This is a genomic window from Pseudomonas neuropathica (assembly GCF_015461835.1).
GTDB lineage: Bacteria > Pseudomonadota > Gammaproteobacteria > Pseudomonadales > Pseudomonadaceae > Aquipseudomonas > Aquipseudomonas neuropathica.
Genome location: NZ_JACOPX010000022.1, coordinates 1 through 54,656, shown reverse-complemented (window position 1 = coordinate 54,656; position 54,656 = coordinate 1). Strand labels below are relative to the sequence as shown.

Genomic DNA, 54,656 nt, shown 5'->3' with positions numbered 1-54,656 from the left:
GCGGATCGGCCTGGTGGTGCGCGAAGGCGCGCCGAAACCGGACATCAGCAGTGTCGACGGCCTGAAGAAAACCCTGCTCGACGCGCAGTCAGTGGCCTACTCCGACAGCGCCAGCGGCGTCTACATCGAGCAGCAGTTGTTCAAGAAACTGGGCATCGAAGATCAGCTGAAACCGAAGTCCAAGATGATTGCGAAAATCCCGGTCGGCTCGGTGGTTGCCACTGGCGACTATCAATTGGGCTTCCAGCAGGTCAGCGAATTGCTGCCGGTGCCAGGCGTGAGTTTCGTCGCGAAGATTCCGGAATCGGTACAGTCAGTGACGCGTTTTGCCGCTGGGATTCCGGTCGGCGCACAGCATCCGCAAGAAGCCAAAGCCTTGCTCGCTTACCTCGCCGCGCCGGCCGCGCAAGCTGATGTGCAGGCCACCGGGCTGGACTCAGTCAAGCGCTGATCGTAGGCGGCTGGACTTTCATTTCCACCACCAGCCGCTCCAGTTCCAATGCCGCCGGGGTCAGCGTGCGACCCCGGCGCTTGATGATGCCGACACTGCGCATCACTTGCGGATCGGTCAGCGGCACCCGCGTCAGGATCGGATGATCCGGCCCCGGCATCGCCATCAGCGGCACCGCCGCCACGCCCAACCCCGCCTCCACCAGACCAATCATCGTCGTCACATGCCGGGTTTCGCAGATGCTCGCACGCTGCGGCACCACGCTGCTCAACGCCTGATCGAGCAGAAAGCGGTTGCCGGAGGTCTTGTCGAGCGAGATGTAATCCTGCTGATAGAACTCGTCCCAGCTCACGCTGCTGCGTCCGGCCAACGGATGATCGCGGCGACAAGCGACGACGTAGCACTCCTGCACAAGCGGTTCGAACTCGACTTTGGCATCCTGCGTGCCGAGAAAACTCAAGCCGAAATCCGCCTCGCCATTGACCACCGCACTCAAGACATCGTGAGCGCTGGAGTCGAGCACTTTGACTTTGATCCGTGGGAATTGCTGGTGATAGCGCGCAACCACGCGGGGCATGAAGTAGTACGCCGCCGAAGGCACGCAGGCGACGGTGACATGCCCCAAACGGGTCGAAGCGACTTCGCTGATGCCCAATAGCGCGACGTCGAGATCATCGAGCAAACGCTCGACGCTGGGCATGAAGCCCCGTCCAGCCTGGGTCAGGCTGACCTTGCGTGTGGTGCGTTCGAAGAGTTTGACGCCGAGGGCGTCTTCAAGCTTTTCGATGCGCCGGCTCAACGCCGGTTGCGACAGGCGTACGGTGTCGGCGGCCTTGCGAAAACTGCCCTGCTCGACCACGGCGCGAAAGGCTTGCAGATCGTTGAGGTCGAAGTTGATGGCCATGGCAGGACTCGGGAGATTGATACGCAGAGGTTATGAATGTAACCAATTGATGCAAGTTATTACAGGCCACATGAAGATCTCCTGTAGGAGCTGCCGCAGGCTGCGATCTTTTGATCTTGATTCTTCGAAGGCAAAAGCGAGATCAAAAGATCGCAGCCTCGTTGCACTCGACAGCTCCTACAGGGGATCTTCGGTGGATGAAAAGTCGCTGTAGCCCTTATCCTTGTCGCCCCCGCCGTACCGTTGTCAGGAGTAACCCCCATGCCCCATGAAGGCAATCTGTTGCAAGCCGCCGTCGTCTTTCTGTTCGCGGCCGTGCTCACCGTGCCTTTGGCCAAACGCCTGCAACTGGGCGCCGTGCTCGGTTATCTGTTTGCCGGGGTGATCATCGGTCCTTCGGTGCTGGGCCTGATCGGCAACCCGCAAAGCGTCGCGCATATTTCCGAACTGGGCGTGGTGTTGCTGCTGTTCATCATCGGCCTTGAGCTGTCGCCTCGACGCTTGTGGGTGATGCGCAAATCGGTGTTCGGCGTCGGTCTGGCGCAGGTGCTGCTGACCGCTTCAGTGATCGGCGTGCTGGCGCTGTCGGTGTTTGGTCAACCACTGAACAGTGCGATTGTGCTTGGCCTCGGTCTGGCGTTGTCCTCGACGGCGTTCGGTCTGCAAAGTCTGGCCGAGCGCAAAGAACTGACCAGCCCCCATGGGCGACTGGCGTTCGCGATTCTGCTGTTTCAGGACATCGCCGCGATCCCGTTGATCGCACTGGTGCCGATGCTTGCTGGAGGCGCTCACGACACCAGCAGCAGCGAAAGTCTGAACCATGCGCTGCAGGTGCTCGGCGGTATCGCCGTGGTCGTAGTTGGTGGGCGTTATCTGTTGCGTCCGGTGTTCCGCGTAGTGGCGAAAACCGGTTTGCCGGAAGTGTCGACGGCCACGGCGTTGCTGGTGGTGATCGGCACGGCGTGGTTGATGGATCTGGTCGGTGTGTCGATGGCGCTGGGCGCGTTTCTTGCCGGTTTGCTGTTGGCGGATTCGGAATATCGCCATGAGCTGGAAGCGCAGATCGAGCCGTTCAAAGGGCTGCTGCTCGGGCTGTTTTTCATCAGTGTCGGCATGGGCGCCAACCTCAGTTTGCTGCTGAGTGCGCCGATCACCGTGCTGGGGCTGACGCTGCTGTTGATCGGTCTGAAATTACCGCTGCTGTTCGTCGTCGGACGCCTGGCCGGGGGCTTGAACAAGGTCAGTGCGATTCGCCTCGGTATCGTCTTGGCGGCGGGTGGTGAATTCGCCTTTGTGGTGTTCAAGATCGGTCGTGATCAGGGCCTGTTCGAACCGCGCCTGTATGACCTGCTGGTGCTGACCATCACCCTGTCGATGGCGGTGACGCCGTTGTTGCTGTTGCTCTGCGCGCGGCTGGTCAGCCCGAAAGTGCAGCCGGTGGAAGTGCCGGAAAAATACCGTGAGATCGACACTGACACCCCGCGTGTAGTGATCGCTGGCATGGGCCGGATGGGCCAGATCGTCGCGCGGATTCTACGTGCGCAGAACATCAAGTTCGTTGCGCTGGATACGTCGGTGGAAACCATTGAACTGTCGCGCAGTTTTGGCGGTGTGCCGGTGTTCTACGGCGACCCGATGCGCCCGGAAATCCTCAATGCGGCCAAGGTCGGCGAGGCGGAATATTTCGTGATTGCCACGGATGATCCAGACACCAACATCAAGACCGCCGAAGTGGTGCGCAAGCTGTATCCGCACATGAAAATCATCGCCCGGGCGCGTAACCGTCAGCACGTGCACCGTTTGGTCGATGTTGGCGCGGAAGCGATTCGTGAGACGTATTACTCAAGTCTGGAGATGAGTCGGCGCACTTTGGTGGGACTTGGTTTGACCCAGGCCCAGGCCGATGCGCGGATCAAGCGCTTCAAGCATCACGATGAACAGGTGCTGGAGGCGCAACACGCGGTCTACGACGACGCGGCCAAAGTGCTGCAAACCGCCCAGGAAGCCCGGGCGGAACTGGCGCGGTTGTTCGAGTCCGACCAACTGGAAGAAGAATCCCGCCAAACCTGATGCATACGAATCCCCTGTAGGAGCTGCCGAAGGCTGCGATCTTTTGATTTTGCTCTTAAAAAACAAGATCAAAAGATCGCAGCCTTCGGCAGCTCCTACATTGATTTTGTCAGCTCAAAAATACCCTTGCAGGCGACGGCCTACAGGGGTCGTGTCAGGCCAGCTCGAGTTCGGACGCTTGCTTGACCGGTGCCACTGCAAACCGGTCCGCCAGAAACGGTGTGATATCCAGCGGCAGTGGCTCATCGTTGACCAGTTTGTCCAGCAGCACGCCGGTAATCGCCGAGGTCAGAATCCCGGTGCGGAAGTGTCCGCAGGCATTCAAATACCCTTCCACCCCACGCATCGGTCCGAGGATCGGCAACTCATCCGGCGAACCCGGACGCAATCCCGCCCACGTGCGTTTGAGGTTGACGTCTTTCAGCTCCGGCAGACAGCGCACCGCGCCCTGCACCAACCCGGCGATTTCCGGGTAGGTGGTGGTGACGTCGAAGCCTTTGTCTTCGGTGGTGCTGCCGATCAGGATCTCACCGTTGTCCTTCTGCGCCACGTAGCAGTCGCTGGTGGTCAGGCAGCCGTTGAGAATCTTCGGCATGCGCTCGGTGAGCAGAATCTGGCCTTTCACCGGTTTCACCGGGATGCGAATGCCCGTCGCCCACTCACTCAAATCCGCTGCCCAGGCACCGCTCGCGTTGATCAGCGTCTTGCAGTGGAACACGCCCTCCTCGGCCGTCTGCACACCGGTGACGCGACTGCCGTGATGCAACACACCGGTGACGTTGGTGTTGACGAAGATGTCGACGCCGTTCTGCCGCGCGCCTTCCATGTAGGCGTCAGCGAGGCGGAACGGGCTGACCTGGTGGTCGCAGAGAAACTCCAGCGCCCCGCGTGCTTCATGGCTAACGCTCGGTTCAGCCTCGCGCAGCGCCGCCTGATCGAGCCAGCGCACCTGATCGGCCAGATGCGGAATGCAGCCGACGATGTGCTCGGCGTAGAGCCGGTCTTCGTCGTCGTAAATGACGAACTTCAACCCGGTCTTTTCGAACTTGAAATCCATGCCGTGGTTGTCTTTCAGCTCACGGTGCAGCGCCGGGTACAGGGCGTTGGACTGCAAGGCAAAATCGAAAAATGACTCCGGCAGAATGTGCGGCGTGCTCGCGTCCACGGCGACCGCCGCGCCTTGGGTTTCGCGTTTACGGTTGGCCGACATCATGCGGAAGAAAATCACCCCGCAACCGAGGCCGACCGACTCACCGATCGCCCACAAACCACCGGCCGACGCACGGGTGGCGTTGCCCGGGCGCTTGGCATCGATCAGCGCGACCTTGAGGTTTTTGCGCTTGGACAATTGATAGGCGCAGGACGCCCCGATCACGCCGCCGCCGGCAATGATCACGTCGTAGAACTTACTCATGGGCAGCGGCCTCCGTGCCAACGGACTGGAACGCAGAAAAAGGAATCGGATCAATAGGGAAACGCGGGCGCAGCCAACCGACGTCCTTGCGCCCGGTAGCCTGACGCAAGCGATCACTGCAGTAGCCGACGCACATGCGCCCCTGGCAATCGCCCATGCTTACGCGGGTGCGCATTTTCAGGCTGGCGATGTCTTGCACGCCTTGCTCCAGCGCCAGGTCGATGTCGGCGCGGGTGGCGTGTTCGCAACGGCAGATCACCGTGTCAGCGGCAGGCAATGCGGTCTGGCCGACGCCGCGTTCGGTGTAGCGATCCACCGCCGCGCGGAAACGCACGATGGCTTTGAGTTTGCTCAAGTAGCGGTCGCGACGCACACGCGCCAGTTCCTCTTCGAGCACGCCACGTTGCAGCAGAATCGAGGTCGCCGCGATCTTGCCGGCGAGCATCGCCGCTTCACCGCCGCGAATCCCGCCCATGTCACCGGCCAGGTGCACGTGGGGTTCGTTGCTTTGCTGCCAGACATTCGCGTTGGCGCGCAGATAACCGTCATCGCTGAAGCCATGATCCAGGCCCATCTGCTGACTCAGTTGGGTGCGCGGAATAAAGCCATAACCGACCGCGAGGGTCTTGGCTTCGAAACGCTCGACGCGACTCATGTCCGGTTCCCACGTGGCCGAGTACGGCGCGACGCTGACGCTTTTCAGCTCGCCCTCGCCATGCGCCTCGACCACGCCCCAGCCGTAGTTCATCGGGATGCCGTGCAGTTTCAGGTAGGCGAGCATGCTCAAACCATCGAGAAACAATTGCGGCTTGTTCAGCAGCGCCAGACTTTCGCGGGCAATCTTGCCGAACGCGCAAGCCTCATACACGCCCGCGACGCTGACGCCCGACGCATGCAACTGCGTCGCCACCAGCGGCAGCAACGGCCCGGTGCCGGCGATGATCACCGGCCCTTGCGGCTTGACCACGCCGCTTTTGATTTGCAGTTGCAAACCGCCGAGCATGATCACCCCCGGCAAGGTCCAGCCGGGAAACGGCACGCTGCGTTCATGACAACCGGCAGCCAGGAGCAATTGCGGATACTCGATCTCGTGCAGTTGCTCGTCGCCATCCAGCACCACCAGCGCGCGGGTGCCTTCAGCGCCGACCACGCGATGGTTGAGGCGCACGTCGATCAGCCCGGCCTGTTCCTGAAAATCACCGTGCAGTTTGCCCAGTGCTTCGGAGTAGCGCGGGCCGAGATAATCCAGTTGCACGCCATCACGCAACGGCCCGCGATAGACCACACCGCCAAGGCGTGAAGCTTCTTCGAGCAAGGTGCAGCGCACGCCGTGGCGCGCCAGTTCGATGGCCGCCGCCATCCCCGCCGGGCCGCCGCCGACGATGACCGGTTGCTGGCTCATACGATCACCTCTTGCGTGGTGATGCGGTTGACCTGGGTTTCGATCTGCATGCCGTCACGCACCACGGTCTGACAGGCACGGCGTTTGTGCCGGCCATTGATTTTCACCAGGCAGCACTGGCACACGCCCATGCCGCAATAGGCGCCGGTGATCTGGTCGTGATCGTTGCGGGCAATCTGGCGAACGCCGAGGGACTGGATAACGCTGAGGACGGTTTCGCCGATGGCGGCGGTGACCGCTTGACCGTTGATGTGGACGGTCATATCCGCCTGCGCCAACGGCTGAATATCGAATGTTCTTTCTTGGCAGTGCATTGCTATGTTCATCCGTGAGAGTTCGGTTGAGGTGGTGTCAGCTCCTTGCTGCACTACACCGGGTCGACGCGTTTATTGTGGCTGTGAGGGGCGTCGACGCAGCTACTTCGTCAGCGCAACAAGGTGCGCGTGAAGCACTGTAGTTCATGCCTCAGCAAAGGCCTGGATCATTTACGTTAGGCGATATCGCCCGGCGAAATATTGATCCAGGCCAGTGAAAGCGGCTGGATTGTCGAACGATCAGTTGGAGAAGACGTACTGCCCTTTGATCCTCCTTGTACCGACCAATGCGAGGTCCGGAAACAACAGCCATTTGACCCAAGCGGCGTAGAACACCATGGCCAGAATGAACGCCACGCCGAGCAGAGTCGACACCGGCTCTTCACTGAAGCCGTAAAATTCACGAGGAATCTGGCTGATCGTGAAGGTGACATAGATTGTGTAAACCACCGCGATGCCCTTGTAAAAGCCCCACGCAAACAAGAGTGGAATCACGCCAATAATCAAGACCATGGTCAATGCCATAGCAATGCCGCCGTCATTGATTTGAAGCAGCCCGGCTATCGCCCCGAGGAGTCCCCAGATACCCATCAGTGCGACCAGTAAGTTGACTTTAACGGCGTGTCGTTTTCTCAGGGCGGGATCCGGATGCGCCCCGATCCAGCCCGCCAGCACTCGATCCTTGACCTTGCCACCCGAAAGCGCCTTGAAGGTTGCGGTTCTGGAATGCCCGTTATCGAGCATTTCGACGACTTTTCGCTTGATTGCTTGCTTGTTCAACGTATTCATCCTTAAAGGTGCGCGCAACGGCCGCCCCGTTGTCGACGCGGATTTTCCCCTTGTTGAGAGCCAGAAAGCAAAAAGCCGCTTCCACCCGAAGGTGGAAGCGGCCGAGGCAGAAAATCAGCGTTCCACTGTGTCAAACCAGAAAGCGGATGACCCACCCGCCGATCAACTGTCCCGAACCGTAATCGAGCCACTGTTCACCGCACGCAATAATTCGTCCATCTTCCATCAAGCTCATGTTCCTGTAATAACACTGCCTTCCTTCAATCCCGAAAACGGCAAAGCCTTCATTATTGAACGTCTTGTCCAGAGACCCATCAACCAGAAAACGGCCAACCACGCACAAATCGCTACCGTTGATGAATGCGCCGCTGCCATGCCCACCGACGACAACCGACCCATCGGTCTGGACCACGCAACTTTTCCAATGAATACCCGACTTCAGCAATGGCGAGTACAAAGGCTTCCCTTTGTTAAAGACCTGGTTGTAGCTGCCATTAGCGTTCAAAACGACCAGTGCACCTTGCAGTTTGCCCTCGGGGGCGGCAGCGCCAGCGACGACGATAAGGCCATCGCTGTCTCTGACCGATACAGCGTTGAATTCCTCATAGCGAGTCTTCAGCTTGAAAACCTCACCGCCGTTGAAGGTGCTATCGATACGCCCGAACTCATCGAAACGCACTAGATAGCCGCCTTGCAGTCCCGGTGTATCGTCATGGTATCGGCCACAGACAAGGACCTTTCGGTCTGACTGAACGGCGACACCCAAGGCATAAATGGAACTGTTGTCGAAGTCGATCAGGGCGAATCCGTGATCGTTGAACGTCTTGTCACTGGTCCCGTCCGCATTCAGTCGCAGCACGATGCCACGCCACTTTTCGGACTCATCGTTATAGAGATGGATGATCACTACCAGTTTGCCGTCGGATTGCTGAGCCATGGACATGCCGGAGCCCGCAGCCGCACCCGAAGAAAAGGCTCTTTTCCAATGGCGCGAGGCTGACTTCGCGTTGCCGGTTGTACATGATTCAGGTTTGTCCATTTGATCAAAACAAAGGTAACGAACACCTTTCTCACCGAAAGACGGATCTTGCTGCCCGTCCGCGAGACAACGTACGAGCGCAATACCTACTACATAGCCTTCCTGCTGATAGGTGCCCTGCAACAACCAGGCGCCATCTTTCAGAAGGCAGAGCTTCATCACATGCGCCATGGTCGCGTTTTCCAAAGCGATCTCTACAAATCCCTTTCCGCCGCCAAATGTAGTATCCAGCGCTCCATCCTCGTGGAGCCGTGCAACCGTGGCCGGCCCAAATAATTCAAGCGGGTAAAATCCAACAAGGGTCTTTTTGTCAGGCAATGCCAAGACTGCTGCTGATCGAATATCAGGCAATCCATTGAATGGAAACTCTAATACCCCGACATCGGCAAAAGCCGGATCGAGCGTTCCTGCGTTCTCTAGTTTCAATCGCGTGTTCATGTCAGTCCCTCGAAGCAAACGTGAATAAACGTCATGTTCATTCTTGCCCCGATTTCAGCACTCCCCTTTCGCGACGACACCTGTCAGAAATACTAGTTCTTATATCCTTGCGAGCCGTACTGATGACTCTTTGAGCCAGAAATGAAAAAGCCGCTTCCACCCGAAGGTGGAAGCGGCCGAGGCATACGCCTCAATCAAGCAATCAGTGCACGAACAGGGCGATCAGGATGATGATCGGGATTGGCACGCCGAGGAAAAACAGCAGTAATGAGCGCATGGTGATGCTCCTTGTTTAACGGACTGGAGTGGTCGTGGTGTAGGTGTCGACTTCTACGTACTCGACGGCATCACGACGACGACCGCCGTAAGTAGCCGCGAGGCTGGCGAAGAACGCACCGGCCAACAGCGAGATGAACATCCACAGCGAGGTCCAGGCAGCGACTTTCGCAGCGGTGTCGGCGGCTTGTTGAGCTTTGACTTTGGCGTCGGCGAGGGCTTTCTGAGTGCGCGCATAAATCTCGTCAACGCGGCGTTCGGCATCGGCCTGAGTCAGGTTGGTCCGTTGCGCGACCAGTTGTGCGAGGTAAGTACGGTCTTCAGCACTCAACTGACCGTTGGCCAGGCTTTGCGCGAAGATCCGTGCCACAGCGCCATGGGCTGCGTCATCGCTGACAGAGGCCGGACGGTCATCGCGGAACAGGCTGTCGATGTAGTAGCCGTACTGGTTGCTGTCGGTGTTGGCCGCAGCAGAACCGGCTGCTTGAGTCATGGCGCTGGCAGCACCGCCAGCCACACTGGCACCGGCCTGCACACCACCACTGATCACGCTGCTGACCGAACCGACCACCAGCACTGCAGTGACCAATGTAGCCACGCACCAGGCCAGGAAGCCGTGCGCGGTGTCGCGGAAATACACTTCGTCACCGTGCATGTTCGCCCACTTCACCCGCAGGCGACCGGCGATGTAGCCACCCATGCCGGAAGCGATGATTTGCGTCGCCGCCAGCCAGACTATCGTGGAAATGCCCAGGCCCTTGGCGCTGACGCCCTCTCCGGCCCACGGTGAAACGGCAGAGAAACCCAAACCGAAACCGAGCAACACCAAAATCATCGACAGTGCAGCGGCAGCCGCGGCACCGGCGAAGATCGCGCCCCAGGACACGCCCGAAACGCTGCTCGACTCTTCAACGGCAGGATAAAACCCATCAGAGGATCTATTCATTGTTGTTCTGCTCCAGGCATGAAAAATGGTGTTACAACTCGTCAGCAGAGGAATTGCAGTGACCGTGCCAGTCGCGAAAAATAAATAAACCCTTAAGTTTCAATTAGTTATAAAGAATGAACTTCCCAAGACCATGCAAATTGCAACAAGGGCCGAATAACAGCGGGTTTTATGCATTGGCACAAATGCCAGCTATTTGCGTTTGTAGCTCTTGTTACCGCTTGGGGTCAGGCAATACACCCCGCCGCGTGGGCCAGTGCAGAAGGAACCGGTGCCGCAGGCGCAGCCATCATCACTTTGCAGGAAGTTTTGCGGACGGGCCTGCTGGCGCTCGCCAAACATCGCCGCGCAGCTTTTCTTCGAGCCGCTGATAGAACCGTCATTGCACAGGAACAGGTCGCCATCGCAGCGGGCAATCCCGCCCTTCTTCCCGGAACACGGGGTATTGGCCGTCCATGCCGAAGCGCTGAACAGCACCAGCAACAGACCGGTGATTGGCATCCAGCCACGGCGAATGGAAATACGCACGGGACAACTCCTGTAGAGAACTATGGCCAGATGATATCAATGTTCCGGCAAATTAATTCCCAGAGCGCGTAAATGACAGCTACAACATGAAAGTTAATTTAAAGCGTCAGCGGAATTTCTTGGCAAAATGCTGCCATTCCGTTTGAACCGATCAGCAGGCCTGCCTATGACTCGTATCTTGACCATCGAAGACGACGCCGTGACCGCTCGGGAAATCGTCGCCGAACTGAGCAGCCACGGGCTGGAAGTCGACTGGGTCGACAATGGCCGCGAAGGCCTCGACCGCGCCGTTACCGGCAACTACGACCTGATCACCCTCGACCGCATGCTGCCCGAACTCGATGGCCTGGCCATCGTCACCACGCTGCGTACCATGGGCGTGGCCACGCCGATCCTGATGATCAGCGCCCTCTCCGATGTCGACGAACGCGTACGCGGCTTGCGCGCCGGCGGCGATGATTACCTGACCAAACCGTTCGCCACCGATGAAATGGCCGCGCGGGTGGAAGTGTTGCTGCGTCGGCAGAACAGCGGTGCCACTCAGGCAACGACGTTGCAGGTGGCCGACCTCGAACTTGATTTGATCAGCCATGAAGCGCGCCGCGCCGAACAAGTGCTGACGCTGCTGCCGACCGAATACAAGCTGCTCGAATTCCTCATGCGCAACAGTGGCCAGATCCTTTCGCGGATGATGATTTTCGAAGAGGTCTGGGGCTATCACTTCGACCCCGGCACTAACCTGATCGACGTGCACATCGGCCGTCTGCGCAAGAAGATCGACGCCGCCGGCCATGTGCCGCTGATCCGCACGGTACGGGGCTCGGGTTATGTCATTGCCGAACCCGTCTGACGGCTGGCGCTCCTCCAGCAGCCGATTGCTGGCGCTGTACAGTTCGCTGTTCGTGGCCTGGAGCGCGATCCTCATGGGGGTCATGTATTACGAGGTCTCCGGCTACCTCGACAACCTCGCCAAACACTCGTTGATGCAACGTCAGCACCTGTTTTCGCACTTTCGCGGCGAACAACTCGAAGACGCCCTCGCCGCCAGCATGACCTTCGACATTCGCGGCATCGACGCTTATGGCCTGTTCGATGCGCAAGGCGTCTACCTTGGCGGCGCACTCCAGCAGATCCCCGAAGGCCTGCCGCTGGACGGCAAGATCCACATGCTCGCCGACTGCGCCGACTCCGATGACCCGACCCTGCCCAATGACAGCTGCGATGCGGTGGCCACGCAAACCCGCGATGGGCGCTGGCTGGTATTGCTGCGCGACAACGGCTCGCTGTTCGCCGTCACGCGGATCATTTTGCATGCGTTGTTCTGGGGCGTGTCGCTGACGATTCTGCCGGGCATTGCCGGTTGGCATTTACTGCGGCGTCGGCCGTTGCGGCGCATCCGGGCGATTCAGGACAGCGCCCAGGCAATTGTGGCCGGCGACCTGACGCATCGCCTGCCCCTGTCCAATCGCCGCGATGAACTGGACATGCTCGCGGCCATCGTCAACGCGATGCTGGAGCGTATCGAGCGCTTGATGAATGAAGTCAAAGGCGTCTGCGACAACATCGCCCATGATCTGCGCACGCCACTGACGCGCCTGCGCGCGCAGTTGTATCGCATGCAGCAGCAGGCTGGCGAAGGTTCGCAGGAAGCGGCGCAACTGGATCTGGTGCTCGCCGAAGCGGACACGCTGATGGCGCGGTTTCGCGGGTTGTTGCGGATTTCCGAGCTTGAGGATCGCCAGCGCCGTTCAGGTTTTGTCGAGCTCGATCCAGTGCAATTGCTGGAAGAACTGCACGAGTTTTACCTGCCGCTGGCCGAAGAAGGCGAGTTGCGTTTCGAGCTGAACATGCCGGAAACATTGCCGCCGCTGAATGGCGATCGGGCGTTGCTGTTCGAGGCCTTGGCCAATCTGCTGAGTAACTCGATCAAGTTCACACCACCGGGCGGCACAGTGATGCTGCGTGGGGTGAACGCGGGTGGGCAGACGCGGATTGAGGTGCACGATTCCGGACCGGGAATTCCCGAGGCTGAGCGCGAGGCGGTGTTCCAGCGCTTCTATCGCGCCGAGGGTGGGCAGCCGCAGGGTGGCTTTGGCCTCGGACTGTCGATTGTGGCGGCGATTGTCAGCTTGCATGGCTTCAGTCTTGAAGTCGGCAGCAGTGATCTGGGCGGGGCGAAACTGGTGCTCGATTGCCGGCAGAGCCTGATCGAGAATTCCTGATTCCCACTCTGAAACGCAACCCCTGTAGGGGTGAGCCTGCTCGCGATAGCGGTGTGTCAGTCAACTACTCATTGAATGACAAAACGCCATCGCGAGCAGGCTCACTCCTACATTGGATTGTGGTGTTGATCAGGCTGGGTAATTGGCTCGGAGTGCCTCGAGGCCACCTTGGTAGATGCCGCTGAACAACGCCACCACTTCCTCATCACTCACGCCTTTGGCGTTGAAACGCCCCGACCACGTCACGCGTGCGCCCTGTCCCTGGGCTTCGACCTTGATCGTCGCCAGGTAATCAGTCGCCGGGAACGGTGCCTGTTCAATCGAATAGCTGTAAGTCTTCGCGGCGTTGTCGAACGCTTGCAGTCGCTCGATCACCACAGCGCCGTCAGCGGTCTGCAAGGTGCGCACACGGCCACCGTCGCTCAGTTCACTGTTGGGAATAAAGGGCAGCCAATCGGGCAGCGTGTTGAAGCCGCCGATCAATTGCCAGACCTGATCGGCCGAGGCCGGAATGTCGATGGTTGCGGATGCTGTTGGCATAGATAAACGTCTCTCTCGGGAATTCAGATAGTCAGGCTGTCGACCACGCCGCCATCGACACGCAAAGCGGCGCCGGTGGTGGCCGAGGACAGCGGCGAAGCAATGTAGGTCACCAGATGCGCGACCTCCTCAACATCCGCTACGCGCTGGATGATCGAAGTTGGACGGGCCTTGAGCACAAAAGCGTCGGCTTCATCGCGCAAGTTGCGCCCTGATTCGGCGGCGGCATCCTTGAGCATGTCTTGCAGGCCGTCGGTGAAGGTCGGCCCCGGCAGGATCGCATTGACCGTCACCCCGGTACCAGCCAGACGTTTGGCCAGACCGTGGGACACCGCCAGATTGGCGCTTTTGGTCACGCCGTAGTTGATCATGTCCGCTGGCGTTGCCACACCGGATTCCGAGGACAGGAAGATCACCCGGCCCCAGCCCTGCTCGACCATCGCCGGCACGTAGTGCCGCGCCAGGCGCACGCCGGAAATCACGTTGACCTCATAGAAACGCGTCCACTCGCTGTCCGGCGCTTCGAAGAAATCCACGGCGTCGAAGATGCCGAGATTGTTCACCAGAATGTCCGCACGCGGTTCAGCGGCGAACAGCTTCTGCGCGCCCTCCGCGGTGCCCAGATCGGCAGCCAGACCACGCAATTGCGCGCCCGGCACCTTCTCGCGAATGCTCGCCAGCGCCTGCTCGACCTTGGCGGTGTCGCGACCAATCACCACCACCGTGGCGCCGGATTCGGCCAGCGACTGGCTGATGCCCAGACCGATGCCAGCGGTGCTGCCGCTGACGATGGCCAGTTTTCCACTCAGATCAATCTTCATGCTTTCACCTCATCGATTGGCAATGGTGCACGTTCGGAAACCAGTTGGGCGTCGCGCATCGCCTGCCAGAAACCGGCAGGAATGCTGGCCGACAATGCCGCGACATCTTCGGCAATGCGTTGCGGTTTGCTTGCGCCGGGAATCACCGCCGCAACAGCGGGATTGGCCAGCGAGAACTGTAGCGCAGCGGCTTTGATATCGACGTTGTAAGCGGCGGCGATGCGTTTGATCTGCTCGACCTTGGCGATGACTTCAGGGCTGGCCTGCTGGTATTCGAAGTGCGAGCCACCGGCCAGGATGCCCGAGCTGTAAGGGCCACCGACAACGATTTCAACGTTTTGCGCCAGCGCTGCATCCATCAGGCGTTGCAACGGGCGTTCATGGTCGAGCAGCGTGTAGCGACCGGCCAGCAGGAAACCATCCGGCTGCGCCTCAGTGAGGTCGAGGGTCAGCTCGCACGGCTCGACTTTGTTCACGCCCAGGCCCCAGCCTTTGATCACGCCTTCTTCGCGCAAGCGGGTGAGGACTCTGAACGCGCCGGTGCGGGCCTGATTGAAGTATTCCAGCCATTGATCGCCGTAAAAATCCTGAGCGATGTCGTGCACCCAGACGATGTCGAGGCGATCGGTTTGCAGACGCTTGAGGCTGTCTTCGATCGAACGCATAGTCGCGTCGGCGCTGTAATCGTTGACGATTTTGTTCGGGCGACCGTGTTCGAACACCCCGCTCTTCTCGCCGAGATCGCGGGCGGCGGCGTCTTCGACTTCATCGAGAATCACCCGGCCAACCTTGCTGCTGAGCACATAGTCGTCGCGCTTGTATTGCTTCAACGCTTCACCGAGGCGGATCTCCGACAGACCGGAGCCGTAAAAAGGCGCGGTATCGAAGTAACGCACGCCGGCATCCCACGCGGCATGCACGGTGGCCTGCGCTTCTTCTTCGGGGATGGCGCGGAACATGTTGCCCAGTGGTGCGGTGCCGAAGCCCAGCTGGCCGGGCAGTTTGTCTTTCAAGCTCATGGGTTTTTCCTCGATAGGTTCTGGGTGTGTGTGACCGTTGAGCAGATCCTAGATTGCGACACCGAGACCGTCCAAGACATAATACGCAGCACTTGAGTCCCTATAGGTCTGACATGATCGATATCCGCCAATTGCGCTACTTCGTTGTAGTCGCCGAGGAAGAACACGTCGGCCGCGCCGCCGAACGGCTGCATATTTCCCAGTCGCCACTGAGCCGGCAGATCGCCCAGCTCGAAGAACGGCTGGGCCTGACGCTGTTCGAGCGCAGCCAGCAACGCATTCGCCTGACCCGCGACGGCCAGACTTTTCTTGCCGAAACCCGCGCCCTGCTGACCCACGCCAATCGCCTGGAATCCCTCGGCAAGCGCCTCGGTCGCGGCGAAGAAGGTGGCCTGTGCATCGGCTATATCGAGAACGCCATGCATGCCGGCGTCCTGCCCAACGCCTTGCGCGTGCTGCGCGCAGATCGTCCCAACGTGCACGTCGCGCTATACAACCTCAGTTCCGCCGAGCAATTGGAAGGCCTGCGACAGCGTAGCCTCGATATCGCCTTGGTGAGTGAGCCGCCGACCGATGACGATCCGGATCTGCTGGGTTTTCAGGTGCTCGATGACCCGATGCTGCTGGCGTTACCGGAACAGCATCCGCTGGCGCAGCGAGCTGCGTTGAACCCGGAGGATCTGGCCAATCAGGAATGGATCGGCGTGCAGCCGCGTCAGGACGCCAACGATGAGTTCGTCAGCGCCTGCATCCGTGCGGGATTCACCCCGGATGTGCGCATGCAGGCGACCGAACCGTTTACCGCGTTGGGTCTGGTGGCGTCGGGGCTGGGGATTGCGATGATCCAGAAAGGCCTGAGCCATAACGCACCGCCGGGCGTAGTGCTGCGGGAGCTGCCGTGGCTGACCTTGACCACGCCATTGTGGGCGGCGTGGCACCGGATCAACTTGCGGCCATTGGTCGAGACCTTCCGCAAAGTCCTGACTGACGGAGAGATAGCCGCTGACTGAGAGGGCCGCTTCGCGAGCAGGCTCGCTCCCACAGGGATCTGCGTCATACAGAAAGTGCGAGATCACTTCTGAACCTGTGGGAGCGAGCTTGCTCGCGAAGGGACCGGCACATCCAACATCGATTTTGACTGAGCCAACGCTTTCGCGAGCAGGCTCGCTCCCACAGGTTTTGCGGTGGATCTACACTCATCAGATCAGCATCCAGCCGTGAGTTGACCATGAGAATGTCCGCACAAATGACCGTCGTCGCGGTACTCGCCACCCTCGCCTACCTCGGCCTGGCGGTGTGGGGCATTGGCGGCGTGGCGATGTTCTTTTCCCACGGTTCGCTGGTGATCGTCGCACTGGCGACGGTGGCCATGGTGATCGCTTCGCTGTTCAGCGAGGTCAACCTCAGTTCCGGCGAGCGTGAAGACCGCGCCAATCGCTGGGTGATTCCGGCGTTTGGCGTAATTGGTCTGGTCAGTGGTTTTCTGCCGGCCTATTGCGACCGGGTGAATTTCTGGACGGTGGGCGGTGAAGGCGTGCGCTGGCTCGGCGCATTGCTGTTTATCGTCGGCGGCGTGCTGCGGTTGTGGCCGGTGTTTGTGCTGGGGCGACGTTTCAGCGGACTGGTGGCGATTCAACCGGGGCATCGATTGGTGACCGATGGCATTTACCAACGGCTGCGCAATCCGAGTTATCTGGGGCTGGTGGTCAATGCCGTGGGCTGGGCATTGGCGTTTCGTTCGGTGGTCGGGTTGATGCTGGCGGCGCTGACGTTGATTCCGCTGATTGCCCGGATTCATTCGGAAGAAGCGCTGCTGCGGGCGCAGTTTGGCGCGGAGTATGACGCTTACTGTGCGCGGAGTTGGCGGTTGGTGCCCGGCGTTTATTGATTTGCGAACACAGTCCCCTGTAGGAGTGAGCCTGCTCGCGATAGCGGTGTGTCAGTCAAATCTGTGTGTCTGACACACCGCTATCGCGAGCAGGCTCACTCCTACAAGGGATTGTGTTGTGTCAGTTTTTTTGCAGGTGGAGTTGACCGTCGCTATCGATCTTGACGCTGACCGCAGCATAACTGGCCAACGTCGCATGGGCCGTTTCCAGCGGATGCTGATGCGTCGTGGTGATGATCATCAGCGGCGCAGCGGCGGCTTCAGCAGCCTGAATACCGACCGTGGCGTCTTCGAAAATCAGGCAATCACGCGCGTCCAGGCCAAGACGTTGGGCCGCCAGTAAATAGCCGGCCGGGTCGGGCTTACCCGCCTTCACATCTTCAGCCGTGATCATCACCGCTGGCGTTGGAATCCCCGCCGCCGCCATGCGCCGCAACGCCAGATCCCGTGGCGCCGACGTCACCATCGCCCAGCGATCTTTGGGCAGGCTATTGAGAAATTTCGCCGCGCCGGGTATCTCGACAATGCCTTCAACGTCTTCGATTTCCGCCTCGGTGATTACCGCCGCTTGCGCCTCGGCATCCACCCCCGGCAGGTTCAGCCGGGTGATGGTGTCGATCGCGCGCACGCCATGAATGGTCGGCAAAAGCGTTTCCACATCGACGCCATGGCGCACGGCCCAGGCTGCCCAGATCCGCTCGGCGGCGGCAATGGAATTGAGGACGGTGCCGTCCATGTCGAACAGAAACGCGCCGAACGCGCGATCGAAGACGTTAAAGTGAGCAGACAAAAGATCGCATCCTTTGACAAGACTGGGCGGATTGGCCGGGCAATGTAGCATTTTTGCCCGGCGATTCGCCCCGGCATCTCAGTGCAGGCGCGGAGCCTTGGACTTGAACGCGCTATCCACGCAGTCGAGTAACTGGCCGATGGCCCACGGCTTCTTGATGAACGCCACCGGGTGCTTGACCCCCGATGTCTCCGGGGTTTCATAGCCGGACATGACCATGACCGGCTTGTCCGGCCAGCGTTCGCCGACCAGGTTGGCCAACCCGGCGCCATTGATTTCGCCGGGCATGGTGATGTCGGTCAGCAGCAAGGCCACTTCCGGCGCGTGCTCTTCCAGATACAGCTTGGCGTCATCCGCGCTGGTACGTGGCTCGACTTTGAAACCTTCCTCCTGAAGAATTTCGCAGAGAAACTCCAGAATCAACGGATCATCCTCAACCACCAGAATCAATCCGTCAGGAAGGTGCGCGCTCGCCGTAGGTGTTGGGCACATGGAACTGCACTCCCTGAATTGCATTAACGATTTAGCGGCTTGAATCCGCTGCTTAACTGGTATGAGCAGCGGGCTCTGCAGAAATTCATTTTTGATACAGGTCTTTTGCGAAAGGCCGTTTTTGCCCGTCGCCGGCAATCGTTCGTGACGGCGTATTTGTGGTTAAAATGCCGGCCCTTTTGCTTGCCGATCCTGACCGATGAACCCTGAAGCCCTCGCCACCCTCCATGCCCATCTGCTGCCGGCCCTCGCGGCTGCACCGAGCGAAACCCGTCGCCTGTTCCACGGGCGCGGACGCTGCTGGGCCGGGCTGGAGCAGTTGACGGTGGACTGGCTGCAAGGCGTGGTGCTGGTGTCGCTGTTCAAGGAGCCGGCGCCTGAGCAACTGGACAATCTCAAGGCGTTGCTCCTGGAGCTCACGGGGTCCGCCGAATGGAAACAGTCTGGCGCACACACCTTGCTGATCCAGCATCGCTATTTGCCGCAGAGCACCGCCGAATGGCTGCTGGGTGAAGAGATCGACGAAATGAGCATTGTCGAGGGCGGCTTGCAGTATCGCGTCGATCTGGGCCGCAAGCAGAACGCCGGGCTGTTTCTCGACATGCGTTACGGGCGTAACTGGGTGCGCGAACAGGCCAGCGGCAAACGCGTGCTCAACCTGTTTGCCTACACCTGCGGTTTTTCCGTGGCAGCCATCGAGGGTGGCGCCAGCCATGTGGTCAATCTGGACATGTCCCGCGCCGCGCTGAGCCGTGGCCGCGACAATCATCGCTTGAACGGCCACGACCTGAGCAAAGTCAGTTTCCTCGGCCACGACCTGTTCAAGTCCTGGGGCAAGGTGATCAACAGCGGCCCTTATGATCTGGTAATCATCGATCCGCCGTCTTTCCAGAAAGGCAGTTTCCTGCTGACCAAGGATTACCAACGCGTGCTGCGCCGCCTGCCGGAATTGCTCACCGCCAACGGCACCGTGCTGGCGTGCATGAACGACCCGGCATTCGGTTCGGACTTTTTGATTAATGGCGTGACCCAGGAAGCGCCGAGTCTGCGCTTTGTAGAACGGCTGGAGAATCCGCCGGAGTTCCCCGACATCGACCCTGAAAGCGGACTCAAGGCATTGGTCTTCCAGCGCACGATCTGACACCCCGAAGATCCCTTGTAGGAGTGAGCCTGCTCGCGATAGCGGTCTATCAGTCAAATAGGTGATATCTGACACATCGCTATCGCGAGCAGGCTCACTCCTACAAGGGGATTGTGGTGAATCAGGGAGTTGGTGGGCGCAGCACCAGCGCAAACAACTCTCCATGCCCGGTGACATTGAGCTTGTGATAAAGATTGCGCCGATGCACCTTGACCGTCTCCGGCGAGATGCCCATCTGCTGGGCCATTGCCTTGCTGGAGAAGCCCTGCAAAATCAGCCGCGCCGTATCGACCTCGCGCACCGTCAGCCGCGCGTCGAAGCGGTCGAGCAACGTCGCCAGATCCCCGACCAGCGTTTCCGCCACCGCGCCCTGCGGCGGCAGCAACTGCACATGCCGACGCATTGCCGCCAACACCCAGTCACGCACGCACAGCAGTCGACCCTGCTCGGCCATGCCGAACGGCGTCGAACGGCCCAATGACAAGCCGAGCACGCCGCCCTCGACGTTGATCATGAACTGCAACTCGTCCTCGCCCACCACCGAACGAAAATAGCTCTGGTAGTACTCGCTGTGCAGAAATTGGTCCGGGGCCACCGAGGCGAGGCTGTGCAAGCCGTCGGCAATGCCGGTCGATGCGGCCTGGTAAAACGGATCGAGCAGGTACATGCCGGCACTGTAACTGGCCAGTTCTTCCTGCTCGTCGGCGCGGCCCTTGCTGTCGAAGTCGATCAGCAATTGCGGCGCCTGCCCGGCTTTCATCAACGCCACCAGCGCGTTGTCCAGCGGCACCAGCAGCCGCAACGTGTCCACCAGCGCACGCCAGAAACCGTCCTGACCGACTCCGGCAAATACCCGCGCCAGGCTTTGATGCACTGGCAACTCCTGCAGCAACGCGTCCACGCACTACCCCTTTTGAGTAACCCATGATGGGAATGGGTCAGGCGTGACCGGCCCGATAGGCTGAGCACTCCTGTTCATCACCGGCCTGCACAGGCCAGGAGTGCCGCATCATGCGTCGTCACCGAGGCTGTATCAACCTCAGCATTCAACTGGGCCTGCTGGCGGGTATTGGCGCCGGCTCAATGGCCATGGCCGCCGACGCGCCGAGCGTGCACGTCTACAACTGGTACGACTACATCGGCCCGAACACTCTGCACGATTTCCAGCGCGACAGCGGTATCCAACCGGTCTACGACACCTTCGACAGTGCCGAAGTCCTCGAAGGCAAACTGATGACCAGCCGCAGCGGCTACGACGTGGTGGTGGCAAGCAACTTCAGCCTGCCGACGCTGATCAAGGCCGGCGCCCTGGCCCCGCTGCCACGCGAGCAACTGCCGGGCTGGAAGAATCTTGATGCCGATTTGTTGGCAAAACTGGCCAACAACGATCCCGGCAATCAGTACGCGGTGCCGTACCTATGGGGCACCAACGGCATCGGTTACAACGTCGACAAAGTGCGCGCGGCGCTCGGCGACAAGGCGCCGGTGGATTCGTGGGATCTGGTGTTCAACGAAGACAACCTTGCCAAACTCGGCCAGTGCGGCGTGGCGATGCTCGATTCGCCATCGGAGATGCTGCCGGTCGCCCTGCATTATCTGGGGCTGCCACCCAACAGCACCGATCCTGAAGACTATAAAAAGGCCGAAGCGTTGCTGCTGAAACTGCGCCCGCACATTGCCTACTTCAACTCGTCGAAATTCATCAGCGACCTGTCCAACGGCAACATTTGCGTGGCAGTCGGTTGGTCGGGGGCGATGCTGGAAGCCAAGACCAATGCCGAGCAAGCCAACAACGGCGTGAAGATCGCCTACAGCCTGCCCAAGGAAGGCGCGCCGGTGTGGTTCGACACGTTGGTGCTGCTCAAGGACGCGCCGAATCGGCCCCAAGGGCTGGCGTTTATCGATTATCTGCTGCGGCCCGAAGTGATCGCGCCGGTCAGTGATCATCTGTCGTATCCGAATGGCAACCGAGCGGCGACAGCGCTGGTGGCCGCCGCCACGCGGGACAACCCGGCGGTTTATCCATCGGCCACGGCGATGGCCACGCTGTACACCCTTGAACCCCTGCCCAAAGCCACCGAACGGGTGCGCACGCGGGTGTGGAGCAAGGTCAAGAACGGCCAGTAACCCCAACACATTCCCCCTGTAGGAGTGAGCCTGCTCGCGATAGCGGTGGGTCAGGCACAGATGTATTGAAAGTGCCGACGCTATCGCGAGCAGGCTCACTCCTACAGGGGACGGCGAACAACTCAGAGAGAGACAACAATCGATGAAACCTCGTGCCCGTGACCTCAACATCCGCATTGGCCAACTGCATCCCGGCCCGCTCAACGCCATCACTGATGTACCCGGCGTACGCGTCGGCCACAGCAATGTGCGCGGCCGCAGCAGCGCCGGACGGGATATCTGCACCGGCGTGACGCTGATCGAACCGCGTCCGGGTTCGACCAATCAGCAACCGTGTTTTGCCGGCGTGCATGTGCTCAACGGCAATGGTGACGCCACCGGGCTTGAATGGATTCGCGAGGCGGGTCTGCTGACCAGCCCGATTGCCTTCACCAACACCCACAGCCTCGGTGTGGTGCGCGATGCCTTGGTTGCACTGGATCGCCAGCAGCAACCCGACGACGGCCGTCTCTACTGGAACATGCCAGTGGTGCTGGAGACCTTTGACGGCCTGCTCAACGATATCAACGGTTTTCACGTGCAGCCCACGCATGTGGCTGAAGCCCTGAAAAACGCGGTCGACGGCCCAGTGGTGGAAGGCGCCGTCGGCGGTGGCAGCGGCATGATCTGCCATGAATTCAAGGGTGGCATCGGTACGTCGTCGCGGCGTTTGAGCAGTGCCCAGGGCGGCTGGACCGTCGGCGCGATCGTGCAGGCCAACCACGGCATTCGCAGCGAACTGCGGGTCGATGGCTACCCGGTCGGGCGCTATATGGAACAGAAAGATTCGCCGTTCTTGCGCGCCTCATTGCCGCATCCGGGCATGGGCTCGATCGTCGTCTGCCTGGCGACCGATGCGCCGCTGTTGCCCCACCAGTGCACACGCCTGGCACAGCGCGCGAGCCTCGGTCTGGCGCGCACCGGCGGCGGCAATGAGGATCACAGCGGCGACATCTTTATCGCCTTCGCCACGGGTAATGATCACGTACCGCCCGCCGCCTACGAAGGCAAAGGCGCACCGACCTGCGACGGCTTGCGCATGGTCAATAACGACCATATCAGCGAGCTGTTTCTGGCCGCGACCGAGGCGGTTGAAGAAGCGATCATCAATGCCTTGCTGGCCAGTGACAGCACCGAAGGTAACGGTCATTCGGTGCCGGGACTGGATGCCGAAACCCTGCTCGCGGCCCTCGAAAAATCAGGCTGGCCTGGCGCCCGCTGACCCCGCAAAAACACTGTAGGAGCTGCCGAAGGCTGCGATCTTTTGATCTTGTCTTTTAAAAGCAAAATCAAAAGATCGCAGCCTTCGGCAGCTCCTACAGGGAGTCTGTGAACATTCATGAAAGAGGCCAGCGTCTAGTTGCCCGGGCGACTGGCGGTACTTGAGCCGTCACTTGCGCACTCCTACGATGGAATCACGCAGTGGCTCCGCTCTTCGAGCGCTGCGTAGGCACGGGTGTTCTGAACCCCAATCAAGCCCATGCCTTGCTTCATGCGCATCTTGAGCCTCGAGGGCTCTACTTCCTCCCCATCAAAGAGCTTTGAGGCTCTTTTTTTGTCTGCGTAAATCAGCCGTCCAACAGCGAATCGGCGCGGATCGAGCGCCACGCCGCTTGTGCCAGCAACTCGCGATAGTCCGCCGGACTGCCCTTCACCCGCCCTGCCAACCAGGCACGGCAGTAACTGTCGGCCTGACCGATGATCAACGACGGCAACAGTTCAGCGGGCAAGGCCTTGAGTTCGGCAGCGCGCCCCGATTCGGCCAGCCAGTCGCGCAGACGCACATTGCGGGTCTTGTTACGCTCGGCCAGTTCGTCTTTGAACGGCCCTTTGGTCACCGCAAACCTCGCGTGGTACTGGAAGCGCGCCCACTGCGGTTGACGTTCGACCCAATCGACGTAGCTGAACACCAGCGCCTGCACACCTTCCTCGGTGGTTTTCGCTGCCTCCAGATAGGCATCGCGCAGGCGCGCCTGATCCTCCAGCGCGGTGAAAAACAACGCGGCGACCAAGCCCTCCTTGTTGCCGAAATGGTGATAGATCGCCCCGACACTGGTGTCGCACTCGGCGCGAATCATCTCGATGGTGGTGGCTTCAATCCCCTGTTCGTTGAACAGGTTCAGCGCCTTGCGAAAGATGTCACGCTTGAGTTCGGCGCGGCGGCCGGGGTAGCTGCGTTCAAGTAGATCTGCGGTGTCCATGCGGCTCACTGCCTGAAAATCGGGATTGAAAGGCACACGTCGTGCCCATGAAAAAAACACGCACAGGTTGACAGATTTCCCGCAGACCGAATACCGTTCCGTTACAGAATATTATTCTGTAACGGAACATAGTTCTGCAAATTCACTTTTCGCGAGGCGTTTCCATGAGTCAGTTTCTCAGCATGTTCAACAGCGCAGGTCCGCAAGCGTTTAGCCAGATGGCCTGCCAGGTCGCGCCGTACTTCAGCACCATCAACCCGCTGGTGACCGAGTTGCGCGCCAATGCGGCGACGGTGCAAGTGCCGTTCCGTCGAGAGATCACCAATCACCTCGGTACCGTGCATGCCATTGCCATGTGCAACGCGGCGGAACTCGCCGCCGGGATGATGACCGATGTGTCGATCCCGGCCGGCGCACGCTGGATCCCCAAAGGCATGACCGTGGAATATCTGGCCAAGGCAAAAACCGATGTGACGGCGGTGGCCAGTGGTGAAGGCGTGGATTGGCAGAGCGAAGGCGACAAGATCGTCACCGTGGATATTCGCGACACCGAGGGCAAGCACGTGTTCACGGCGCGGATCACCATGAACGTCAAACTCGGCTGAATGACGCGCACAAAAAAGCCCTTGCTGCGCCATTCACAGCAAGGGCTTTTTCAGCGATGTGGGGTCAGTGCACGGTCAGGCGTTGCCGGACAAATTCTTCGGTATGGCGGGTGGTCTGGTCGAGGTGTCGATCGCGCTGTTTCTCGGCATCGAGCATCGCCCGTTTGCCATTTTTCTGCAGCAGGTAAGTGTGGATCTGCTGCACCTCCAGCGAACGGTAAATCGGCGTGGTGTCGATAAACCCGCGCAAGCCATTGCTGCGGTAATACCGGGTGCTCATCAACACCTGGGTTTCACGCTGGCCAATCACCTCAAAGCCCAACGCTTCGAAGTACGGGACTTTGCCGATCGTGCAGGCCAGCTCCGCATGGGGATAACGCCCGACCATCTCACCGATCATCGCCCGCGCCACACCCTGGCGCCGATGCCCTTCGCGCACCGCCATGTAGGCCACGCTGCAGGCTTCCCAGTCGCCCTGCACCGGCAGGTACAACAGAAAACCGATCACTTGCTCCGGATCATCCTCGTCGGTGGCCACCAGCAACTCCACGTCGATACCCTTCTCGCCATTCAACGCTTCGAGATACAGATGCACCTCATAGCCAACTGCGTACTGATAGACGTTGTACAGCAGGTTGCTCGGGCCGAGGCCGACCGCGCTGATGTCGGTCAGGTAGTCGACGACCATCTGCAGGATCTGGCTGTTGACGGCCTCGGGGCATGGGGATTTGTAGTGGGTGATGCGTGGCATGACGAACTCCGACGGTAAAAAGCGTTGCCGACCGCCGCAGCGGTCGACGAGCCGCGCCATCATACCGTGACGCGCCCACTCGACGTCTAAAGTTCCTGTTCCGAGCGCCGATGTAACGGACTCCTACACATGTCACCACCAGGGATCGGCCATGTACTACCCACGCGAAGCTGCCAAGGATCACCTCTACAACCGTATCGTCATGCTGACCGTTGCTTGCTGCGTGGTTTTGCTGCTCGCTGCAATGGCGCACAAGTCGGGCATGCTTTATGGGGCGCTGAGTTTCAACGGTGTGGAAACCCGCGGCAGCGTCACGGCACTGGAAAAGATTCCAATGAACGCTAATGGCAAGGTCATTCACTATCAATACACCGATGCCCAAGGCCAGACCCATGAAGGGCAACACGCCGACGAACGCTACGTCGAGCATACCCAATATGAAGTCGATGGCCCGATCACCCTGCTGGTGTCGCCGTGGATGCCGGATAAAAGCTGTATCACCAGCCAGTTGCAGAGTTACCGCACGAGCTTCTACATCATGACCGGCGGTGTGTTGCTCGCACTGCTGTTTCTGCTGATCTCGGGCAGGACGTTCTGGCAGATTCAGGCAATGAAAGAACAGGACCGGTTTTATTGAGTCCAGCCTCACAGGCAACAACCATCACGCGCGCCGGGCGTCTTGCTGCGGCGCCATCCTGACGTTCTCGCATCGCCCTCCCTGAAAAAAATTTCATCCGCCTCAGACGGGATCTTTCGCAAATCAGGCATCCAATTCTGCAGCTGCGTTCACTTTTCGACGCAGGCCTTGAGGAGTTGTCATGAGCGTTTTGCGTTCCCTGTCCAAATGGCGAAAAACCCTGCTGCTGGTGCCGTTGACGCTGGCGGCGCTGAGCAGCGCCACGGTGTTTGCGCAACCGGTGGTGATCGTTCAGCAAGCTCCACCGCCGATGCGCATGGAAGTGATGCCCGGCGCACGTCCCGGTTATGTCTGGGATCAAGGTCATTGGCGCTGGCAAGGACGCGGTTACGTGTGGATACCCGGCCACTGGCAACCGGTGAGGTACGGCGCGCGCTGGAAACCCGGGCACTGGCAGGCACGCGGACCAAACTGGTTCTGGGTCGAGGGGCATTGGGTGCGATGAATGCGCGACAGCCTGACCATCACTTCTTGCGAGAACACCACCATGTCGAAGACCGTTAAAGCACTGCTGGCCGCCACGCTGGTGGCCGTCACGTTGTCCGGTTGCGTCGTCGAGCCGGCCCGTCCGCATCGGCCTCCGCCGCTGGTCGAAGTCGTTCCGGTGATGCCGGCGCCGGGTTATCACTGGGTTGCCGGGCACTATCGCTGGGGCGGCAACCAATGGCGCTGGGTACCGGGGCACTGGCGGGCCTATTGATTGCAACGACGGGCGTCACTGCTGTGGCGCCACCACTTTGAATTTGATGGCGATGTCCTGGGACACCACGGTGTCCGCCCACTCGCCCGCGCCGAGGCCGAACTCGTCACGCTTGAGCACCAGTTCACCGTCGAAAATGCCGATGGCACTGTCCGGTTTCAATTCCACCGGTACCTGCACTTCGCGGGTAATGCCTTTGAGGGTGAGCTGGCCATAGATCAAGTAAAGATATTTGTTTTTTGGATCTTGGGTAAAACGCTTGGATTCGAACACCGCCACGGGGAATTTTTCAGTGTCGAACCACGCCGGTTTCACCAGTTCGGTGTTGGCGTCTTCGCTGCCGGCATCAATGCTGGTGAGGTCGATATGCAACGAGGTGTGGGCGTCGGCGAGGTTGTCGGTGTCGAAGTCCAGCGTCGCCTCGAACTTGCCGAAGGTGCCGTACATCCGCGAGCCCATCTGGTTGTAGGTAAAGCTGATCTGACTCGCGCTGGTGTTAACCCGGGTGTATTCGACAGCCTGCGCGGTACAGACGACGCACAGCGAACACGCGGCAACCAGCAGCAATCGGATCGACATGGGATTCTCCGGGCGGGGCTGGCCGTCGAGGGCCTCGATTGACTTAAGCAAACATCCGGGCGTTGCGCCAGCGCCTACACCAGCCGCTCGATTTTCTGATGCTGCCAGACCAGTTTGTAATACAGGGTCTGCAACACCAGCATGCCCAGATACGCCACCGGAAACGCCATCCACACGCCCTGCAAGCCGTATTGCCCGTCCAGCCAGTACGCCGCCGGCAATTGCACACCGACCACGCAAATGATCGCAATTGCCACCGGCACCAACACCGTGCCGCTGGCGCGCATGATCCCGCCGATGATTGCCTGGAAGCCGAACACCAGCAGGCTCCACAACATGATGTGCAGCAGATGCTCAGCCATCGCCCGGGTCGAGTCCTCGGTCAGGAACAGCCCCAGCAGCCAGTGCGACAACAGGTAGCCGAGCACAATCAAACCGCCGGTCAGGCACACGTTGATCAACAGCCCGGTGCGCAGGATCGGCCCCATGCGCTCCAGCCGCCCGGCGCCGATGGCCTGCGCACCGAGAATCGACGCGGTGATCGCAATCGACAACGCCGGGAACTGCACGTAGTTGACGATCTGCGTCACCGCGCCATACGCCGCCGTTGCTTGCGAGCCGTGCTGATTGACCAGCGCCAGGATCACCAGCTCCGACAGCGACAGCACAATCATCTGCACGCCGGTCGGCAGGCCGATGCGCAAGACCTTGCCGAGAATTGCCCCGTCAAGGCGCAGCGCGGTGAAGAACTCCCGATCCGGCGCCAACGGGTGCCCTTTGCGAATCAGGCGCCACGCCAGCCATACCATCGCCGCCAGGTTACCGGCCAGCCCGGCGTACGCCGCACTCTGAATACCCAATTGCGGCAAGCCGAACCAGCCGCGAATCAGCGCCGGGGTCAGCGCCAGCCCGACACAGGTCGAGACCATCAGCGCCAGCAATGGCGATAGCGTATCGCTGACCCCGCGCAACAGCTGGGTGAACAACACAAACACCAGCAGCGACGGCAAGATCCACATCATCACATGGGCATACGCCACCGCATCGTCGAGCACATCCGCCGGCGTCCCCAGGCCCGCCAGCGCCTGCCGCGCGAACACGCTGCCCAACACCGCCGCCACCAGACCGATCAACACCCCGAGCAACAGCGTTGCCCCGGCAATCGCCTTGACCATGTGCGGCTCACGCGCGCCCCACGCCTGACCGATCAACACTCCGGCGCCAGCGCCGAGGCCGATCACCAATGCGATAAAGAAGAACACGATGGGAAACATCCCCGACACCGCCGCCAACGCCTGGGTGCCGAGCATCTGGCCGATGTAGATGCTGTTGACCGTGCCCGACATCGATTGCAGAAAGTTCGACAGCACCATCGGCGCAAGGAACAGCAGGTAGGTGTGCCAGAGTGGGCGTTGGGCGACGGCTTGCATTGAATAGAGGTCCATCTCGACGGCGGGAGGGCTGATGGAGGATAGCTTCGGTGAGTTGCACGCGGGGCGCAATTAACATTTCAAATCGGTGTTTATGACCGGTGGCCGCGCCTGTGTAACGGAAACGGTTCTGTAGGTGCAAGCTCCGAGCTGTGGTAAACAATTGCCCACTTTCACTTCTCTCATTGAGGCTCTGTTCATGCCGCGCTTTGCCCATCTGCTGACCGCCACCCTCCTCGCCGTGCTCACCACCAGCGCTCACGCCGCCGCGCCCGGCGAAACCTTGAAGCCGTTGCTGGAAACACTCAACGAACGCCTGAACATCGGCGACCTCGTCGCGCTGACCAAATGGGACAGCGGCAAGCCGATCCAGGACAGCCCGCGTGAAGCGCAGGTGATCGCCAATGCCCGCACGCTGGCCACCGAGCGCCAGCTCGACGCGGAAGACGTGGCGCAACTGATCGCCGCGCAAATGGAGGCGAACAAACTGGTGCAGTACGGTTTGCTCGCACAGTGGCAAGCGGCGGGTGCCGCGCCGGACACCCCGCGCCCCGACCTGGGTAAACAGATTCGCCCGCGTCTGGATGAGCTGCAAACCCGCCTGCTGCAGCAATACGCCGCCTTCGCGCCGTATCGCCATGACGCGAATTGCCCGGCGTGGCTGGCCAAGGCGCGCAGTGGCCTGACCCACGACGCGCTGCATGAACTGGCCCTGACACGGGCGACCGGTGAGTTGTGTGTGCGGGCGGCGAACTCGCGCTGAGAAACGGCCAGATCAAAAGATCGCAGCCTGCGGCAGCTCCTACAGGGGGATCGTCGAACCATCATTGCGGTCGATGTCTACCATCACGGCAATGAAGTTCTCATAAAAAATCCACGGCGTAACATCGGCTCCAGACAAACAACTATCTCTTGGAGCACACGATCATGAAACGCCAGACCCTTCTCAGCATCGCTTTCTCGGTTTTCGCCATTAACGCTTTTGCCGCCACCCCGGCACATACCCAAGTCGCTGAAGGCGGCTCGGACAAGTTGATTGAAAGTCGTGTTGCTGAGGGCGGTTCCGATCGTCTGCTCGAACGCCGCGTTGCCGAAGGAGGTTCCGATCGTCTGCTCGAACGCCGCGTTGCCGAGGGCGGTTCTGATCGTCTGATTGAACGCCGCGTTGCCGAGGGCGGTTCCGATCGCCTGCTTGAACGCCGCGTTGCCGAGGGCGGTTCTGATCGTCTGATTGAACGCCGCGTTGCCGAGGGTGGCTCCGATCGTCTGATCGAACGTCGTGTTGCCGAAGGTGGTTCTGATCGTCTGATCGAACGTCGTGTTGCCGAAGGTGGTTCTGATCGTCTGATCGAACGCCGCGTCGCATGATTCAACAGCTTCATCGCAATCCCAATACAAAGCCCGGCCTGATCAGCCGGGCTTTTTCATGTTCACAGCCATCCATTCCCCGACTGGTCACACACAGCCCATTGCGCATACCATGCGGCCACAACTCCAAAACAGACCTCGCCAGCCCATGCTCAAAGCCAGTCTGCGTAGCCACCTCACCCTTTGGTTTGCCGGTTTGTCCCTGCTGACGCTGCTCAGTGTGGGTTTCTACGTCGGCCATATCGCCACTGAACAAATGAAGCAGGCCAGCGGTAATGCGCTGCTCAACACCGCTCGCTCGGCGGCATCGTTGCTGGGTGAACAACTGCGCGAACGCCAGTTGGAGGTGTATCTGCTCAGCCGTGCACCGCATCTGGAGCGTGGCGATCTGGACAACCCGTCCATTCTGAAATCGATGCAACTGCGCACTCAGGCGCGCACCGAGTATGCGTGGATGGGCGTCACTGATGCCGAGGGCAAGGTGCATCAAGCGGTGAACGACTTGCTGGTCGGCCAATCGGTGCAACAACGCCCGTGGTTCCAGGCCGGGATACGCGGTGAGTACACCGGCGATCCCCATGAGGCAGTACTGCTGGCGAAAAAGCTGCCGGCCCTGCCGAGCGGTGAACCGTTGCGCTTCATCGATTTCGCCGCGCCGATCCGCAACGCCGACGGTCAGGTGATTGGCGTACTGGGCGCCCACGCGCACTGGAGTTGGGTAACACGCATTGTCGAGTCGGCGGCGTTCTCGCACAAAAATTCAACGCCGGATATCGAAGCGTTGATCATTGATCACGATGGCAAGGTGCTCTACCCGGAAGCGCTGATGGGGCAACTATTGGCAACCGGCGACAAGGGGCAAGGCTGGACCGCGGGCAACGGCTTCCTCACCAGTGTGGTCACCGTACCGACGCCATCGAGTACGGCGCTGTCGTGGTCGATTGCCGTGCGCCAGCCATTGGAAACCGCGCTGCAACCGGCGCGCCTGCTGATGTACAAACTGCTGATCCTGGGTGTGGTCGCCGCAGTACTGTTCGGCCTGGTGGCCTACTACCTGGCGCTGTACCTGAGCCGACCGATCGAACAACTCGCGCGCTCGGCCCGGCAGGTGCAGAACCAGAAGCCCGGCGCACAATTCCCGCTCCAACACTCGGTGCTGGAAATCGCCCAGCTCGGCCAATCCATTGATGCGATGACGCAATCACTGCTCGGCAAAGAGCGCGAACTGCAAGAGGCCAATGCTTCGCTGGAAGCCACGGTGGCGCAACGCACTGCGGCGCTGACGCAAGCCAACGCCGAACTGCTGAGCCTGGCGACTCACGATGGTTTGACCGGGGTTTACAACCGTCGTCGCTTCGACGAGAAACTTACTGAATACACCCTGTTGTTCCGCCGCACCGGGCGGCCGTTCGCCCTGCTGCTGATCGATGCCGACCACTTCAAGCGCATTAACGACAGCCATGGCCACGCGGTGGGTGACGATGTGCTGCAGCAGTTGGCGCAGTTGATTCAGAGCAGCCTGCGCACCACTGATTTCGTCGCTCGCTACGGCGGCGAAGAGTTCGCCGTGCTGTTGCCGGAAATCGCCAAACCCGACACCCCGGAAGTCGTTGCCGAGAAGATCCGCATGGCGGTCGCCGAAGCTCACTTCCCGGTGATCGGGCAAGTGACGGTCAGCATCGGCGTCGGCCTCGCGGACCCGGCAGACAACAGCCACAACGCACTGATCAAACGCGCCGATCAGCAGCTGTATCAAGCCAAAGCGGCGGGCCGTAACCAAGTGGCGTAATCAGGCCTTCACTGTTTCAAGTGATCGACCAGCTTATTGACCAGCAGATCCGATACATGGCTGAACGCTTTACGCAACGCCTCGGGATCCGTGGCGTATTGCTCCGGTGTATAGGCGATGGTGTTGGCATCGTTGGATACGGAAATAGTGTCGAAATTGCGCCATACCGCCGAGCCGTTGCGTTTGATTTGCGCCGTGGCGCCGATCACCGGGTACAACACGCTACTGAAGTTCTTCAGGCAGAGGCCCCATTGCGAGACCAGAATTTCGACCTCGGCATCGGCTCGCTCACCCTCGCCCACCACCGTAAACAGATGTTCCTGCTGTACGCGCTTTTCGAAGCTTTGCCGGATCAACTGGCTCAGGTCGATGCCATTGGCCTTCATGTTGTTGCGAATCGCCAGAGTGATATCGCCGGTGGCCACGTCCGCCGCTTTCGTCCCTGCCACAGAGCCCGCCCCCGTTAACGCCCCGGCGCCCGCAGTCGAAGCACCGGAGGCCATACCTGCCGCTGCGCCGGCTCCGGCACCCAGGCCCGCGCCCCAGGCCTGCGTCATGCTGGTGTACTGAAAGTTGTCGACGGCGACAAACACCGGCAGCACTTTCACGGTTTTGATTTGCTGGCGGTCTTCAACGCTGAGATCTTTGGTCACGCAACCCGTCAGCAAAATGAGGGCAGCAACAACGACGAATAGCTTTTTCATGTCATTTTTCAATCAGGGACTTGGGTGTCCGGCATATCGCCCGGACACCGCAATACTTGAGTCGCGAAGAAGACGTGGTGGTGACGGTCATGACCCTGGCGGCGGAATCAATCGAGCGTGATGGAGGGGGTTGTCACAGAGAGCATCAACCGACATCGCTGCACCTCAAAAACACGCACGCCCTGTAGGAGCTGCCGAAGGCTGCGCCTACCGTTATTGCGAGAAGGTCTGGAGGTAAGCCAACAGATTGTCGAGCCTCTCCTCATCACTCAGCCCCCAGAAAATCATCCGCGTACCCGGCACCACGCCTTTCGGGTCCTTCAGATAGGCGATCAGCGTCTCGCGATCCCAGGTCACTCCCGAGTTCTTCATCGCATCCGAATACACGTAATTCGCTGACGTACCGGCGGGCCGACCGATGATGCCATTGAGTTGCGGACCGAATCCGGGGCGGGCCGATTCGCCGACCTGATGGCAGCCGCCGCACAGGCGCGGGAAGATCTTCGCGCCGGCTTCGGGGTCGCCTGCGGCGAAGGTGAACGTACTGGACAGGCCAGTGGCGAGCATCAGGGCGAGTGACAGTGCAGCGGTGTTTTTCATCAAGGGTTCCGGATCGGTCTGCATCAGGCCGCGCAAGGGTAGCATTTTGTTTTTACAGGTAAGCGCCAATGATCTTTTTGACTTTGCTCAACGCCTGTCGCAACACGTCTATCTCCACCGAGCCCAACGCCAGGCGAATCGCATGCGGCATATGACCCGCTACCGAAAACGGTTCAGCCGTGGTGACCGAAACCTGCTCGTGCATCAGCTCGACGACAATCTGATCGGCGCGCACGTCTTCCGGCAGCGGCAGCCACAGGAAGTACGACGCCGGGTGGCCAATGCTCGGCAGTCCTTTCAACACTTCCGCCGCCAGCGCCTGCCGCGCCTTGGCGTCGTTGCGCTTCTGTTCTTCAAGCAGCGTCACCGTGCCGTCGTCGAGCCAGCCACAGGCGATGGCGGTCATGACGCCCGGGGTGTTCCACGTCGTGGCGCGGATGATGCGTTCCAGTGCTGGCACCACGTCGGTCGGGGCGGCGATGAAACCGACACGCAGGCCTGTGGCGATGTTTTTCGACAGGCCCGAGACGTACACCGTGCGCTCCGGCGCCAGATCGATCAGCGTACGCGGTGGGCTTTCAACCAAAAAGGCGTAGGCCGCGTCTTCGATTATTGTCAGATCATGTCGCCGGGCAATCGCCACCAACTGCTCGCGCTGCGCCAGCTGCATCACCCAACCCAACGGGTTGTGCAACGTCGGCATGCTGTACACGGCGCGCACCGAGCGGCTGCGACAGAGTTTGTCCAGCGCGGCGAGATCCGGCCCTTGATCACCGAGCGGAATGGCTACGACTTCCAGATGCAGCGCTTCGGCCAGCACCTTGAACCCGGAATAGGTCAGCGCGTCGGCGGCAATCACATCGCCGGGTTTGAGCAGCGCCATCAGCGTGACGGCCAGGCCTTGCTGGGCACCGTTGACGATCAGCACTTGCTCGGCCTCGACCCTCACCCCGCGCGTCAGCAGGTGCCGCGCGACCGATGCACGCTCGTGGCCGCGCCCGGCATGCGGTTGATAACGCAGCAACGCTTCCAGATCGCCGGACAACGCCAATTGGCGCAACGCTGTGCGCAACAAATCCGCCTGACCGGGCAACGACGGGTAATTGAAATTGAGGTCAATCATGCCGACCGCCACGTCTTTCTGATCGATGCCCTGCCCCGGCGACAACGACGTTTCGCGGACAAACGTACCGCGCCCGGTTTCGCCGCTGATCAGGCCCATGGCCTCCAGTTCTGAATACACCCGCGAGGCCGTAACCAGCGCCAACCCTTCCTGAGCCGCTAACTGCCGATGGGTTGGCAACCGTGTACCCGGGGGCAACTGCCCCGAGCGAATGTCCGCCGCATAGGCGTCAACCAGTGTCTTGTAGCGCGAACGTGGCATGCCGGATGTATCCATGACAATTCTTTGATTGTGCTGATTCTCGGTTCTAGCATGACCGCAAGCAACCCACTTCTGAGCGTGAACGGTGATGGAAAGGACTTCGAATCTGACGACCCCGGCACTGGAAAAAACCAGTGGCTGGATCAACGGCTTTATTGGCGTGGTGATCTTCAGCGGCTCACTGCCAGCCACGCGTCTGGCGGTGCTGGAGTTCGATCCGGTGTTTCTCACCGTGGTCCGCGCCGCCATCGCCGGGGTGTTGGCGGTGGCGCTGTTGTGGCTGTTTCGCGAGCGGCGGCCGGCGCGCGATCAGTGGTTGTCGCTGTTGATTGTCGCGATGGGCGTGGTGCTTGGCTTTCCACTGTTGACCGCACTGGCGTTGCAACACGTGACGTCGGCCCATTCGATTGTGTTTGTCGGCCTGCTGCCACTGGCCACGGCGATATTCGCCGTGCTGCGCGGCGGTGAGCGGCCGCGACCGGTGTTCTGGATTTTCTCGATGCTCGGCAGCGCGCTGGTGGTCGGCTTCGCCCTCGCGCAAGGGCTGACGGCCTCGCCCACCGGTGACCTGCTGATGCTCGCCGCTATTCTGGCCTGCGGCCTCGGTTATGCCGAAGGCGCGAAGCTGTCGCGAACCCTTGGCGGCTGGCAGGTGATTTGCTGGGCGCTGGTGCTCGCGCTACCGCTCATGGCGGTGTTGAGCCTGTGGCTGGCGCCCGCCTCGTTCAGCACGGTCAGTCTGTCGGCGTGGCTATGCCTGGGCTATGTGTCGCTGTTCAGCATGCTGATCGGCTTTGTCTTCTGGTATCGCGGTCTGGCTCAGGGCGGAATTGCGGCGGTCGGTCAGTTGCAATTACTGCAGCCGTTCTTCGGCCTAGCGCTGGCGGCGACCCTGCTACATGAACACGTCAGCGTCGGCATGCTCGCGGTGACATTGGGCGTGATCCTGTGTGTGGCCGGGGCGAAGAAATTCGCCAAATGATCTTCAGGCGCCCGCCTTCCACTCGCGCGGGCTGAACCCGGTCTTGCGCCGAAACGCCCGGGCCAGCGCCGAAGGACTTTCGTAACCGACCTCCTCGGCAATCAGCGCAATCGGCTTGCCTTCACGCAAGCGCTTCTGCGCCAGGCTGACGCGCCAGCTCAGCAGATAATCGGCCGGTGTCTGCCCGACGACCCGGCGAAACTGCTCGGCAAACCCGGCGCGGGACAGGTTGGCGACAGACGCCAGATCCGCCACGCTCCACGGTTTTTGCGGTTGCTCGTGCATCAGGTTCAAGGCACGCGACAGGCGTGGATCGGCCAGCCCGGCGATCATCCCCGGTTGTTGTTCGCGACTGCTGATCAAGTGCCGCAGCAACAGAATCACCAGCAGTTCGAACAGGCGATCCATCACCGCCACCCGTCCGCAATGACCTTCGAACGCTTCCTTGAACAGCCACTCCACGGTGTTGCCCAGTTCCGGAATGTCCGTCAGTTTCAGCACCAGATAATCCGGCAGCGCCGCCGCCAGTGCATTGCCGGAACCGCCGTCAAACGTCAGCGATGCGCAGACCAATCGGGTGTCCATGGCTTCGTCGGCGAACATGCGATGGGCGAAGGGTCGGGGGAAAAAGATCAACGAAGGTTCGCTCAGGCGAATCTCGCGTTCACTGCCCGGCTTGAGCAGCAATTCACCGGCCTGCAAAAGATGTACATGCCCCACCTGCTCGTTGTCATGAACGCTGACGCCGCAAAACGCGCCGCTGTGGAACGTACCGGCATTCACGCCGAAATGGCTGAGCAATGTTGAAAGGCGATCCATGGACGACTCCAAGGGCATATCTGGACGATCTGCCGCATATCCTCGACGATTTGCCGCCAATCCACCAGCCTCTCTCAATAACATGACCTCCATCCCCGGCGCACTTCGCACCGGATTTTCGGAGAATCACCATGAGCCGCATCCACGCTATCAGCCTCGAAAACGCCGCCGACGCCAGCCGCCCTGTGCTGGAAGGCGTGAAAAAGAAAATCGGTTTTCTGCCCAACGTCTTCACCACCCTGGCCAAAGCACCGGTGGCCCTCGAAACCTACGTACAAGCCTCGGCGATCCTCGGCAAGACTTCGCTGAGCGCCCAGGAAAAAGAAGCCGTTTACCTCGCCACCTCGCAGGTCAACGGTTGCGATTACTGCCTGGCGGCGCACACTTTGTTTGCCGGCAAGGCCGGGCTCTCGCCGCAAGACATCGTCGCCGCACGTCAGGGCGAACTCAACGCCTACGCCACCCTCGCCCGCCAGTTGACCGAAAGCCGCGGCCACTTGAGTGATGAACAGATCGCCGCCGCCCGCACTGCCGGTATCGACGACGTGAAGATCATTGAAGTGATTGCGCTGGTGGCCGTGCAGAGCCTGACCAACTACCTGAACAATGCGGCGTTGACGGATATCGATTTCCCGGCCATCGATGCCTGATCAAAACCTGACAAACACTGTGACGAGGGCGCTTGCTCCCGCCGGGATGCGCAGCAGCCCCTCAATATTTTGTGGGGCGTTTCGTCTCCGGCGGGAGCCGGCGCCCTTGTCACAAATCGTTTTGTCTCACGCATCGTGCAATGATGTGCGCAGACCTGAATAAAACAGTTTCACTGCGAGCGGGCGTGCTGAAACCAAACACCGCGCGCAAAGGTCTTTCTTCACACGCAGACGCCCGGAAAGACGCGATCCCCATGACAGACTGGTTGCAAGACAACGGCGCGATGGCCGAGCAGATTCGACGCCATGATTGGGCAAGCACCCCGCTGGGTCCGCTGCAAAACTGGCCTGATGTGCTCAAGACTACGGTCTCGCTCAGCCTTGCCTCGCACTTTCCTCAAGCCATCGTTTGGGGGCCAGAACTGATCACCTTGTTCAACGACGCCTTCCTGCCGATTCTCGGCGCTAAACCGAACGCTCTGGGAACACCTTTCAGCAAGATCTGGGAAGAAGCCTGGAGCGAGATCAGCCCGATTGCCGATGCGGCGTACGCCGGGCAAGCCACTTACATCGAAAACTTTGCGCTGACCATCGAACGAGGCAGCGGACCGGAGCAGGCGTTTTTTACCTTCTGCTACAGCCCGATTCGCGACTCGCTTGGCAATGTGGTCGGCATGCTCGATACCGTTACGGAAACCACCCAGACGGTTTTTCTCAACCAGCGCCTGGCCGTGCTTGAGGCGCTCGGCAACGCCGTTGCCAACGCGACCGATGCGCAAGCCATTCTCGCCATCACCACGCGTCTGATGGTCGAGCATCTGCAGCTGTCCAACTGCGCCTACGCCGACATGGACGCCGATGAAGACGGTTTCACCATTCGCGGCGACTGGGCGGCGCCCGGCTCGCCAAGCATCGTCGGCCACTATCAACTGCGCGACTTCGGCGAGAAAGCCGTGACCTTGCTGCGTGCCGGCGAACCGCTGATCATCCATGACAACCGCAGCGAACTGGCCCCTGAAGAATCGGCAACCTTCCAGGCCATCGGCATCACTGCCACCATTTGCGTGCCGTTGATCAAGCAAGGACGACTGACCGCACTGATGGCGGTACACGACAATGTGCCGCGAGCCTGGTCGCGCTTCGAACAGTCGCTGCTGAGCGAAGTCACCGAGCGTTGCTGGGCGCACATCGAACGGGTCCGCGCCGATGCCAACGTGCGTGAAGGCCTGCTGGCGCTGGCGGAACTGAATGCCACGCTGGAACAACGGGTCGAGGAACGCAGCTTGCGGCTGGCCGAAACGGAGTCGGCGCTGCGCCAGTCACAAAAGCTTGAAGCCATCGGCCAGTTGACCGGCGGTGTGGCCCATGATTTCAACAATCTGCTGACCATCATTCGCTCGTCAGCTGATTTCCTGCGCCAGCCCGATCTGCCGCAAGAGCGTCGCCAGCGTTATATGCGCGCGGTTTCCGACACCGTCGAGCGCGCCTCCAGGCTGACCAGCCAGTTACTCGCTTTTGCCCGGCGTCAGCCGCTCAACCCGCAAGTGGTCGATGCGGGCGAACGTTTGGCGAATATCGGTGAAATGCTCGAGTCTGTGACGGGCGCGCAAATTCATGTCAGCGTCGAACGGCCCGAACACCCCTGCTACATCCGCGTCGATCTGAGTCAGTTCGAAACCGCAGTGATCAATATTGCGCTCAACGCCCGTGATGCCATGAATGGCCAGGGCCAACTGAAACTGCGCCTTGAGTGCGACCAGCCACTGCCAGCGATTCGCGGCCATGCCGGCGCCAGCGGCCCGTTTGTGTCCATCGCACTGGCGGACACCGGCGGCGGTATCGATGCGCACACCCTTGAGCATATTTTCGAACCGTTCTTCACCACTAAGGATGTCGGCAAAGGCACAGGGCTGGGGTTATCGCAAGTGTTCGGCTTTGCCAAGCAATCGGGCGGTAATGTCGATGTGTCCAGCCTGGTAGGTCACGGAACGGAGTTCACCCTGTACCTGCCCCAGGTACCGGCCGTTGCGCCGCAGGCCGGCGAAACGTCGGACGAAGGCGAACTGCAGGCGCCGCATGAAAAGCGCCGGGTGCTGGTGGTCGAGGACAATCTGGAGGTTGGCCGCTTTGCCAATCAGATCCTGCAGGATCTGGGCTACGACACGACGTGGGCCACCAACGCCGAAGAAGCCTTGCAACTGGCAGGTGACGACGCAAGGGCTTTCGACGCCGTGTTTTCCGATGTCGTCATGCCCGGCATTACGGGCGTCGCGCTCGCCAGGGAATTGCGCCGTCGCCGCCCGGATCTGCCCGTGATACTGACATCCGGCTACAGTGAAGAACTGGCGCGCTGCGGTCACGAGGGTTTCGAGTTTCTGGCCAAGCCCTACTCGGCCGATCAGGTCTCGCGGATTCTCCGCAAGACCTGGCTCAAGACGTCAGCGACAGTGCCTTCAATCGTGGTCGACACCGGCGCGCTTGAGTAATTTCTTGCAACGCTCGGACAGGTGAAACACCTGCAAATGCTTACCGGCCTTGGCATAGCGCTCGCGCAGAGTCTTTAACGCAGCAATCGCCGAATAATCGACAAAACTCAAATGCCGACAATCCAAAGTCACCCGGGCCGGGTCATTGGCCGGATCAAACTGATTGAGGAACGGCGTAGTCGAAGCAAAAAACAACGTGCCATGCACACGATAAAGCTTGCTGCCGTCAGCTTCCAGATGCTCATCGGCGTACAACTCACGAGCCTGCTGCCAGGCAAAGTTGAGCGCAGCGATGATGATGCCGCACAACACCGCAGTGGCCAGATCAGTGAACACAGTGATGGTAGTCACAGCAATGATCACCAGCACATCATTGAGCGGTACTTTGTTCACCACCCGCAACGACGCCCAGGCAAAAGTCTGCTGCGACACCACAAACATCACACCCACCAGCGCCGCCAGCGGAATACGCTCGATCAGCGGCGACAGAAACAGAATGAACAACAGAATCAGCCCCCCAGCAACCACGCCAGACAAGCGCCCGCGCCCACCGGAACTGAGGTTGATCACGGTCTGGCCGATCATCGCGCAACCGCCCATGCCACCGAATGCGCCCGAGACCATGTTGGCCGCACCGAGCGCCACGCACTCGCGATCCGGATAGCCACGGGTTTCGGTGATTTCGTCGGTCAGGTTCAACGTCAGCAGGGTTTCCAGCAGACCGACCAGCGCCATGAGAATCGCGTAAGGCGCGATGATGCGCAGGGTTTCAAGATTCCACGGGATGTCCGGCAAAGCGAACGTCGGCAAGCCGCCGGCAATGTGCGCCATGTCGCCGAGGGTGCGGGTCGGCAGGCCGAACAGATAGACCAGCAGACCGACGCCAAGGATCGCCACCAGTGCCGGCGGCACCGCTTTCGTCAGACGCGGCAGGATATAGACGATGGCCATGGTCAGCGCCACCAGCCCGGCCATCAGGTACAACGGCGTACCGCTGAGCCAGTCCTCACCGTTCTTGAAATGTTCCAGTTGCGCCAGCGCAATGATGATCGCCAGGCCGTTGACGAAGCCGAGCATCACCGGGTGCGGCACCATGCGCACCAGTTTGCCCAAGCGCAGCAAGCCGAACGCCATCATGATCAAACCGCCGAGCAACACCGTCGCCAGCAAATACTGCACACCGTGCTGCACCACCAGCGCAACGATGACCACCGCCATCGAACCGGCCGCGCCGGAGACCATGCCCGGCCGCCCGCCGAACAGCGCCGTCAGCGTGCAAATGATGAACGCGCCATACAGGCCCATCAGTGGATTGAGGTGCGCCACCAGCGCGAACGCAATGCATTCGGGCAACAGGGCAAACGAAGTGGTGAGTCCGGCCAGGACATCGGCGCGCAGACGAATCGGTTTCATGGCTTACCTGATTGAGCAGCCGTCGAGCGCGACTGCAGGTGTTCGGAGAAAAGAGGGTTGCGGATGTTACGGAATTGTCCGGGATCGGGCCAGTGAACGCTGACACTTGTCGGCTCGGGCTTTATGCTGGCGCGTTCCTGTATCCATTGAGTTGAACATGTCTGCCTTTCTGAGCGCCCGCGAGGTGTGCCAGCGTTTGCGTGAAGCGGCGTTGGGAGTCCTCACTTTCAAAGTCTGCGAGATGCCTGACGAGGCGGGACGGGTCGCGGTCGATATCGAGGGCTGGCACCTGCTGCTGGACTTTGAAGGTAGCCGGTTACATCACTGCGAATTCGCCCGCAATGCTGATGGGCAAGAAGGCGCGCTGGACAGTTGGCAGCGTTACGGTACCGATCCGGTGAGTTTGCTCAGTACCTGGGAATTGGCGCAGATCGAGCAATTGCTCAAAGGGCAAACGAACAAGGTTGCTCAATGATGGCACTCTGCCCATAATTCGCGCCCCCCTCTATTCCCACGCAAGGAACTGCCGTGAAGAAGTCGCTGTTGTTGATCCCGATGCTGGCCCTGCTACTGCAAGGTTGTGGCATGACCATGACTCGCTACGAGCCGAGCTTCGAGAACGTTCAGAAGCTCAAGCAAACCCCGCCGCTGCACGCGATCAGCAATCCTCAGGTCACCGCCGAATCCGGTGAAGGTTCGCTGGTGGTTCGCGCCAACCCGGTGCGCTCGCCGTCCGGCAGCATCCCGGCGCACATTCAGGACGCGATCACTGAAGAACTGCGTAAGGCCGGCCTGCTCGATCCGCAGGCGCAGCGTCAGTTGAAAGTGCTGGTGGTGAAGAACGAACTGTCCGCCGGCATGGGCACGGGCGACGGCAAACTGGCCGCACGCTTCACCCTGCTCAACGGCAACGATGTGGTGTACGACGCCACCAAGAATGTCAGCAGCCAGTGGAGCAGCAGCTTCTTCGGTTTCATTGCGATCCCGAACGCGGTCAACGCCTACAACCCGCTGGTGCGTGACTTGCTGAAAGAACTGTACAGCGATCCACAGTTCATTCAGGCCCTGAAGTAAGGGCAAAAAAAGAGCCGCGATTGCGGCTCTTTTTTTTGCTTCAAACCCGTGGAATACCGGTTTCGAGTGCCGAGTACTTCAGGTTTTTGCTATCAACCATTTGCTTGAGCAACGCGTTGACCTGACGGGTAAAGGTGTCATTTACCGCGTCTTTAGGCGTGTTGGCCATCAGCGGGATGAACCAGATACCGATCCAGGTGCCGACCGCATCGTGGTTGCTCGCGGTGGTCAGGGCCTGACCTTGGCCATCCAAGCCTTCCAGGCTCAAGGTGTACTGATCGGTGCCATACGCCGGGATCACCATCATGCTGAAGCCGCTGATGAAGGCCAGCACCATGGAACCGGCATTCGGCGGATGGTTGTACATTTTCAGACGCAGGCTGTAGTCGCCCGGCTGCTTCTGGAACTCATCCAGGGTGACACGGCCGAACAGGCCCGAATCGGTGAGAATTTTTTGCAGCTGTGGTTTCAACTGATCGCGCGCTTGTGGCACTTCCACGGCGGAGCCGCTTTTCGGTTCGCCCTGATAAAAATCGAAATCCACGTAGACGTTTGGCTTGTTGGCATAGTTGGCCATCGACGGCATGGTGACCGGCGCTACTTCGTCTTTAGTGAAACTGGCACAACCGCCCAGCGCGAGTACCAACCCCAGCGCCAGAATTTTCCCGAATTGCATGATGTCCGTCCCTATGTGTACAAGACCAAATGATGGCATTGAGCCTTCATTGCGAAGGCCGGGCGGATTCTAGAGAGAGCAGCCCTCGGGCGAAAGCCTGAATTGGAGAAATCGGCAAAAAAACTTGCTCAGCCCTGCCGCAAGTCGAGAACGTAGGTGTAATAACCGCTGTCGCGTACGTAGCCGAGGGATTCGTACAAGCCTTGCGCCGTAAGGTTGTCGGTAGCGGTCTCGAGCACCAGCCCCTTCGCACCGCTCGCCAAGGCAAAGTCACGCGCCGTGTTCATCAGCAATCGACCCACCCCGCTCCCACGTGCGGCGGGCGTGGTGAACAGGTCGCTGAGCAGCCAGGTGCGGTGGGCATCGATGGACGAGAACGTCGGATACAACTGCACGAAACCCAGCGCCTCGCCGTGTTCATCCTGCGCGAGAAAAATCGCCGATTCGCTGGCAGCCATGCGTTCAGCGATGAAGGTCCGCGATTGCACAAGGTTCGATGGTTGCTGGTAAAAGCCTCGGTAAGCGTCGAACAACTGCGCCACCGCATCCAGGTGTGTCGCGTCGGCCCGCAGTGCCTGAAGGGTCATGTGCCCGCTCCTTTTCCTGTCAATGATCGAAACAGCATAGCGCCGCCCTTCGAGTGTGCTGGCCTCATCGCTATATAGTTTTGTATATTGCGAAACCAAAATCGCCAGAATCTTTCCATGCCGTCCAGCCAACCTGTGTTGCCATGAGTGCCATCCGCGTACGCAACGAGCAGTTGATCCTCGCCGCTGCCAGCGAGGAATTCGCCGCCAACGGCTTCAACGCGACCCAGACCCGCGATATCGCGGCGCGTGCCGGGGTGCCCAAAGCCAATCTGTATTACTACTTCCAGAGCAAGGAAAACCTCTACAGCAAAGTGCTGCTGGGGTTTGTCGAGCCGCTGCTGGAAGCCTCGGCGGTGCTGCGTGAAAGTGATGATCCGCTGACGGGACTGCGCGCCTACGTGGCCGCACGCATTCGCATCGCCCGCGAACATCCGGCGATTGCCAAGGTATTCAGTGGCGAGTTGCTATTGGGCGGTCGCCAGTTGCCGGATGAGTGCCGCGATCTGTTGCAGGCCGAAGCGCGGCGCAACGTTGAATGTCTGCGCAGCTGGATCGAACGCGGTTTGCTCGCGCCGGTGGATCCGGAGCATTTGATGCTGTTCATCTGGTCGGCAACGCGGACGTACACCAATATCGGCTGGCAGATGGGCCGGATCATGGGGCGCGAAGTGCCGCCGGATGAGGATTATCAAACGGCGGCACAGACGATCACGCGCATGGTGCTGGAGGGCGTGGTCGTAGCGCCGCGGGTGGGCGAGATTCGTGGGGTGTTGTTTGCGACGTGATGGCGCAGTGCTGCGCCGATCAGGGCATGAAGTCTACGGGGAGTTCCAGATGATCTTTCATGCGCTCGTTCCAGTCGTGCAAGGCGCCGGGTAGACGTTTTTTCCATTTCGCAACATCGGTGAAATAGCGCAGGCGCGAGTGTCCGGTGTTGTCGTAGGTAACCAACAAGACCCAGAAATGGCCATCGGCTGACCGCATCACGATGCCGGTGCCACCCAGGCCGCGCATCCACATCTCCCAGACCTGACTACCCGGCACATCAGCGGAAGGTTCAGCGGTCATCAACGAGCCGGACTTTTCCACCAGCGTCTGATAATCAGTGTTGAGCAACGTGTGCAGTGCCTGGTTTTCTTCCGGTGTTTGCGCCAGGCCCAGGCTGAGCATGTCGTAATCCAGCGTCAGCGGTTGCTGCGAAGCGACAAAACGACCGGTGTAGTAGACGCCCAACCCGGCACTGCAATATCCGCCTGCACCCACGATAGAAATATCCAACACACCATTGATGGGGGTGAACAACAGGGTGCACTGGTCTTACGAGTAAACGGCTTTACCGTCCTTGAGTGTGGCAACGCCATCCAGATCACCGGAATTGGCGCCCTCAGCCGCCGTGATGTCGATGCTGATGTGCGTGGGGTCGCGGCGCTGGGTTATGACTGTCGCCGAGGTTGAGGTCCCTGGCGGAATGAGCTGCCAGGTCGCGTCCCAACTGAAGGGCTGGGTGACATGCTCCAACTCGGTCAGGCGCATCAGATACTGACGCTGCAAACAGGCCGTCTGTTCACCGCAGGCGTTGCGACTTTTCAGCCACTGTCGCTGGTCAGACTTGAGGGCTTTGGCATCGGAGACATTAGCCAATGTCGAGTGCCACAGCTTACCCAGCTTCTCATCGAGCAGCGAAATCTGCGGGTCGCCACAGATGGCTTTTTCAGTTTTGCTGGTGGCACTGGTGCAATCAAAACTGCTGGCGTGGGTGATAGAGGCAAACGCAAGGCACATCAGCGCCAAGGCATGACGCCGGGAGATAGCAAACATCGAGAGATTCCATTCTTCGGACGGCCCGCAGTATGCCAGTGCTGCCAGCGGAAATCCCTGATGTACATAGCAATCAGGATTTCGCAATCACTGTAGGAGTGAGCCTGCTCGCGATAGCGTTCGGTCAGACGATGTTGCATCAAATGCCACAGCGCTTTCGCGAGCAGGCTCGCTCCCACAGGGTTTTGTGTGGGTGGTCAGAACGTGATGTCGGCGGCGTGTTTGACGTCGATACGCGCCACCGAGCCAGTCAGATGCGCCAGATCCTTGTTGTGCTCGGCGATGATGTCCTCGGCGCTCATATTGCCGTTGTCGACGGTGGAATGCGCGTCGGCGGCAAGCACTACGTCATAACCCAGCTCATGGGCCCGGCGTACGGTCGCATTGACACAGTAATCGGTTTGCAGACCGCAAATAACCAGTCGTTCGAAGTCTTCACTTGGCAAAAATTTACTCAGGTCAGTCTGGTAAAACGAGTCCCGTGTGGTCTTGCGTACGCGCAAGTCACTGGCGACGGTTAACAGTTCATCAGCCAGTTGCCAGCCTTCGGCACCATGGGCCAACGGGCTGTCCTTTTCTTCATGCTGGATCAGCACCACGGGCACGCCAGCCTGGCGTGCGCGAGCACTGAGACCGTTGATGGTGTCGAGCACGCGCTGAATGTCGTAGCACTGATATTCGCCCGAGCAGAGGGCGCGCTGGACGTCGATGATCAGTAATGCGGTGGTCATGATGAGCCTTCCTTGATCAGTCCTTGAGACAGGGGCGGACGTAAGCCCGCCCCCTTTTTACGCTCCTCAGTAACCCAGTGACAAGCCCGTGTTGCGGCGTGGATCGTTAGCGCCGTAGAAGCGGTTTTTGCCGACCGGCTTACCGCCCAGCGAAGGTGCCCCCACCAGAATCGCGGCGATGTGGTTGGCGTCCTGCGGGCCGGCGAACTTGTGGCCCCAGCTCTCGAGGAGCTTCTTCGTGTCGGGGCTGGCGGCGAAGTCTTCGAGGTTGGTTTCCTCCGGCATCCACTGCTGGTGGAAGCGTGGCGCATCGACCGCCTCCTGCAGGCCCATGCCGTAGTCGATGACGTTGAGCATGGTCAGCAAAGTCGCCGTGATAATACGGCTGCCGCCCGGTGTACCGACCACCATCACCACTTTGCCATCCTTGGTGACAATGGTCGGGCTCATCGACGACAGCGGTGCCTTGCCCGGAGCAATCGCATTGGCTTCGCCCTGCACCAGGCCGTACATGTTCGGCACGCCGACCTTGGAGGTGAAGTCGTCCATTTCATCGTTGAGGATCACCCCGGTCTTGCTCGCCATCACGCCCGCGCCGAACCAGTCATTGAGGGTGTAAGTGACCGACACCGCATTGCCCCACTTGTCGACGATCGAATAGTGGGTGGTGTTGCTGCCTTCATGGGGGGCTACGCCGGGTTTGAGTTCAGCCGACACGCCGGCCTTTTGCGGCTGGATGGCGTCGCGCAGTTTGGTCGCGTAGTTCTTGTCCAGCAGATGCTCGATCGGGTTTTTGACGAAATCCGGATCACCCAGGTAGCTGTTTCGATCAACATAGGCGTGGCGCATGGCTTCGATCTGATAATGCATGCCCTGAGCCGAATGGAAGCCCAGGTCCTTCATCGGATAGCCTTCGAGGATGTTCATGATCTGGCAGATCACCACCCCGCCAGAGCTTGGTGGCGGCGCCGAAACCACATGGTAACCACGGTAGTCGCACTCCACCGGAGCCAGTTCGCGGGTCTTGTATTTATCGAGGTCAGCCTGGGTGATGATGCCTTTGTTGGCCTGGCTGGAGGTGACGATGGCGTCGGCGACCCAGCCTTTATAGAAGCCGTCGGCGCCTTTTTCGGAAATGGTCCGCAGGGTTTTGCCGAGATCCTTCTGCACCAGTTTCTGCCCGACCTGCATCGGCTCGCCGTTATGCAGGAAGATCGAGCCGGAGTCGCGCATGTCCTTCTTGAACACGTCGGTGGCGTACTCCAGCAACTCGACGTCACCCTGCTCCAGCGCAAAACCGTCTTCTGCCAGTTTGATCGCCGGCGCAATCATCTCCTTGCGCGGCTTGGTCCCGTATTTACTCAGTGCCAGTTCCATGCCCGAAACCGTGCCCGGCACGCCCACCGCCAGGTGGCCACGGGTACTCAAGTCGGGAATGACGTTGCCTTCCTTGTCGAGGTACATGTTGGCAGTGGCCGCCAGTGGTGCTTTCTCACGAAAATCGAGGAAGGTCTTGCGCCCGTCTGCCAGTTGAATGGTCATGAAGCCGCCTCCGCCCAGGTTGCCTGCTGCGGGATAGACCACCGCCAGCGCGTAACCCACGGCGACCGCCGCATCGACGGCATTACCGCCACTTTTCAATACGTCGACGCCCACATGGGTGGCCAGATGTTGCGCAGTGACCACCATGCCGTTTTCGGCGGCAACCGGTGCGACTGACGCCGCGTGAGCCATGAGACAGCTGAGTGCCAGTGAGGTCGCTATCAGCGATTTGGCCAAAGGTTCGTACTTCATGAGTCGATCTCTTTTTTTGTTTTCAGGGTCTGTGCAAAACAGAGGGAGGAACGCTGCAAGAGCACCAAGCAGTATGGTCGGCTTTGCGTATTGCGCCTCCCCGATCAGGCAGTATGCTGGGCGCTGTTGCCGCCCTGATCCGGAGTCTGCCGTCATGTCTTACACGTTCATCACCCTGCCCTCGCCCGTCGGCGAGCTGAAGCTGGTCGCGAACGGCTCACGACTGGCGGCCATCCTCTGGGAAAACGACAAACCGAACCGCGTGCGCCTCGGGCCGATGAGCGAGGCACCCGACAATCCGATCCTGATTCGAACCGCTCGACAACTTGAAGAATATTTTTCCGGGACGCGTGACTGTTTTGATCTGGAACTGGATTTCGCTGGCACCGACTTTCAGAAAAAGGTCTGGACGGCGCTGCTGACCATTCCATTCGGCGAGACGCGGACCTACAGCCAGATTGCCGAACAGATAGGCAATCCCAGCGCCGTACGGGCAGTGGGCGCAGCGAACGGACGCAATCCGATCTCCATTGTCGCGCCGTGTCATCGGGTGATTGGCGCGTCAGGAAAGCTGACCGGATTTGCCGGTGGGCTCGAGGCTAAAGAGCGCTTGCTGACCCTGGAGGGTGGTCAGTGGTCGCAAATTGGCAAAACCGGCGAACTGTTCTGAATCAAGCGCCGAACAGGTTATTCATCGCCGCATACTGCAACAGCATGATGGTCTTGGCGTCGCAGATCTCACCGCGCTGAAACGCCGCCAACGCGTCATCGAATCGCCACTCCAGCACTTCTAACTCTTCGGTCTCTTCTTCCAGTCCACCGCCCTCGCCGACCTTCGATGCCGAGTCGTATTCGGCAATGAAAAAATGCAGCTTCTCAGTCACCGAACCGGGACTCATGTAAGCCTCGAACACCTTCTTCACATCATGAACGCGATAACCGGTTTCTTCCTCCGCTTCATCGCGAATCCGCTGCTCCGGCGCCGCGCCTTCGAGCAACCCGGCCGCCACCTCGATCAGCAATCCGTCATGACCATTGACGAACACCGGTAAACGGAACTGCCGGGTCAGCACCACCGTGCGCTGCTCGCGGTTGAACAACAGAATGGCCGCGCCATTGCCGCGGTCGTAAACCTCACGGGTCTGACGCTGCCACTCGCCATTGTTGCGGTGATAATCGAAGGTGATTTTCTTCAGCAAATACCAGTCATGGGACAACACTTGAGTGTCGACGATGTTGACCCGCTCGGCTGTGTTGGACATGACGCTTGATCCTTTTCATTGAAGGCCCCTGGGTAGGTAAAAGCCCTTTTTTGTGAACGAAAAAACGAAACCCTATACCGCCCCACAAACTATGTCGAAACATCCTACAGACATCACCTACTCGCCCGACTTCTTTCCTGATTGATCCCCCGCAAAGTCCCCGCACCTTTTTGATGTGCGCGAGAGACTGCGAATGCTTCCAACCGATCAGCTGCTGGCCCTGAACAACAGCATCGGCCTGCTCGTTGTTGCTGCTTTGAATCCCGACGAGCCGGACTTCGAACACCTGATCCGCGAATTCCGCCTGTGCCTGAACAACTACGACGCCTGGGCCGAGCAGTTCTGGACCGGGACGGCGCTGGATGTCGAGCAGGTCTTCACTGTCGGCAACGACGTGCGCCTCAGCGCGCCGATCAAGTCGCGCCAACTCAGTTCATCGGTGGTCATGTGCTCGGCCAGCGGGGCGTTGACGCTGGTGCACATGTTCGAGGCCGCGCGGTTTGTGCCGATCGGCAACACCCCGGTAACCCTCGAACCGGTGCTTGCCGATGTCGGCGGTGTGCTGACTTTCGGTGAGCCGCTGCGTTACACCATCGGCCCCAGCGGCATTCTGGAGGTGACTGATTGCGATCGGGGCCAGCGTTATCGCATCACCTTCTTTCCCGATGTGTCCACCGACCATGTGCGTGCGCTGTATGCCTCTTATGAAAGTGTCATTGCAGGCCTGGAGGGCTGGTTGCGCGCTGAATGGGCCGGGGTTCAGCCGCAGTGGACGGAGTTTTCCAGCGCCGGGTTTCTTGAACGTTACGGTCAGTTGCAACAAGCCGATTGGCGTGGATTCGAGCAAGCCCTGAATGGCGTCTGGGACGACATCAAACAGCTATTCGCCCTGCTCGCCGACTTGCAGGCCAACAGTGAAAAGTTGCTGGAATACCTCAGCGAGGCCGAGCTTGAGGCGTTATTGAATGCCTCCAGCGACGCCATCGCCAACGGCCTGTTGATCCTCAGTGACGAACCGCTGCTGTTCATTCATCTGGCCGCGTTCACCAGTTGGCTGAAGATGCTGCCGCCGCAACATTTGGCCGAAGTGGTCGCCGAAGTGCGTGCCGAACTGCTGATCGGTTTTCTGCTGACGGCGTTGTCGGGTGGCGTCGGCGTGCCACTGCGCTTGAGCAGCAAGGCGTTGGCGAAGATCAAGTCGCCGCGGGCGCGCGAGTGGCTGGCGGCGTCGGCGTTGCGACTCGCGGAGCTGACGTCCGCACCGGAACTGAACAAACACGCGAGCACCTTGCGGCCGTTGATGCTTCACGCGCGCGAAGTCGAGTTGAAACCGACGCCGTCGATACCGCTGAACATTCGTCAGGCCGATTCGCTGGTGTTGACGGTGCCGAATCCGGCGCCACTGGCGCGGGACAAGTCTGGCGCTTCGAGCCGGTTGCAACGGCATGAGCCGCATGACGACTCACCGGATCAGGCGAAAAACCCCAACGGCGACAGCGCCGATTGTGTGTCGCGTACCTGCACCAACGGCTGCCCGGTGTCGATGGTCACCGGCGAAGAACTGCTGACCTTGAGCGATGCAGTGCTCGATGGCGTGTTGCCGTTTGAGTTCACCCGGTTGTATCGCTCCAGCGCCGTCGAGATCGATGTTGGGTTGGGGTTTGGCTGGAGTCATTCGCTGGCGCATCGGCTGGAGTTTTTCGCCGATGAGGTTGTTTGGGTCGATCACGAAAACCGTCGCACCCGTTTTCCGTTGCCCAGTGCTGCACGACCGGCTATTCACAACAGCCTGTCGCGGGCGGCGATCTTTCTGGGCGATGAGCCGGAAGAGCTGATCCTCGCGCTGGCCGGGGAAACGGCGCGGTTCTATCACTTTCGCGCGGGACGGCTGACAGCGATCAGCGATGCCTATGGCAATCGTCTGACCGTGCAGCGCGATCGCTCTGACCGGGTGCAGCGACTGGACAACGGCGCCGGGCGTTCGCTGCTGTTGCGCTATGACCGCGCGCAGTTGCTGGGTGTTGATTATCAGGTGTTTCGCGACGGTGCCTGGGGCACCGAACAGGCGCTGGTCAGTTACCGCTACGACGCCTACCGGCACCTGATCGAAGCGATCAACGCCGTCGGTGACAGCGAGCGTTACGACTACGACGACGCTCACGTGATCCTGCAGCGGCAACTGGCCGGCGGTGCGAGCTTCTTCTGGGAGTGGGAGCGCTCAGGCAAGGCTTCTCGCTGTGTCAGGCATTGGGCGTCGTTTTCGCAGATGGACACGCGCTACGTCTGGGCGGAGGACGGCAGCGTCGCAGTGCATTACCTCGACGGCACCGAAGAAACGTACGTCCACGACGAACGTGCGCGGCTGGTGCGTAAAGTCTCGGCGGATGGTGGTGAACAGCTCAAGGCCTATGACTCATCGGGTCGCTTGATCGCCGAGCAGGATGCCTTGGGCGCGGTCACCGAATACCGCTACGACGAGGTCGGACGGCTGATAGCGCTGATTCCACCGGATGAAGCGCCAACGTCCTACGAGTATCGCAACGGTTTCCTTTTTCGGCGTTCGCGCGGTGACGCCGTGTGGATCTACCGGCGCAATGCCGAGGGCGATGTCACCGAAGCGGTCGACCCCGACGGGCAGGTCACCCATTACTACTACGACACCCGAGGTCAGTTGCTGTCGATCCGTTATCCGGACAGCAGCCGCCATCGGCTGGTCTGGAACAGCCTCGGCCAGTTGACCGAAGAAACCTTGCCCGACGGTGGCGTACGGCGCTTTTCCTACGATGCACTGGGGCGGCGGACCACGACCGCAGACGAACACGGTGCAGTCACCCGTCAGCATTGGGACGCCGTTGGCCGACTGATTCAGACGACATTTCCTGACGGTAGCACCCGCGCCTACAGCTACGGCGCCTACGGTCAGGTCACCGCCGAGCGCGATGAGCTGGGGCGCATCACCCGCTACGAATACGACGATGACCTGCATCTGGTCTCGCGGCGAATCAACCCCGACGGCACGCGGGTGCAGTACCGCTACGACCATGCGCAGCTATTGCTCACCGAGATCGAAAACGAGTCCGGGGAAAAATACCGGCTGGACTACACGCCGACCGGGTTGATTCGTCAGGAAAGCGGTTTTGACGGCCGGCGCACGGCGTACACCTATGACCTCAACGGCCATCTGCTGGAAAAGACCGAGTTCGGTGATGACGGCTCTTGTTTGCTCACCGCTTATAAGCGCGATGCAGCCGGGCGTCTGCTGGTCAAAACCCTGCCCGACGGGATCAAGGTCAGTTATCAGTACGACCGCCTCGGCCGTCTGATCGGGGTCGACGACGGCCAGCAACACCCGCTGGCCTTCGAGTACGACCGTCAGGACCGGCTGATCACCGAGCATCAGGGCTGGGGCACCCTGCGTTACCGCTACGACGCCTGCGGCCAGCTCAAGCGCATGCGCCTGCCGGACAACAGCGTGCTCGACTACCGCCACGCCAAGGGTGGCGCGCTGACCGACATCGACCTCAACGGCACGCCGCTGACTCGTCACGTCTACCAGTCCGGTCGCGAACGGCAACGCCAGCAGGGTCTGCTGCTCAGCGAATATTCCTACGACGATCAGGGACGCTTACTCGCCCACGCCGTAGGCCATCAGCGCGATGCGTTGTACCGCCGCGATTATGCCTACAGCGCCAATGGCAATCTCGCGCACATTGCCGACAGCCGCCACGGCCAGCGCACCTACGGCTACGACGCCCTCGACCGCCTCATCCGCGTCCGCCACTCACGCGACGAACTGCCGGAAAGCTTCGCCCACGACCCGGCCGGCAACCTGCTGATGCAGGACCGCCCCGGCCCCAGCCAGATCAAAGGCAATCGCCTGCTCATGCAGGGCGACCGTCATTACGACTACGACGCCTTCGGCAACCTGATCCGCGAACGCCGTGGCCGCGCGCAGACCCTGGTCACCGAATACCGCTACGACAGCCAGCACCGCCTGATCGGCCTGACCCGCCCCGACGGCCAGACTGCGTCTTACAAGTACGACGCCTTCGGCCGGCGTATCCGCAAAACCGTCAACGGCGAGACCACCGAGTTCTTCTGGCAAGGCGATCACCTCGTCGCCGAAAGCAGCGAAAGCGAATACCGCAGCTACGTCTACGAACCCGGCAGCTTCCGCCCGCTGGCGCTGCTCGACGGCAAAGGCCCGAAAAAAGCCTGCCCGTTTTATTACCAGCTCGACCACCTCGGCACCCCGCAAGAACTCACCGACTACAGCGGCGACATCGTCTGGTCCGCGCAATACGACGCCTACGGCAAAGTCGCCGCACTGACCCTGGCCGGCGAGGACTACCTGAACCAGCCGCTGCGCTTTCAGGGGCAGTACTTCGACGGGGAAAGCGGGCTGCATTACAACCGACACCGGTACTACGACCCGCGGCTGGGACGGTATCTGACGCCGGATCCGATCAAGCTGGCCGGTGGGTTGAATCAGTACCAGTACGTGCCGAATCCGACGGGGTGGGTGGATCCGTTGGGGTTGAATTCCAACTGTCCGCCGCCGAATAAGCCTGGGTGTGAGGTGCCGGGTGGAAGTGAGGGGATTACGGTTGATGAAGGAGAGCCGAAACTACCGAACATTGCTCACAATATAGATCCAAAAACTTTAAAGCGAGTACATACAATAGAGGGAAAAACCTCAACCAAGACAGTCGAGGATTATAAAAATAAAATGCGCAACGGATACGATCCAACAGATCCCATCAAGGTCATAGAACATGACGGCAACCTATATATTCTGGACGGACACCATCGCGCAGCAGCTGCACGACAAACTTCGACTAATGTGACAATCCAACTCATAACCGATCTCAAAGCGTATAACGGAGCGCTAAGAAGCATTGAAGATGTATTAGAGTCAGCAAACAATGTGGGCCTGGACAGATTGGAGCACCGGAGAAGAAGATGAGCGACCAAAATGAAACTTTGGACATCCTGATAAATGACTTCATCTCCATGGTGGAGTCCAGCACCCTGATATTTCAGCGCAAATTTGGCACTCGAGACATTCGAAGGCTTTGGTATACCAAGGTAATAAAGCGACGCGGGAGAGTCACTCGAGGCGTTAAATATGAATTGCATGGTATTGGCTGCCGCATCAATTTATCGACAGGAAGCGTAGATTTTGACTATGGCCCCAACGGTGAAATCAATGGATTTGATACTTGGCGCCTATACAACTTTGCCCGTGAAAGACCCTCTAAACATAGAAAATATTGCGATGAAGAAACCATTAAAAAAGAACTCAAAGAATATATAGAGCTAAAAAAAATCAAAAAAATGTCAGGCATAAGTAACCTGTATGTATTGGCTGACTCAAAAGAAACCGATTAGACACGAATCGAGTAGGAGGCGGATTCACATCCGCCGTCCTCTCACACCACCGTACATACGGTTCCGTATACGGCGGTTCAAGTTATGCGGTTAAGCCGGTTTATCGTATCCAGTATCGAGACCAGTCCGAGTCGATCCCACAGCTTCTTCGGCAGCGCCTGATTCATATGTGGCGCTCCTGAGTTCCACCATGGGCCTCGGCCATTGACTGCCGATTTCCACGCCCGCACCTCACCGAGTCCCAGACGCATCAAGTTGCGCGCCCTCGTAGAGGGCCGCTTCCATTGACGCCAGATGACACAGCGAAGCTTATGACGTACCAGCCATCCAACTCCTCAAGCGGTCGCTTGCTCTGGCTTAGCTTGAAGTAGCCAGCCCAACCACGCAGCACGGGGTTTATCCGCTCGATGACAGTCGCCATCTTGTGGCCCCGCGCTCCGCGCAGCAGGTCTCTGAGTCGGTCGCGCAAGCGACCCAAGCTCATCGTCGCCACTCGCAGCCTCGGCTGTTGG

At 60.0% G+C, this 54,656-nt stretch carries 55 protein-coding genes and 1 pseudogene (1 of these 56 running past the window's edge); 25 read left to right on the top strand and 31 right to left on the bottom strand.

Annotation, left to right across the window (positions count from 1 at the left end; genetic code table 11):
- Window positions 1–451 carry the 3' portion of a substrate-binding domain-containing protein gene (locus tag H8F23_RS26200; protein WP_194936311.1) on the top strand. 320 nt of this gene lie to the left of the window's left edge, so 451 of the gene's 771 nt are visible here — the last part of the coding sequence; its start codon lies beyond the left edge, outside the window; its stop codon occupies window positions 449–451.
- Here H8F23_RS26200 and H8F23_RS26195 read toward each other — a convergent pair.
- Window positions 441–1,355 (bottom strand): LysR family transcriptional regulator, encoded by a 915-nt coding sequence (locus H8F23_RS26195; RefSeq protein WP_194936310.1) that lies wholly within the window; start codon window positions 1,353–1,355, stop codon window positions 441–443. The two genes, H8F23_RS26200 and H8F23_RS26195, sit on opposite strands and share 11 nt — an antisense overlap.
- A 261-nt stretch (window positions 1,356–1,616) precedes the next feature.
- Here H8F23_RS26195 and H8F23_RS26190 point away from each other — a divergent pair, with 261 nt between their 5' ends.
- Window positions 1,617–3,425 carry a monovalent cation:proton antiporter-2 (CPA2) family protein gene (locus H8F23_RS26190; protein ID WP_194936309.1) on the top strand — a complete coding sequence of 603 codons (1,809 nt, stop codon included), beginning with the start codon at window positions 1,617–1,619 and terminating at the stop codon, window positions 3,423–3,425.
- A gap of 154 nt (window positions 3,426–3,579) precedes the next feature.
- Here H8F23_RS26190 and hcnC read toward each other — a convergent pair whose 3' ends face one another.
- The 7 genes from hcnC to H8F23_RS26155 form a co-directional block, all read right to left on the bottom strand.
- Window positions 3,580–4,839, bottom strand: a complete 1,260-nt coding sequence (hcnC, locus tag H8F23_RS26185; RefSeq protein ID WP_194936308.1) for a cyanide-forming glycine dehydrogenase subunit HcnC — start codon at window positions 4,837–4,839, stop codon at window positions 3,580–3,582.
- Complete coding sequence (gene hcnB, locus H8F23_RS26180) at window positions 4,832–6,241, bottom strand: cyanide-forming glycine dehydrogenase subunit HcnB (protein ID WP_093441066.1); 1,410 nt, start codon at window positions 6,239–6,241, stop codon at window positions 4,832–4,834. The genes hcnC and hcnB overlap by 8 nt, the downstream gene beginning before the upstream one ends.
- On the bottom strand, window positions 6,238–6,555 hold the full coding sequence (gene hcnA / locus H8F23_RS26175) for a cyanide-forming glycine dehydrogenase subunit HcnA (protein ID WP_194936307.1): 318 nt from the start codon (window positions 6,553–6,555) through the stop codon (window positions 6,238–6,240). The genes hcnB and hcnA overlap by 4 nt, the downstream gene beginning before the upstream one ends.
- 240 nt (window positions 6,556–6,795) lie before the next feature.
- Complete coding sequence (locus H8F23_RS26170; protein WP_194936306.1) at window positions 6,796–7,335, bottom strand: hypothetical protein; 540 nt, start codon at window positions 7,333–7,335, stop codon at window positions 6,796–6,798.
- Between the two features lie 139 nt (window positions 7,336–7,474).
- Window positions 7,475–8,821, bottom strand: a complete 1,347-nt coding sequence (locus H8F23_RS26165) for an NHL repeat-containing protein (protein WP_194936305.1) — start codon at window positions 8,819–8,821, stop codon at window positions 7,475–7,477.
- Window positions 8,822–9,113: 292 nt separating this feature from the next.
- Window positions 9,114–10,043: a hypothetical protein gene (locus tag H8F23_RS26160; protein WP_093441079.1), complete on the bottom strand. Its 930-nt coding sequence runs from the start codon at window positions 10,041–10,043 to the stop codon at window positions 9,114–9,116.
- Window positions 10,044–10,235: 192 nt separating this feature from the next.
- On the bottom strand, window positions 10,236–10,544 hold the full coding sequence (locus H8F23_RS26155) for a YdcA family protein (protein ID WP_194936327.1): 309 nt from the start codon (window positions 10,542–10,544) through the stop codon (window positions 10,236–10,238).
- A gap of 193 nt (window positions 10,545–10,737) precedes the next feature.
- Between H8F23_RS26155 and H8F23_RS26150 the strand changes: the two genes are divergently transcribed.
- Together H8F23_RS26150 and H8F23_RS26145 are read left to right on the top strand one after the other, a co-directional pair.
- Window positions 10,738–11,421 carry a response regulator transcription factor gene (locus tag H8F23_RS26150; RefSeq protein WP_194936304.1) on the top strand — a complete coding sequence of 228 codons (684 nt, stop codon included), beginning with the start codon at window positions 10,738–10,740 and terminating at the stop codon, window positions 11,419–11,421.
- The gene (locus H8F23_RS26145; RefSeq protein ID WP_194936303.1) at window positions 11,399–12,793 is read left to right on the top strand and encodes a sensor histidine kinase; all 1,395 of its coding nucleotides are present in this window, start codon (window positions 11,399–11,401) and stop codon (window positions 12,791–12,793) included. The genes H8F23_RS26150 and H8F23_RS26145 overlap by 23 nt, the downstream gene beginning before the upstream one ends.
- Window positions 12,794–12,922: 129 nt before the next feature.
- Here the strand turns inward: H8F23_RS26145 and H8F23_RS26140 are convergent, their stop codons facing one another.
- From H8F23_RS26140 to H8F23_RS26130, 3 genes are read right to left on the bottom strand one after another with little or no spacing between them, the layout of a single operon-like run.
- Window positions 12,923–13,333 (bottom strand): SRPBCC family protein, encoded by a 411-nt coding sequence (locus H8F23_RS26140; RefSeq protein WP_110719423.1) that lies wholly within the window; start codon window positions 13,331–13,333, stop codon window positions 12,923–12,925.
- Between the two features lie 23 nt (window positions 13,334–13,356).
- Window positions 13,357–14,154, bottom strand: a complete 798-nt coding sequence (locus H8F23_RS26135) for an SDR family NAD(P)-dependent oxidoreductase (protein WP_160058567.1) — start codon at window positions 14,152–14,154, stop codon at window positions 13,357–13,359.
- Complete coding sequence (locus tag H8F23_RS26130) at window positions 14,151–15,173, bottom strand: aldo/keto reductase (RefSeq protein WP_194936302.1); 1,023 nt, start codon at window positions 15,171–15,173, stop codon at window positions 14,151–14,153. The genes H8F23_RS26135 and H8F23_RS26130 overlap by 4 nt, the downstream gene beginning before the upstream one ends.
- Before the next feature lie 113 nt (window positions 15,174–15,286).
- On the opposite strand from H8F23_RS26130, the gene H8F23_RS26125 reads away from it, so the two are divergent.
- On the top strand, window positions 15,287–16,183 hold the full coding sequence (locus tag H8F23_RS26125; RefSeq protein ID WP_194936301.1) for a LysR substrate-binding domain-containing protein: 897 nt from the start codon (window positions 15,287–15,289) through the stop codon (window positions 16,181–16,183).
- A gap of 218 nt (window positions 16,184–16,401) precedes the next feature.
- Window positions 16,402–17,061, top strand: coding sequence for a methyltransferase family protein (locus H8F23_RS26120; RefSeq protein ID WP_194936300.1), 660 nt, complete (start codon window positions 16,402–16,404; stop codon window positions 17,059–17,061).
- Between the two features lie 121 nt (window positions 17,062–17,182).
- Here the strand turns inward: H8F23_RS26120 and H8F23_RS26115 are convergent, their stop codons facing one another.
- On the bottom strand, window positions 17,183–17,851 hold the full coding sequence (locus H8F23_RS26115) for an HAD-IA family hydrolase (RefSeq protein WP_194936299.1): 669 nt from the start codon (window positions 17,849–17,851) through the stop codon (window positions 17,183–17,185).
- Between the two features lie 78 nt (window positions 17,852–17,929).
- Complete coding sequence (locus tag H8F23_RS26110; RefSeq protein ID WP_093441112.1) at window positions 17,930–18,343, bottom strand: response regulator; 414 nt, start codon at window positions 18,341–18,343, stop codon at window positions 17,930–17,932.
- Window positions 18,344–18,542: 199 nt separating this feature from the next.
- On the opposite strand from H8F23_RS26110, the gene H8F23_RS26105 reads away from it, so the two are divergent.
- Window positions 18,543–19,484, top strand: a complete 942-nt coding sequence (locus tag H8F23_RS26105) for a class I SAM-dependent methyltransferase (protein ID WP_194936298.1) — start codon at window positions 18,543–18,545, stop codon at window positions 19,482–19,484.
- A gap of 121 nt (window positions 19,485–19,605) precedes the next feature.
- Here H8F23_RS26105 and H8F23_RS26100 read toward each other — a convergent pair whose 3' ends face one another.
- Window positions 19,606–20,385 (bottom strand): helix-turn-helix transcriptional regulator, encoded by a 780-nt coding sequence (locus tag H8F23_RS26100; RefSeq protein WP_194936297.1) that lies wholly within the window; start codon window positions 20,383–20,385, stop codon window positions 19,606–19,608.
- A 110-nt stretch (window positions 20,386–20,495) separates the two neighbouring features.
- Here H8F23_RS26100 and H8F23_RS26095 point away from each other — a divergent pair, with 110 nt between their 5' ends.
- Both H8F23_RS26095 and H8F23_RS26090 read left to right on the top strand, forming a co-directional pair.
- Window positions 20,496–21,611, top strand: coding sequence for an extracellular solute-binding protein (locus H8F23_RS26095; protein WP_194936296.1), 1,116 nt, complete (start codon window positions 20,496–20,498; stop codon window positions 21,609–21,611).
- Window positions 21,612–21,753: 142 nt separating this feature from the next.
- On the top strand, window positions 21,754–22,872 hold the full coding sequence (locus tag H8F23_RS26090) for a DmpA family aminopeptidase (RefSeq protein ID WP_194936295.1): 1,119 nt from the start codon (window positions 21,754–21,756) through the stop codon (window positions 22,870–22,872).
- Window positions 22,873–23,218: 346 nt separating this feature from the next.
- Here H8F23_RS26090 and H8F23_RS26085 read toward each other — a convergent pair whose 3' ends face one another.
- On the bottom strand, window positions 23,219–23,851 hold the full coding sequence (locus H8F23_RS26085; protein WP_194936294.1) for a TetR/AcrR family transcriptional regulator: 633 nt from the start codon (window positions 23,849–23,851) through the stop codon (window positions 23,219–23,221).
- Between the two features lie 164 nt (window positions 23,852–24,015).
- Here H8F23_RS26085 and H8F23_RS26080 point away from each other — a divergent pair, with 164 nt between their 5' ends.
- Window positions 24,016–24,456, top strand: a complete 441-nt coding sequence (locus tag H8F23_RS26080) for a hotdog fold domain-containing protein (protein WP_034156174.1) — start codon at window positions 24,016–24,018, stop codon at window positions 24,454–24,456.
- Between the two features lie 64 nt (window positions 24,457–24,520).
- Here H8F23_RS26080 and H8F23_RS26075 read toward each other — a convergent pair whose 3' ends face one another.
- Window positions 24,521–25,207: a GNAT family N-acetyltransferase gene (locus H8F23_RS26075; RefSeq protein WP_194936293.1), complete on the bottom strand. Its 687-nt coding sequence runs from the start codon at window positions 25,205–25,207 to the stop codon at window positions 24,521–24,523.
- 151 nt (window positions 25,208–25,358) lie between these two features.
- Between H8F23_RS26075 and H8F23_RS26070 the strand changes: the two genes are divergently transcribed.
- The 3 genes from H8F23_RS26070 (at window position 25,359) to H8F23_RS26060 (ending at window position 26,604) form a co-directional block, all read left to right on the top strand.
- Window positions 25,359–25,844, top strand: coding sequence for a DUF3592 domain-containing protein (locus tag H8F23_RS26070; protein WP_194936292.1), 486 nt, complete (start codon window positions 25,359–25,361; stop codon window positions 25,842–25,844).
- A gap of 181 nt (window positions 25,845–26,025) precedes the next feature.
- Complete coding sequence (locus H8F23_RS26065; protein WP_194936291.1) at window positions 26,026–26,349, top strand: YXWGXW repeat-containing protein; 324 nt, start codon at window positions 26,026–26,028, stop codon at window positions 26,347–26,349.
- 42 nt (window positions 26,350–26,391) lie between these two features.
- A complete protein-coding gene (locus H8F23_RS26060) occupies window positions 26,392–26,604 on the top strand; it encodes a YXWGXW repeat-containing protein (RefSeq protein WP_007908149.1) in 213 nt (70 codons plus the stop codon).
- A gap of 15 nt (window positions 26,605–26,619) precedes the next feature.
- Here H8F23_RS26060 and H8F23_RS26055 read toward each other — a convergent pair whose 3' ends face one another.
- Both H8F23_RS26055 and H8F23_RS26050 read right to left on the bottom strand, forming a co-directional pair.
- Window positions 26,620–27,183, bottom strand: coding sequence for a YceI family protein (locus tag H8F23_RS26055; protein ID WP_194936290.1), 564 nt, complete (start codon window positions 27,181–27,183; stop codon window positions 26,620–26,622).
- A 74-nt stretch (window positions 27,184–27,257) separates the two neighbouring features.
- Window positions 27,258–28,613, bottom strand: coding sequence for an MATE family efflux transporter (locus tag H8F23_RS26050; protein ID WP_194936289.1), 1,356 nt, complete (start codon window positions 28,611–28,613; stop codon window positions 27,258–27,260).
- 199 nt (window positions 28,614–28,812) lie between these two features.
- Between H8F23_RS26050 and H8F23_RS26045 the strand changes: the two genes are divergently transcribed.
- From H8F23_RS26045 to H8F23_RS26035, 3 genes are all read left to right on the top strand, one after another.
- Window positions 28,813–29,376: a chorismate mutase gene (locus H8F23_RS26045; protein WP_194936288.1), complete on the top strand. Its 564-nt coding sequence runs from the start codon at window positions 28,813–28,815 to the stop codon at window positions 29,374–29,376.
- Between the two features lie 164 nt (window positions 29,377–29,540).
- A complete protein-coding gene (locus tag H8F23_RS26040; protein ID WP_194936287.1) occupies window positions 29,541–29,981 on the top strand; it encodes a phage infection protein in 441 nt (146 codons plus the stop codon).
- Window positions 29,982–30,129: 148 nt separating this feature from the next.
- Complete coding sequence (locus H8F23_RS26035) at window positions 30,130–31,770, top strand: sensor domain-containing diguanylate cyclase (RefSeq protein WP_194936286.1); 1,641 nt, start codon at window positions 30,130–30,132, stop codon at window positions 31,768–31,770.
- A gap of 8 nt (window positions 31,771–31,778) precedes the next feature.
- Here the strand turns inward: H8F23_RS26035 and H8F23_RS26030 are convergent, their stop codons facing one another.
- The 3 genes from H8F23_RS26030 to H8F23_RS26020 form a co-directional block, all read right to left on the bottom strand.
- The gene (locus H8F23_RS26030) at window positions 31,779–32,474 is read right to left on the bottom strand and encodes a hypothetical protein (protein WP_194936285.1); all 696 of its coding nucleotides are present in this window, start codon (window positions 32,472–32,474) and stop codon (window positions 31,779–31,781) included.
- A gap of 213 nt (window positions 32,475–32,687) precedes the next feature.
- Complete coding sequence (locus H8F23_RS26025) at window positions 32,688–33,074, bottom strand: c-type cytochrome (RefSeq protein WP_194936284.1); 387 nt, start codon at window positions 33,072–33,074, stop codon at window positions 32,688–32,690.
- 52 nt (window positions 33,075–33,126) lie between these two features.
- A complete protein-coding gene (locus H8F23_RS26020; RefSeq protein WP_194936283.1) occupies window positions 33,127–34,458 on the bottom strand; it encodes an aminotransferase-like domain-containing protein in 1,332 nt (443 codons plus the stop codon).
- A gap of 88 nt (window positions 34,459–34,546) precedes the next feature.
- On the opposite strand from H8F23_RS26020, the gene H8F23_RS26015 reads away from it, so the two are divergent.
- Window positions 34,547–35,440, top strand: coding sequence for a DMT family transporter (locus tag H8F23_RS26015; RefSeq protein WP_194936282.1), 894 nt, complete (start codon window positions 34,547–34,549; stop codon window positions 35,438–35,440).
- A gap of 3 nt (window positions 35,441–35,443) precedes the next feature.
- Here the strand turns inward: H8F23_RS26015 and H8F23_RS26010 are convergent, their stop codons facing one another.
- Window positions 35,444–36,259, bottom strand: coding sequence for an AraC family transcriptional regulator (locus H8F23_RS26010; RefSeq protein ID WP_194936281.1), 816 nt, complete (start codon window positions 36,257–36,259; stop codon window positions 35,444–35,446).
- A gap of 131 nt (window positions 36,260–36,390) precedes the next feature.
- Here H8F23_RS26010 and H8F23_RS26005 point away from each other — a divergent pair, with 131 nt between their 5' ends.
- Complete coding sequence (locus H8F23_RS26005; protein ID WP_194936280.1) at window positions 36,391–36,909, top strand: carboxymuconolactone decarboxylase family protein; 519 nt, start codon at window positions 36,391–36,393, stop codon at window positions 36,907–36,909.
- 254 nt (window positions 36,910–37,163) lie between these two features.
- A complete protein-coding gene (locus tag H8F23_RS26000) occupies window positions 37,164–39,395 on the top strand; it encodes a GAF domain-containing protein (RefSeq protein ID WP_194936279.1) in 2,232 nt (743 codons plus the stop codon).
- Here the strand turns inward: H8F23_RS26000 and H8F23_RS25995 are convergent.
- Entirely contained in the window at window positions 39,363–40,808 is a 1,446-nt protein-coding gene (locus tag H8F23_RS25995; protein WP_194936278.1) for a SulP family inorganic anion transporter, read from the bottom strand. The two genes, H8F23_RS26000 and H8F23_RS25995, sit on opposite strands and share 33 nt — an antisense overlap.
- 157 nt (window positions 40,809–40,965) lie before the next feature.
- Between H8F23_RS25995 and H8F23_RS25990 the strand changes: the two genes are divergently transcribed.
- Together H8F23_RS25990 and H8F23_RS25985 are read left to right on the top strand one after the other, a co-directional pair.
- A complete protein-coding gene (locus H8F23_RS25990) occupies window positions 40,966–41,283 on the top strand; it encodes a DUF7693 family protein (protein WP_038365173.1) in 318 nt (105 codons plus the stop codon).
- A gap of 53 nt (window positions 41,284–41,336) precedes the next feature.
- A complete protein-coding gene (locus H8F23_RS25985; RefSeq protein ID WP_194936277.1) occupies window positions 41,337–41,882 on the top strand; it encodes a hypothetical protein in 546 nt (181 codons plus the stop codon).
- A 40-nt stretch (window positions 41,883–41,922) separates the two neighbouring features.
- Here H8F23_RS25985 and H8F23_RS25980 read toward each other — a convergent pair whose 3' ends face one another.
- Window positions 41,923–42,558, bottom strand: coding sequence for a hypothetical protein (locus tag H8F23_RS25980; RefSeq protein WP_194936276.1), 636 nt, complete (start codon window positions 42,556–42,558; stop codon window positions 41,923–41,925).
- A 128-nt stretch (window positions 42,559–42,686) separates the two neighbouring features.
- Window positions 42,687–43,145: a GNAT family N-acetyltransferase gene (locus H8F23_RS25975; protein WP_194936275.1), complete on the bottom strand. Its 459-nt coding sequence runs from the start codon at window positions 43,143–43,145 to the stop codon at window positions 42,687–42,689.
- Between the two features lie 143 nt (window positions 43,146–43,288).
- Here H8F23_RS25975 and H8F23_RS25970 point away from each other — a divergent pair, with 143 nt between their 5' ends.
- The gene (locus tag H8F23_RS25970; RefSeq protein WP_194936274.1) at window positions 43,289–43,933 is read left to right on the top strand and encodes a TetR/AcrR family transcriptional regulator; all 645 of its coding nucleotides are present in this window, start codon (window positions 43,289–43,291) and stop codon (window positions 43,931–43,933) included.
- Between the two features lie 19 nt (window positions 43,934–43,952).
- Here the strand turns inward: H8F23_RS25970 and H8F23_RS29005 are convergent, their stop codons facing one another.
- The 4 genes from H8F23_RS29005 to ggt form a co-directional block, all read right to left on the bottom strand.
- On the bottom strand, window positions 43,953–44,411 hold the full coding sequence (locus tag H8F23_RS29005; protein ID WP_228759384.1) for a hypothetical protein: 459 nt from the start codon (window positions 44,409–44,411) through the stop codon (window positions 43,953–43,955).
- A gap of 54 nt (window positions 44,412–44,465) precedes the next feature.
- Window positions 44,466–44,966 (bottom strand): lysozyme inhibitor LprI family protein, encoded by a 501-nt coding sequence (locus tag H8F23_RS29000; RefSeq protein WP_228759383.1) that lies wholly within the window; start codon window positions 44,964–44,966, stop codon window positions 44,466–44,468.
- A 197-nt stretch (window positions 44,967–45,163) separates the two neighbouring features.
- A complete protein-coding gene (locus H8F23_RS25960; protein ID WP_194936273.1) occupies window positions 45,164–45,697 on the bottom strand; it encodes a cysteine hydrolase family protein in 534 nt (177 codons plus the stop codon).
- Between the two features lie 66 nt (window positions 45,698–45,763).
- Entirely contained in the window at window positions 45,764–47,491 is a 1,728-nt protein-coding gene (ggt, locus tag H8F23_RS25955) for a gamma-glutamyltransferase (protein WP_093441230.1), read from the bottom strand.
- Between the two features lie 154 nt (window positions 47,492–47,645).
- Between ggt and H8F23_RS25950 the strand changes: the two genes are divergently transcribed.
- Complete coding sequence (locus H8F23_RS25950) at window positions 47,646–48,161, top strand: methylated-DNA--[protein]-cysteine S-methyltransferase (protein ID WP_038365155.1); 516 nt, start codon at window positions 47,646–47,648, stop codon at window positions 48,159–48,161.
- 1 nt (window position 48,162) lies between these two features.
- Here H8F23_RS25950 and H8F23_RS25945 read toward each other — a convergent pair whose 3' ends face one another.
- Window positions 48,163–48,753 carry an NUDIX domain-containing protein gene (locus H8F23_RS25945; protein WP_194936272.1) on the bottom strand — a complete coding sequence of 197 codons (591 nt, stop codon included), beginning with the start codon at window positions 48,751–48,753 and terminating at the stop codon, window positions 48,163–48,165.
- A gap of 193 nt (window positions 48,754–48,946) precedes the next feature.
- Here H8F23_RS25945 and H8F23_RS29405 point away from each other — a divergent pair, with 193 nt between their 5' ends.
- Window positions 48,947–53,719: an RHS repeat-associated core domain-containing protein gene (locus H8F23_RS29405; RefSeq protein ID WP_194936271.1), complete on the top strand. Its 4,773-nt coding sequence runs from the start codon at window positions 48,947–48,949 to the stop codon at window positions 53,717–53,719.
- Window positions 53,716–54,144 carry a DUF6896 domain-containing protein gene (locus H8F23_RS25935; protein WP_194936270.1) on the top strand — a complete coding sequence of 143 codons (429 nt, stop codon included), beginning with the start codon at window positions 53,716–53,718 and terminating at the stop codon, window positions 54,142–54,144. The genes H8F23_RS29405 and H8F23_RS25935 overlap by 4 nt, the downstream gene beginning before the upstream one ends.
- A gap of 77 nt (window positions 54,145–54,221) precedes the next feature.
- On the opposite strand, the pseudogene H8F23_RS25930 reads toward H8F23_RS25935, so the two are convergent.
- Window positions 54,222–54,656, bottom strand: a pseudogene (locus H8F23_RS25930) (group II intron maturase-specific domain-containing protein); the annotation flags it as partial.

Excerpts from the sequence above, each read along its gene's own strand:
- H8F23_RS26030 (WP_194936285.1), bottom strand. The coding sequence starts at position 32,474 with ATGAAAAAGCTATTCGTCGTTGTTGCTGCCCTCATTTTGCTGACGGGT.
- H8F23_RS26065 (WP_194936291.1), top strand. The coding sequence starts at position 26,026 with ATGAGCGTTTTGCGTTCCCTGTCCAAATGGCGAAAAACCCTGCTGCTG.
- H8F23_RS26055 (WP_194936290.1), bottom strand. The coding sequence starts at position 27,183 with ATGTCGATCCGATTGCTGCTGGTTGCCGCGTGTTCGCTGTGCGTCGTC.
- H8F23_RS26145 (WP_194936303.1), top strand. The coding sequence starts at position 11,399 with ATGTCATTGCCGAACCCGTCTGACGGCTGGCGCTCCTCCAGCAGCCGA.
- H8F23_RS26035 (WP_194936286.1), top strand. The coding sequence starts at position 30,130 with ATGCTCAAAGCCAGTCTGCGTAGCCACCTCACCCTTTGGTTTGCCGGT.
- H8F23_RS25945 (WP_194936272.1), bottom strand. The coding sequence starts at position 48,753 with ATGTCCAACACAGCCGAGCGGGTCAACATCGTCGACACTCAAGTGTTG.
- H8F23_RS26005 (WP_194936280.1), top strand. The coding sequence starts at position 36,391 with ATGAGCCGCATCCACGCTATCAGCCTCGAAAACGCCGCCGACGCCAGC.
- H8F23_RS29405 (WP_194936271.1), top strand. The coding sequence starts at position 48,947 with ATGCTTCCAACCGATCAGCTGCTGGCCCTGAACAACAGCATCGGCCTG.
- H8F23_RS26020 (WP_194936283.1), bottom strand. The coding sequence starts at position 34,458 with ATGCCACGTTCGCGCTACAAGACACTGGTTGACGCCTATGCGGCGGAC.
- H8F23_RS26155 (WP_194936327.1), bottom strand. The coding sequence starts at position 10,544 with ATGCCAATCACCGGTCTGTTGCTGGTGCTGTTCAGCGCTTCGGCATGG.
- H8F23_RS26045 (WP_194936288.1), top strand. The coding sequence starts at position 28,813 with ATGCCGCGCTTTGCCCATCTGCTGACCGCCACCCTCCTCGCCGTGCTC.
- H8F23_RS25975 (WP_194936275.1), bottom strand. The coding sequence starts at position 43,145 with ATGACCCTTCAGGCACTGCGGGCCGACGCGACACACCTGGATGCGGTG.
- H8F23_RS25950 (WP_038365155.1), top strand. The coding sequence starts at position 47,646 with ATGTCTTACACGTTCATCACCCTGCCCTCGCCCGTCGGCGAGCTGAAG.
- H8F23_RS26015 (WP_194936282.1), top strand. The coding sequence starts at position 34,547 with ATGGAAAGGACTTCGAATCTGACGACCCCGGCACTGGAAAAAACCAGT.
- H8F23_RS26150 (WP_194936304.1), top strand. The coding sequence starts at position 10,738 with ATGACTCGTATCTTGACCATCGAAGACGACGCCGTGACCGCTCGGGAA.
- H8F23_RS26085 (WP_194936294.1), bottom strand. The coding sequence starts at position 23,851 with ATGGACACCGCAGATCTACTTGAACGCAGCTACCCCGGCCGCCGCGCC.
- H8F23_RS26195 (WP_194936310.1), bottom strand. The coding sequence starts at position 1,355 with ATGGCCATCAACTTCGACCTCAACGATCTGCAAGCCTTTCGCGCCGTG.
- H8F23_RS25995 (WP_194936278.1), bottom strand. The coding sequence starts at position 40,808 with ATGAAACCGATTCGTCTGCGCGCCGATGTCCTGGCCGGACTCACCACT.
- H8F23_RS26120 (WP_194936300.1), top strand. The coding sequence starts at position 16,402 with ATGAGAATGTCCGCACAAATGACCGTCGTCGCGGTACTCGCCACCCTC.
- H8F23_RS26075 (WP_194936293.1), bottom strand. The coding sequence starts at position 25,207 with ATGCCACGCATCACCCACTACAAATCCCCATGCCCCGAGGCCGTCAAC.
- H8F23_RS25960 (WP_194936273.1), bottom strand. The coding sequence starts at position 45,697 with ATGACCACCGCATTACTGATCATCGACGTCCAGCGCGCCCTCTGCTCG.
- hcnC (WP_194936308.1), bottom strand. The coding sequence starts at position 4,839 with ATGAGTAAGTTCTACGACGTGATCATTGCCGGCGGCGGCGTGATCGGG.
- H8F23_RS26060 (WP_007908149.1), top strand. The coding sequence starts at position 26,392 with ATGTCGAAGACCGTTAAAGCACTGCTGGCCGCCACGCTGGTGGCCGTC.
- H8F23_RS26105 (WP_194936298.1), top strand. The coding sequence starts at position 18,543 with ATGAACCCTGAAGCCCTCGCCACCCTCCATGCCCATCTGCTGCCGGCC.
- H8F23_RS26160 (WP_093441079.1), bottom strand. The coding sequence starts at position 10,043 with ATGAATAGATCCTCTGATGGGTTTTATCCTGCCGTTGAAGAGTCGAGC.
- ggt (WP_093441230.1), bottom strand. The coding sequence starts at position 47,491 with ATGAAGTACGAACCTTTGGCCAAATCGCTGATAGCGACCTCACTGGCA.
- H8F23_RS26000 (WP_194936279.1), top strand. The coding sequence starts at position 37,164 with ATGACAGACTGGTTGCAAGACAACGGCGCGATGGCCGAGCAGATTCGA.
- H8F23_RS29000 (WP_228759383.1), bottom strand. The coding sequence starts at position 44,966 with ATGTTTGCTATCTCCCGGCGTCATGCCTTGGCGCTGATGTGCCTTGCG.
- H8F23_RS26130 (WP_194936302.1), bottom strand. The coding sequence starts at position 15,173 with ATGAGCTTGAAAGACAAACTGCCCGGCCAGCTGGGCTTCGGCACCGCA.
- H8F23_RS26110 (WP_093441112.1), bottom strand. The coding sequence starts at position 18,343 with ATGTGCCCAACACCTACGGCGAGCGCGCACCTTCCTGACGGATTGATT.
- H8F23_RS26070 (WP_194936292.1), top strand. The coding sequence starts at position 25,359 with ATGTACTACCCACGCGAAGCTGCCAAGGATCACCTCTACAACCGTATC.
- H8F23_RS26025 (WP_194936284.1), bottom strand. The coding sequence starts at position 33,074 with ATGAAAAACACCGCTGCACTGTCACTCGCCCTGATGCTCGCCACTGGC.
- H8F23_RS25990 (WP_038365173.1), top strand. The coding sequence starts at position 40,966 with ATGTCTGCCTTTCTGAGCGCCCGCGAGGTGTGCCAGCGTTTGCGTGAA.
- H8F23_RS26140 (WP_110719423.1), bottom strand. The coding sequence starts at position 13,333 with ATGCCAACAGCATCCGCAACCATCGACATTCCGGCCTCGGCCGATCAG.
- hcnA (WP_194936307.1), bottom strand. The coding sequence starts at position 6,555 with ATGCACTGCCAAGAAAGAACATTCGATATTCAGCCGTTGGCGCAGGCG.
- H8F23_RS26010 (WP_194936281.1), bottom strand. The coding sequence starts at position 36,259 with ATGGATCGCCTTTCAACATTGCTCAGCCATTTCGGCGTGAATGCCGGT.
- H8F23_RS26125 (WP_194936301.1), top strand. The coding sequence starts at position 15,287 with ATGATCGATATCCGCCAATTGCGCTACTTCGTTGTAGTCGCCGAGGAA.
- H8F23_RS26165 (WP_194936305.1), bottom strand. The coding sequence starts at position 8,821 with ATGAACACGCGATTGAAACTAGAGAACGCAGGAACGCTCGATCCGGCT.
- H8F23_RS25935 (WP_194936270.1), top strand. The coding sequence starts at position 53,716 with ATGAGCGACCAAAATGAAACTTTGGACATCCTGATAAATGACTTCATC.
- H8F23_RS26135 (WP_160058567.1), bottom strand. The coding sequence starts at position 14,154 with ATGAAGATTGATCTGAGTGGAAAACTGGCCATCGTCAGCGGCAGCACC.
- H8F23_RS26050 (WP_194936289.1), bottom strand. The coding sequence starts at position 28,613 with ATGCAAGCCGTCGCCCAACGCCCACTCTGGCACACCTACCTGCTGTTC.
- H8F23_RS26040 (WP_194936287.1), top strand. The coding sequence starts at position 29,541 with ATGAAACGCCAGACCCTTCTCAGCATCGCTTTCTCGGTTTTCGCCATT.
- H8F23_RS25970 (WP_194936274.1), top strand. The coding sequence starts at position 43,289 with ATGAGTGCCATCCGCGTACGCAACGAGCAGTTGATCCTCGCCGCTGCC.
- H8F23_RS26190 (WP_194936309.1), top strand. The coding sequence starts at position 1,617 with ATGCCCCATGAAGGCAATCTGTTGCAAGCCGCCGTCGTCTTTCTGTTC.
- H8F23_RS26080 (WP_034156174.1), top strand. The coding sequence starts at position 24,016 with ATGAGTCAGTTTCTCAGCATGTTCAACAGCGCAGGTCCGCAAGCGTTT.
- H8F23_RS26095 (WP_194936296.1), top strand. The coding sequence starts at position 20,496 with ATGCGTCGTCACCGAGGCTGTATCAACCTCAGCATTCAACTGGGCCTG.
- hcnB (WP_093441066.1), bottom strand. The coding sequence starts at position 6,241 with ATGAGCCAGCAACCGGTCATCGTCGGCGGCGGCCCGGCGGGGATGGCG.
- H8F23_RS26090 (WP_194936295.1), top strand. The coding sequence starts at position 21,754 with ATGAAACCTCGTGCCCGTGACCTCAACATCCGCATTGGCCAACTGCAT.
- H8F23_RS25980 (WP_194936276.1), bottom strand. The coding sequence starts at position 42,558 with ATGCAATTCGGGAAAATTCTGGCGCTGGGGTTGGTACTCGCGCTGGGC.